General features: G+C 44.2%; 51 protein-coding genes (1 of these 51 only partly in view). 25 read left to right on the top strand and 26 right to left on the bottom strand.

All coding sequences use genetic code 11. The annotated features are described in order from the left end of the window. The first annotated feature begins 179 nt into the window (after positions 1–179). A complete protein-coding gene (locus J7529_RS00445; protein WP_318727361.1) occupies positions 180–1541 on the top strand; it encodes a hypothetical protein in 1362 nt (453 codons plus the stop codon). A gap of 152 nt (positions 1542–1693) precedes the next feature. Here J7529_RS00445 and larC read toward each other — a convergent pair whose 3' ends face one another. Continuing rightward, positions 1694–2953 carry a nickel pincer cofactor biosynthesis protein LarC gene (gene larC, locus J7529_RS00440; RefSeq protein WP_318727360.1) on the bottom strand — a complete coding sequence of 420 codons (1260 nt, stop codon included), beginning with the start codon at positions 2951–2953 and terminating at the stop codon, positions 1694–1696. Between the two features lie 17 nt (positions 2954–2970). On the opposite strand from larC, the gene J7529_RS00435 reads away from it, so the two are divergent. The 6 genes from J7529_RS00435 (at position 2971) to J7529_RS00410 (ending at position 12061) form a co-directional block, all read left to right on the top strand. Beyond that, positions 2971–3636 carry an L-threonylcarbamoyladenylate synthase gene (locus J7529_RS00435; RefSeq protein WP_271937466.1) on the top strand — a complete coding sequence of 222 codons (666 nt, stop codon included), beginning with the start codon at positions 2971–2973 and terminating at the stop codon, positions 3634–3636. Positions 3637–4206: 570 nt separating this feature from the next. After that, entirely contained in the window at positions 4207–5463 is a 1257-nt protein-coding gene (locus J7529_RS00430; RefSeq protein ID WP_318727359.1) for a HetZ-related protein, read from the top strand. A gap of 160 nt (positions 5464–5623) precedes the next feature. Continuing rightward, the gene (locus tag J7529_RS00425; protein ID WP_318727358.1) at positions 5624–8428 is read left to right on the top strand and encodes a hybrid sensor histidine kinase/response regulator; all 2805 of its coding nucleotides are present in this window, start codon (positions 5624–5626) and stop codon (positions 8426–8428) included. Continuing rightward, on the top strand, positions 8421–9833 hold the full coding sequence (locus tag J7529_RS00420) for a response regulator (protein WP_318727357.1): 1413 nt from the start codon (positions 8421–8423) through the stop codon (positions 9831–9833). Before J7529_RS00425 ends, J7529_RS00420 begins: the two co-directional genes overlap by 8 nt. A 57-nt stretch (positions 9834–9890) precedes the next feature. Next, complete coding sequence (locus tag J7529_RS00415; RefSeq protein ID WP_313898535.1) at positions 9891–10721, top strand: segregation/condensation protein A; 831 nt, start codon at positions 9891–9893, stop codon at positions 10719–10721. A 173-nt stretch (positions 10722–10894) separates the two neighbouring features. Continuing rightward, entirely contained in the window at positions 10895–12061 is a 1167-nt protein-coding gene (locus J7529_RS00410; protein WP_318727356.1) for an NDP-sugar synthase, read from the top strand. A gap of 102 nt (positions 12062–12163) precedes the next feature. Here the strand turns inward: J7529_RS00410 and J7529_RS00405 are convergent, their stop codons facing one another. Beyond that, positions 12164–12376, bottom strand: coding sequence for a DUF6887 family protein (locus J7529_RS00405; RefSeq protein WP_318727355.1), 213 nt, complete (start codon positions 12374–12376; stop codon positions 12164–12166). Continuing rightward, a complete protein-coding gene (locus tag J7529_RS00400) occupies positions 12373–12504 on the bottom strand; it encodes a DUF6888 family protein (protein ID WP_318727354.1) in 132 nt (43 codons plus the stop codon). Before J7529_RS00400 ends, J7529_RS00405 begins: the two co-directional genes overlap by 4 nt. A gap of 238 nt (positions 12505–12742) precedes the next feature. Between J7529_RS00400 and J7529_RS00395 the strand changes: the two genes are divergently transcribed. From J7529_RS00395 to J7529_RS00380, 4 genes are all read left to right on the top strand, one after another. Next, positions 12743–13351, top strand: a complete 609-nt coding sequence (locus J7529_RS00395) for a Uma2 family endonuclease (RefSeq protein WP_413038784.1) — start codon at positions 12743–12745, stop codon at positions 13349–13351. Between the two features lie 359 nt (positions 13352–13710). Beyond that, the gene (locus tag J7529_RS00390; RefSeq protein ID WP_318727352.1) at positions 13711–13950 is read left to right on the top strand and encodes a hypothetical protein; all 240 of its coding nucleotides are present in this window, start codon (positions 13711–13713) and stop codon (positions 13948–13950) included. Between the two features lie 12 nt (positions 13951–13962). Then, positions 13963–14307 (top strand): tRNA-binding protein, encoded by a 345-nt coding sequence (locus tag J7529_RS00385; protein WP_318727351.1) that lies wholly within the window; start codon positions 13963–13965, stop codon positions 14305–14307. 14 nt (positions 14308–14321) lie between these two features. Then, a complete protein-coding gene (locus J7529_RS00380; RefSeq protein ID WP_318727350.1) occupies positions 14322–14522 on the top strand; it encodes a hypothetical protein in 201 nt (66 codons plus the stop codon). On the opposite strand, the gene rseP is transcribed toward J7529_RS00380, so the two are convergent. Continuing rightward, positions 14514–15605, bottom strand: a complete 1092-nt coding sequence (gene rseP / locus J7529_RS00375; protein WP_318727349.1) for an RIP metalloprotease RseP — start codon at positions 15603–15605, stop codon at positions 14514–14516. The genes J7529_RS00380 and rseP overlap by 9 nt on opposite strands. A gap of 59 nt (positions 15606–15664) precedes the next feature. After that, complete coding sequence (serS, locus tag J7529_RS00370) at positions 15665–16945, bottom strand: serine--tRNA ligase (RefSeq protein ID WP_318727348.1); 1281 nt, start codon at positions 16943–16945, stop codon at positions 15665–15667. Between the two features lie 163 nt (positions 16946–17108). On the opposite strand from serS, the gene J7529_RS00365 reads away from it, so the two are divergent. Beyond that, a complete protein-coding gene (locus J7529_RS00365; RefSeq protein ID WP_318727347.1) occupies positions 17109–17858 on the top strand; it encodes a hypothetical protein in 750 nt (249 codons plus the stop codon). Between the two features lie 81 nt (positions 17859–17939). After that, entirely contained in the window at positions 17940–18392 is a 453-nt protein-coding gene (locus tag J7529_RS00360; RefSeq protein WP_271937482.1) for a Crp/Fnr family transcriptional regulator, read from the top strand. A gap of 188 nt (positions 18393–18580) precedes the next feature. Here J7529_RS00360 and J7529_RS00355 read toward each other — a convergent pair whose 3' ends face one another. Next, positions 18581–19138 carry a hypothetical protein gene (locus tag J7529_RS00355; protein WP_318699172.1) on the bottom strand — a complete coding sequence of 186 codons (558 nt, stop codon included), beginning with the start codon at positions 19136–19138 and terminating at the stop codon, positions 18581–18583. A 354-nt stretch (positions 19139–19492) separates the two neighbouring features. On the opposite strand from J7529_RS00355, the gene J7529_RS00350 reads away from it, so the two are divergent. Both J7529_RS00350 and J7529_RS00345 read left to right on the top strand, forming a co-directional pair. Beyond that, entirely contained in the window at positions 19493–22873 is a 3381-nt protein-coding gene (locus J7529_RS00350) for an AAA domain-containing protein (RefSeq protein WP_318727346.1), read from the top strand. Continuing rightward, positions 22870–24417, top strand: coding sequence for a phospholipase D-like domain-containing protein (locus J7529_RS00345; RefSeq protein WP_318727345.1), 1548 nt, complete (start codon positions 22870–22872; stop codon positions 24415–24417). Before J7529_RS00350 ends, J7529_RS00345 begins: the two co-directional genes overlap by 4 nt. Positions 24418–24923: 506 nt before the next feature. Here the strand turns inward: J7529_RS00345 and J7529_RS24575 are convergent. The 4 genes from J7529_RS24575 to J7529_RS00330 all read right to left on the bottom strand — a co-directional run bounded on the left by J7529_RS24575 (position 24924) and on the right by J7529_RS00330 (position 30464). Further along, complete coding sequence (locus tag J7529_RS24575; RefSeq protein ID WP_413038783.1) at positions 24924–25037, bottom strand: element excision factor XisI family protein; 114 nt, start codon at positions 25035–25037, stop codon at positions 24924–24926. A 7-nt stretch (positions 25038–25044) separates the two neighbouring features. Beyond that, the gene (gene recQ, locus J7529_RS00340; RefSeq protein WP_318727344.1) at positions 25045–27207 is read right to left on the bottom strand and encodes a DNA helicase RecQ; all 2163 of its coding nucleotides are present in this window, start codon (positions 27205–27207) and stop codon (positions 25045–25047) included. A gap of 107 nt (positions 27208–27314) precedes the next feature. Continuing rightward, entirely contained in the window at positions 27315–28949 is a 1635-nt protein-coding gene (locus tag J7529_RS00335; RefSeq protein ID WP_318727343.1) for a tetratricopeptide repeat protein, read from the bottom strand. A 42-nt stretch (positions 28950–28991) separates the two neighbouring features. Next, positions 28992–30464, bottom strand: coding sequence for a WD40 repeat domain-containing protein (locus J7529_RS00330; protein WP_318727342.1), 1473 nt, complete (start codon positions 30462–30464; stop codon positions 28992–28994). 233 nt (positions 30465–30697) lie between these two features. Here J7529_RS00330 and J7529_RS00325 point away from each other — a divergent pair, with 233 nt between their 5' ends. Beyond that, positions 30698–31462 (top strand): pentapeptide repeat-containing protein, encoded by a 765-nt coding sequence (locus J7529_RS00325; protein ID WP_271937495.1) that lies wholly within the window; start codon positions 30698–30700, stop codon positions 31460–31462. Positions 31463–31527: 65 nt separating this feature from the next. On the opposite strand, the gene J7529_RS00320 is transcribed toward J7529_RS00325, so the two are convergent. From J7529_RS00320 to J7529_RS00305, 4 genes are all read right to left on the bottom strand, one after another. Beyond that, entirely contained in the window at positions 31528–32178 is a 651-nt protein-coding gene (locus J7529_RS00320) for a nucleotidyl transferase AbiEii/AbiGii toxin family protein (RefSeq protein ID WP_318727341.1), read from the bottom strand. Between the two features lie 23 nt (positions 32179–32201). Then, positions 32202–33146 (bottom strand): ABC transporter ATP-binding protein, encoded by a 945-nt coding sequence (locus J7529_RS00315; RefSeq protein ID WP_318727340.1) that lies wholly within the window; start codon positions 33144–33146, stop codon positions 32202–32204. Positions 33147–33340: 194 nt separating this feature from the next. Further along, entirely contained in the window at positions 33341–34243 is a 903-nt protein-coding gene (locus tag J7529_RS00310; RefSeq protein WP_318727339.1) for a DUF1822 family protein, read from the bottom strand. Continuing rightward, positions 34230–34988, bottom strand: a complete 759-nt coding sequence (locus J7529_RS00305) for a sigma-70 family RNA polymerase sigma factor (RefSeq protein ID WP_271937501.1) — start codon at positions 34986–34988, stop codon at positions 34230–34232. Before J7529_RS00305 ends, J7529_RS00310 begins: the two co-directional genes overlap by 14 nt. A 198-nt stretch (positions 34989–35186) precedes the next feature. On the opposite strand from J7529_RS00305, the gene J7529_RS00300 reads away from it, so the two are divergent. Beyond that, on the top strand, positions 35187–35390 hold the full coding sequence (locus J7529_RS00300) for a hypothetical protein (RefSeq protein WP_271937502.1): 204 nt from the start codon (positions 35187–35189) through the stop codon (positions 35388–35390). A gap of 125 nt (positions 35391–35515) precedes the next feature. Here the strand turns inward: J7529_RS00300 and J7529_RS00295 are convergent, their stop codons facing one another. The 3 genes from J7529_RS00295 to J7529_RS00285 form a co-directional block, all read right to left on the bottom strand. After that, positions 35516–35914, bottom strand: coding sequence for a DUF1499 domain-containing protein (locus J7529_RS00295; protein WP_318727338.1), 399 nt, complete (start codon positions 35912–35914; stop codon positions 35516–35518). Between the two features lie 81 nt (positions 35915–35995). Continuing rightward, positions 35996–36775: an ABC transporter permease gene (locus J7529_RS00290; protein WP_271937505.1), complete on the bottom strand. Its 780-nt coding sequence runs from the start codon at positions 36773–36775 to the stop codon at positions 35996–35998. 22 nt (positions 36776–36797) lie between these two features. After that, entirely contained in the window at positions 36798–37361 is a 564-nt protein-coding gene (locus tag J7529_RS00285) for a GNAT family N-acetyltransferase (RefSeq protein ID WP_318727337.1), read from the bottom strand. 81 nt (positions 37362–37442) lie between these two features. Here J7529_RS00285 and J7529_RS00280 point away from each other — a divergent pair, with 81 nt between their 5' ends. Next, positions 37443–39122: an alpha/beta hydrolase gene (locus tag J7529_RS00280; protein ID WP_318727336.1), complete on the top strand. Its 1680-nt coding sequence runs from the start codon at positions 37443–37445 to the stop codon at positions 39120–39122. Positions 39123–39143: 21 nt separating this feature from the next. Here the strand turns inward: J7529_RS00280 and J7529_RS00275 are convergent, their stop codons facing one another. After that, positions 39144–40544, bottom strand: coding sequence for an NACHT domain-containing protein (locus J7529_RS00275; protein ID WP_271937593.1), 1401 nt, complete (start codon positions 40542–40544; stop codon positions 39144–39146). Between the two features lie 68 nt (positions 40545–40612). Further along, positions 40613–41173, bottom strand: coding sequence for a pentapeptide repeat-containing protein (locus J7529_RS00270; protein WP_271937508.1), 561 nt, complete (start codon positions 41171–41173; stop codon positions 40613–40615). Positions 41174–41372: 199 nt separating this feature from the next. Here J7529_RS00270 and J7529_RS00265 point away from each other — a divergent pair, with 199 nt between their 5' ends. Next, positions 41373–42923, top strand: a complete 1551-nt coding sequence (locus J7529_RS00265) for a SagB/ThcOx family dehydrogenase (protein ID WP_271937509.1) — start codon at positions 41373–41375, stop codon at positions 42921–42923. Positions 42924–42993: 70 nt separating this feature from the next. On the opposite strand, the gene J7529_RS00260 is transcribed toward J7529_RS00265, so the two are convergent. Further along, positions 42994–43416 carry a hypothetical protein gene (locus J7529_RS00260; protein ID WP_318727335.1) on the bottom strand — a complete coding sequence of 141 codons (423 nt, stop codon included), beginning with the start codon at positions 43414–43416 and terminating at the stop codon, positions 42994–42996. Positions 43417–43667: 251 nt separating this feature from the next. On the opposite strand from J7529_RS00260, the gene J7529_RS00255 reads away from it, so the two are divergent. Together J7529_RS00255 and J7529_RS00250 are read left to right on the top strand one after the other, a co-directional pair. Next, the gene (locus tag J7529_RS00255) at positions 43668–44993 is read left to right on the top strand and encodes a M16 family metallopeptidase (protein ID WP_271937514.1); all 1326 of its coding nucleotides are present in this window, start codon (positions 43668–43670) and stop codon (positions 44991–44993) included. 59 nt (positions 44994–45052) lie between these two features. Continuing rightward, entirely contained in the window at positions 45053–45919 is an 867-nt protein-coding gene (locus tag J7529_RS00250) for a fructosamine kinase family protein (RefSeq protein ID WP_318727334.1), read from the top strand. Between the two features lie 90 nt (positions 45920–46009). Here J7529_RS00250 and J7529_RS00245 read toward each other — a convergent pair whose 3' ends face one another. The 3 genes from J7529_RS00245 to J7529_RS00235 all read right to left on the bottom strand — a co-directional run bounded on the left by J7529_RS00245 (position 46010) and on the right by J7529_RS00235 (position 48542). Beyond that, positions 46010–46606: a DUF3226 domain-containing protein gene (locus J7529_RS00245; RefSeq protein WP_318727333.1), complete on the bottom strand. Its 597-nt coding sequence runs from the start codon at positions 46604–46606 to the stop codon at positions 46010–46012. After that, a complete protein-coding gene (locus J7529_RS00240) occupies positions 46606–47694 on the bottom strand; it encodes an AAA family ATPase (protein ID WP_318727332.1) in 1089 nt (362 codons plus the stop codon). Before J7529_RS00240 ends, J7529_RS00245 begins: the two co-directional genes overlap by 1 nt. A 131-nt stretch (positions 47695–47825) precedes the next feature. Then, on the bottom strand, positions 47826–48542 hold the full coding sequence (locus J7529_RS00235) for a hypothetical protein (protein WP_318727331.1): 717 nt from the start codon (positions 48540–48542) through the stop codon (positions 47826–47828). Between the two features lie 295 nt (positions 48543–48837). Here J7529_RS00235 and J7529_RS00230 point away from each other — a divergent pair, with 295 nt between their 5' ends. Beyond that, on the top strand, positions 48838–50349 hold the full coding sequence (locus J7529_RS00230; RefSeq protein WP_318727330.1) for a DUF3370 domain-containing protein: 1512 nt from the start codon (positions 48838–48840) through the stop codon (positions 50347–50349). 55 nt (positions 50350–50404) lie between these two features. Here the strand turns inward: J7529_RS00230 and J7529_RS00225 are convergent, their stop codons facing one another. Next, entirely contained in the window at positions 50405–52519 is a 2115-nt protein-coding gene (locus J7529_RS00225) for a pentapeptide repeat-containing protein (protein ID WP_318727329.1), read from the bottom strand. Positions 52520–52748: 229 nt separating this feature from the next. Beyond that, the gene (locus J7529_RS00220) at positions 52749–53054 is read right to left on the bottom strand and encodes a hypothetical protein (protein WP_318727328.1); all 306 of its coding nucleotides are present in this window, start codon (positions 53052–53054) and stop codon (positions 52749–52751) included. Between the two features lie 292 nt (positions 53055–53346). On the opposite strand from J7529_RS00220, the gene J7529_RS00215 reads away from it, so the two are divergent. Both J7529_RS00215 and J7529_RS00210 read left to right on the top strand, forming a co-directional pair. Next, on the top strand, positions 53347–54525 hold the full coding sequence (locus tag J7529_RS00215; RefSeq protein ID WP_318727327.1) for a glycine betaine/L-proline ABC transporter ATP-binding protein: 1179 nt from the start codon (positions 53347–53349) through the stop codon (positions 54523–54525). A 91-nt stretch (positions 54526–54616) separates the two neighbouring features. After that, on the top strand, positions 54617–55585 hold the full coding sequence (locus tag J7529_RS00210) for an ABC transporter permease (protein ID WP_318727326.1): 969 nt from the start codon (positions 54617–54619) through the stop codon (positions 55583–55585). Here the strand turns inward: J7529_RS00210 and J7529_RS00205 are convergent. Then, a complete protein-coding gene (locus J7529_RS00205) occupies positions 55582–56847 on the bottom strand; it encodes a hypothetical protein (RefSeq protein ID WP_318727325.1) in 1266 nt (421 codons plus the stop codon). The two genes, J7529_RS00210 and J7529_RS00205, sit on opposite strands and share 4 nt — an antisense overlap. Before the next feature lie 102 nt (positions 56848–56949). Between J7529_RS00205 and J7529_RS00200 the strand changes: the two genes are divergently transcribed. After that, positions 56950–57671, top strand: partial view of a transposase gene (locus J7529_RS00200; protein WP_318727324.1) — the 5' portion only. Its footprint extends 382 nt past the window's final position; the window shows 722 of its 1104 coding nt (coding positions 1–722); its start codon is at positions 56950–56952; its stop codon lies beyond the right edge, outside the window.

Raw genomic sequence — 57671 nt, 5'->3', positions numbered from 1 at the left:
CAATTGACCCGGAAATAGGTTAACCTGATAAGTAAAGAAAAATTGGAATCCTCTGATTTGATGTAGGATTTGATCGTATTAATGAGATAACTCAAAAGTTTCTAATATAGCAAAGCTTAAACAAAATTGCTGCGCTATATGGCTTGGGGTGCAGAACCATCGAAAAAGGGGCAATTACCATGGGATCTAGCTTAATGGATCAAAACTATCCACCCTCTGGTTTCAAAACAACAGAGCTAAGAAAAAATACTAGTCAATATCAAGAGACCATTTATCGTTATTTCTTAGCTATTGTTAAAACAGATAGTCCAGATCAAGTTCTGCAACAATTCAGAAGATTATTTATCGATCATACTGAAATTAACGATCCAGCGGTAAATCAGGCGTTGTTTTCTCTTGTATTTGCCAATAAAGAAGAAAATTTTTCCCATACTTTAAAACGCTGTTGTTATATTCTGATTAACAACTGGGAAGCGAGCAGACATCATGATGCCGTGCGGGATTTAGTGGGCAGTTTTGAAGCTCAAAAAATCGGTCGTAATAGCCATTCTATTCCCATTAAGAGACTTAAAGCATGGACGCTAAACTTTATCAACAGTCCTGATTATGAAGGAATTAAACTTTTTTGCGCTAAATTTGACTTAGAAGAACAGACTTGGAGCGATCGCTACACGTCCTATCTGTTAGTTCCCCAATACACTAATCTCCAAAACTCTGCCGAACAACGCCAAGCTGCTAAAGTACGATCTCAAGAACTTAAAGAAAAGTTCAAGTTTGATTTAGCCATGTACACAACCCGGTCTCAGCTTACCCATAAGCGGACTGATGAAGCGCCTAAAAACCCGACTCGTTTAGGCGATGAAGTTTTACATCTGATTAAAACCATCCTCCTCAGACGCGGGCCATACAACTATCTTAATTTAGCCAATATCTTTCTACAACAAACTCAGGATATTAGTTATCATGAATTTAAGCAAGCTCTTCAGCGTTACCTCGTTTTTTCAGTCAATGATACTGCTTTTATCCATTTGATTGAAAACCAATTATCTGTTAAGTTAGAAAATGTGTATACTGACTATGATGGTCTTCCCGTAACTAGAGCGCTACAGTTGAGAACGTGTAACCGAGTTGTAGAATATCTGACGACTGAAGATCGCACTACTCCTTCGACTTTATTTGTGCTGTGGGTAGCTCAGAATAATCCTCTGACGTTGGTGACAATGATGCTGAAACTCATCTTAATCAGTAAGCCAACTAGGGTTCACCTCGAAGCTCGGATTGCCGATTTAATTAGCTATTACAAAAATTATCCAGAACAGGAATGTAAGTGGTTGATTAATTTCATGGAGGTGTTGAATATTGCCTTTGCGATTTATGCGGATAATGTCCAATACAACTTAGTTCGGATTGACCAAAAAAGCTTGGGTAGTCAGACTGAATCAAATTTAGATAAATATCAAATTTTTTCCCAACTGAATATGGATAAGCCAGTGGATTTTGTCCATGAAAATCATGAAGATTTCCTGGAAGAAGAGGAGTGATATAGAGCTTTGCGCTGGGGAATAGGGAATAGGGTTGTGGTATAGCAGAGAAGGAGTTGGTTAGGACAGTTGGGTTATGGTTTGAGGCAATAGGAACTCTAGCAATAGAAAATGTCCCAACTCTCCCTTTCTCTGCTAGATAGTGAATTCAATTAACCATGAGTCACTGATTTTCCGGAGTGGATATTAATGGTTGAAAGATCGAACTGTTGTAAGGCTAATTCTAGGGCAGTTTGATGAATCTGTCGCCAGGGAAGATTATGTTGGCGGGCAAGCTGGGCGCAATCTTCATATTCGGGTTGTAGATTGGAGAGTTGGTCACCTCTCCAGGCTAATTTAATCTGAACTGAACCATAGGGTGTTTCTAGAGTGCGGAGTTCTCGACGCAAAATGGAACGCTCTTGGAGGGTACGGCGAATGCCTAATGTGGTGGTTTCCTGGAATACGATTGTTTCACAGGCAGTAATTTGAGCGGGTGGACAAATGACGGTTAATAGTACGCCTAGGCGGGATTTTTTCATCATGATCGGTTGGGTAAAGACATCTAATGCTCCCGCAGCAAAGAGTCGATCGCAGCAATAGCCGATCGCCTGGGGACTAAGATCGTCAATTTGAGTCTCCAACACCGCTATCTGCTCTAAACCCTCCTGCTCTCCTGGAGAACCCACCCACAAACGGACTAAATTGGGTAGCGGTAACTGGGCCGATCCTGCTCCTAATCCTACCTTTTCTAACTGCATGGAGGGAACAGAACCGAAGCTGGTGGCTAATGTAGTGGCGATCGCCGCTCCTGTCGGGGTAACCAACTCCCGCTCAATACCATTACTGTAAACGGGAACCTGGGCCATTTCCCACAACTTCAACACCGCTGGAGCGGGAACCGGTAAAATGCCATGAGCTGCCTTCACCGTACCCCCTCCCGTCGGTAGTGCCGAACAGAATAGGCGATCGATCCCCAGCCACTCCAATCCCAAACAAGTCCCCACAATATCCACTAAAGCATCCGTTGCCCCCACCTCATGAAAATGAACTCGCTCCGGTTCAATTCCATGAACTGCCGCTTCAGCTAAAGCCAAACGTTGAAAAATCGCTAAACTGCGCTCTTCCACTCGTGGCGCAAGTTTAGCCTCCTCAATCATTTTTACAATTTCCGGTAAATGGCGGCAGCCGTGGGGATGATCGTGATGATGATGATGATGATCGTGGGAATGCATCAGATCCACATGCACCTTCGTCCCCACTTGACCCTGATGAGTAACTTTTTCAGAGTGTAACTGATACTCATCCTCAATCTGTAAGGATTTTAATTCCTCTTGCAGGTATTCTAGAGGAACTCCCGCATCCACCAGAGCACCCAAACACATATCACCGGCTAAACCGGTGGGACAATCCAGATACCCTATTTTATTCATTCATCTACCCCCAAGTTATGGCAATCTTGTATACCCTGCATCCAGAAACACCGCAACAGCGAACCCTCCAAGAGATCAAAAGCGCTCTTCAGGATGGAGCGGTGATGTTATATCCAACCGATACGGTATATGCGATCGGTTGCGATCTCAATGTTAAATCAGGCATTGAGCGCGTCAGACGGATTAAGCAACTCTCTAATGATAAACCGTTAACCTTCCTCTGTTCTTCCCTCTCCAATGTGGCCAGCTATGCCACAGTTAGTGATGTGGCCTATCGAACTATGAAACGTTTAATTCCTGGCCCCTATACCTTCTTGCTGCCTGCAACCAAGGCGGTTCCCCGTCTCGTGATGTCTCCCAAACGCCGGACGACGGGAATTCGAGTCCCCAATAATCCCATTTGCTTAGATCTCTTAAAAGCCCTAGATAATCCTCTGATTTCCACCTCCGCGCACTTAGTGGGGGATGAGGAAATGTCCGCTACTCCCAGCGCTCCCGAATATACCTCTACACAAGAACTCTTTGACCGTCTCGATAAGCTGGTGGATATCATTATTGATGATGGTTTACCGGTTCAATCCCAAGTTTCCACCGTTTTGGATTTAACCGCCATGGAACCAAAAATTGTGCGTGAAGGTCTGGGATGGGAAGCAGCATCGGATTGGGTGTCCGAAGCAAGTTAAATAGACTTCTTGCAGAAGGTGAGAGAATAGGGAATAGGTATTAGATACAGGATTCCTGCGTTACTATTCATATTCTGCCCATTTATGCAAGGGATCTAATCTGGAGGATCATCACCCCTAGGGTTTGATGATCTTCTTAGGGGTTAAGGAATCAGGGAACCTCAGAGGCATCTACCCCACACAGTCTAGGGAAAGGCAATAGATTTTAGGTTCCAGAATTATACGTCTGTCCTAAGTGCCAAGGCGGTTGCTATATTTTTTAGCCAGTCCTGCAATTGTCCTACTGAGGAGTTCTCTGGGGGTTGGCGACTCTCCCCCCAAATCAGGGAATTCAAAATAGCTTAAAGTCTAACGTTGACAATGGTTTGGACGATCGCACCTGAAGGTGCGATCGCCAAGTCTTTTCCTGCGCTCCTGTGATGGGGTAGATCTGCACAGATCAAAGAGTGCCACAGTAGCACCCCTTCATTTTCTGAGGGACACCTACAGTCAGAGTATAGACAGCGCGAGGAATTCCAACCGAAGCGGTGTCATCACCGGAGTGCATTCAACCCAAAGGAGATTGAAATTATGAATACCAAGTCCAGCCAGTCTGCTACCCTCTCTAACGCCCATCAAATTAACCAACAACCCTCTTTAACCGTTCTTAATTCTTGTGCAACCGTTAAGGAGGAAATTCCGGAGTCTTCTGAGACGGTAATGGATGTAGACGCTTTACTAGAGTTAATTAGCCGCGAGATTCGCAGTGCGATGCAGATTAATTGCCGCTCGATTCAGAGTGTAGCTAAACGGATGGCACGGGAAGTAGAGCGCATTTGCCAAAAGAGCGATCGCATTCAAAAATCGGGAATTATTGAATCTTGGCAACGGACGTTAGCCAATAACCGGATTGAAAAATGCTTGCAATACTATAAGCTTGGCTCCCATCAAGGTCGCACCGAACTCCATAGTAATTTGAGTGTGATGGTATATCGCCATGTGGCGAAAAGTAGTGCTCGGTTGGGATTTAAGGCTCGCTATAGTTTAATTGAAGACTTCATGCAAAGCTTTTATGTGGAAACCCTCAAAGCTTTCCGTCGGGAAAATGAACTGACTCAAGACTATAGCCCTCGCACTCGTCTGGAATTAGCTGAATATATGGCGTTTACGGAACAATATGCCAAACGACGGATTAATTTACCGGGGGGCATTTCCCAACGCTTGATTGTCCTCAGAGCGCAAGGGTTTTCTCGCCGTCAACCGCAAGAGATGTCGGTTGATATGGAAATGGCAGTGGAGTCGGGTAAGACGGAAGAAGCGCAAATGTATAGTAGAGATCCTGCACTCCATCAAATTCGGGAGAAAATGGTTGCTGGTGCGGTCGATCCCTCAGAGTCAGTATTGCGCGATCGTGTGATTCGGGAATTAACCCAATATCTCGAAGCTCAGGAACAATTTGATTGTATTGATTACCTGAAGCTCAAGCTGCAAGACTTCTCAGCTACCGAAATTGATGAAACCCTCGGTTTGACTCCTCGCCAACGGGATTATCTGCAACAACGGTTTAAGTACCATGTAGAGAAATTTTCCCGCTTCCATAACTGGCATTTAGTTCACCAATGGCTCGGTGCAGATCTCGATCAAAATCTCGGCATGGCTCCTTCCCAATGGCAACAGTTCTTCAATCAATTGGCTCCTGAGCAGCAACAACTGTTCCAACTCAAGCAAGCGGGAATTGAAGATGCTCAAATTGCTACGACCATCGGTTGCACCCCGAAGCAATTACAAAAGCGCTGGAATAAATTACTGGAATTGGCTTGGAAAGCACGTAATCAGGTCAACTCTTAATGAGAACAGCGCGGTGAGGATGTGATAAAGGGGATCTTCATTTCAGACTGTTCACCTCGAACACTCTCCCCTCCCCTTTTTACCTTATGCTACTATTGAAGATTAAATCTGTTGCATCCCATCAATCCATCCTTTTATTTTCTCCCCTTCAAACCCGCTCATGGCAGGGAAACTTAAAAACCCTTTATTTCCAGAGTCTAAACAAGTACCGCTTGGTTGGGTTCTGATTGTACCTTTTCTAATTCAGATTTTTGCCGCAGTGGGTTTAACCGGTTGGTTTTCCCTACGCAATGGTGAAACTGCGGTTGAACAGGTGACGACTCAACTGCGAAATGAACTCACCGCTCGCATTGATGAACATCTAGCAACCTATCTGCAAACGCCTCGTTTAGTTAATCAGATTAATGCACAGGCGATCGCCAGCGGTCAATTAAACATCAATGATGAAGTAGCGGTTCGCACTCACTTATGGCAACAAATTCAACTGTTTCCCCAGATTGCCCAAATTGGGTTTGCCAGCACCGATGGTTATTTCCGTGCCGTTAATCATCGTTTGACTCCTTTCTCGTTTGAATGGATTGTCAGTAGCCCCAAGCCTTCACCAAAGATTAATATTTATACTCTAGATAACCAAGGAAATCCTCAGTCGTCATCGACTCAAGACTCTGTTATGGATCTCCGTCAGGAAAACTGGTATCAAGAAGCACTAAAAAACAAAGATCTAATTTGGACTCAACAACAGATTTATCCCAGTCAAACCCCAGAACTCATCCTCAATGCAAGCCAGCCTCTATACCAGAATGATAGCCAAATTACTGGGGTTCTCAAAACCAGCCTCAGCCTAGTCCAAATCAACGATTTTTTACAAGGCTTACAGATTGGGCGATCGGGGCAAACGTTTATTATGAATAGTCAGGGGGATTTAATTGCCAGTTCTCTGCCCGAACTCTCCTCCAACAATCAACCCCAAACCGCCTTTCCAATCGCCGCAGAAAATAGTCCCCATGCCCTGATTCGATTAACGACGAAACAGATACAAACTGAATGGGGAAATATTGAGCAAATCCAGGAATCCTATCAACTCAATTTTTTATTTAAGCATCAACGACAATTTGTCCAAGTTACTCCCCTCGAAAACAATCAAGGTCTCGATTGGTTAATTGTCGTTATCATCCCTGATTCAGACTTTAGGGGAGTTATTTATGAAAATATCCGCAATACCATTTTACTGTGTTTTTTCGCTTTGATGGTGGCAGCCAGTCTAGGATTAGTAACAGCCCGCTGGATTTCTAAACCCATTTTGAACTTAATTCACGCCTTAGAATCAATTTCAGCAGGCAACCTAGATCAAACTTTAAATATCTATCAATCTCGATTACCTAAAATTCATGAACTAGAAATTTTGTCTCGGTCTTTTAACCAAATGGCGGCTCGATTTCGTCAGTCTTACGAGGAATTAGAAATTCGGGTGCAATTGCGAACATTTGAGTTAAAAGAAGCCAAAGAAGCAGCCGATGCAGCTAATTCTGCGAAAAGCGAGTTTCTCGCCAACATGAGTCATGAATTACGCACTCCCCTGAATGGTATTCTAGGATATACTCAAATCTTAAAACGCTCTCCCAATATCCCCGAAAAAGAAGAAGATGGAATTGACATTATCCATCAATGTGCCACTCACTTACTCACCCTAATCAATGATATTCTAGATCTATCTAAAATTGAAGCTAGAAAACTAGAAATTGATCCCTCTGATATCAATTTTAATACCTTTTTAGACGGAGTTGCCGAGATTTGTCGGATTCGTGCCGATCAAAAAGGAATCGCCTTTCATTATTCCCCCGATCCAGCCTTACCTCATGGCATCCATGCTGATGAAAAACGAATTCGTCAAGTTCTCATTAATTTACTCGGCAACGCAATTAAATTCACGGATACCGGGCAAGTTTCGTTTGAGATCAAAACCTTAGAAAAAAATCATACAAAAGAACAAAAAATCCATAAAATTCGCTTTCAAATTCAAGATAGTGGTATTGGCATCTCCTCTGAAAAACTGGAAGCCATTTTCTTGCCGTTTGAACAGGTTGGAGATGTATCTAAAAAAGCTTCAGGGACTGGGTTGGGATTAGCCATTAGTCAAAAAATAGTGGCAATGATGGGCAGTGAAATTCAGGTAGAAAGTGAACTCGGTCAAGGAAGTTTATTCTTTTTCGATTTAGAGTTGCCTGAAGTGTTACAATTTTCAGAGGAGTTTACTGCTCTGGAGTCTAAAGAAATTATTGGATTTGAAGGACTGGAAAGTGTCAACATTATGGTCGTTGATGCTCATTGGGAAACTCCCTCCATTATTACTAATCTGTTAGCACCTATGGGATTTACCGTCACGCAAGCGAGTCAGGGTGAAGAAGCTCTCGAATTACTGCCTGTATTTGTACCCGATTTAATCATTACTGATTTAGACATGCCGGTTATGGATGGCATTGAATTAATCAAAGAAGTGCGATCGCGTGAAAATTGGCAAGATTTACCCATTATTGTCTCTTCTGGGCGTGTCTTTGCAGAGGATCGCAACCGCTCTCTAGAAGTCGGTGCGAATGCATTTTTACCTAAACCCTTAGACACTCATCGCCTTCTAGAACAGATTCAAAGCTGCTTAAATATTGAGTGGATTACTCAACCAGAATCCATCGAAACAACAGATGAACATCTGGCGGTTCCAATTGTCTCTCAATCCTCTCAGACTCTTTCGATCCCCGATCGAGAAAATCTAGCCGAATTATATCGCTTGGCAATGGAAGGAAATCTCAAGAAAATGCAAAAGAAAGTGAGTTTAATTGCTGAAGCTAATCCGGATCTGAGTCCTTTCTGTGAGCAAGTCAATCGATTGGCAAAAGAGTTTAAGGAAAAAGAACTCCTCGAACTCATTGAAACTCATTATCAGAGCCTCAGAGGAGACAGTCATGAGTAAGAATAGCGATCCCGAATTGAATATTATTTTAATTGTAGATGACAATCCCAATAATTTAGCTGTTTTATCTGATTTTCTTGATGAATCTGGATTTGAGGTTAGGGTTGCTAGAGATGGAGAAAGTGCTTTAGAAAAAGTGAACTACGCCCCTCCAGATTTAATTTTGCTAGATGTTATGATGCCGGGAATTGATGGATTTGAAGCCTGTAGACAGTTAAAATCCAATCCGGATACGGAAGCTATTCCCATTATTTTTATGACAGCTTTATCCGATACGGTGGATAAGGTTAAAGGACTGGAGTTAGGAGCAGTTGACTACATTACTAAACCTTTTTCTCAAGAAGAGGTGTTAGCTAGGGTAAGGCTACATTTGAGGCTGAGGAAGATGGCTGAGAAGTTAGCCGAACAAAATGAAATACTTAAGCAAGAAATCGAAGAAAAAAATCGTGCTGAGGTCGCCCTGCAAGCGTTAACTCAAGAGCTGGAACAACGGGTAAACAATCGAACTGCTGAGTTGCAACAGGCGCTTACAGATTTGCAAGATGCTCAGGTGCAGTTGGTGCAAAATGAAAAAATGTCTACGTTGGGTCAATTGGTGGCAGGAGTTGCCCATGAGATTAATAACCCAGTGGGGTTTATCATGGGAAATTTAAGCCACGCCCAGCAGTATATTCAGGATATTATTGAACATCTAAATTTATATCAACAGTGTTATCCAGAACCCGATCTAGAAATTCAAGACCATTATGAAGAAATTGAATTGGATTTTTTACTGAAGGATTTGCCAGATTTGATTGGTTCTATGCACGAAGGAACAGATCGGATTCGTAATATTAGTCGGTCCTTGAGAACGTTTTCGCGATCGGATATAACGAGTAAGGTCAGCAGTGATATCCATGAAGGAATTGATAGCACTTTGCTAATTCTCAAACATCGCTTGAAAGCAACGGAGGAGCGCCCAGCGATCGCCATTATCAAAAAGTATGGAGATGTGCCGGAAATCAACTGCTATCCGGGTCAACTGAACCAGGTGTTTATGAATTTGCTGGCGAATGCTATTGATGCCTTAGATGAATCGAATCAAGGACGCACGTTCCAAGAGATTGAAAGCAATCCCAACCAAATTACAATTCAAACCCAATTGTCGCCTTCCCAACGGGAAGTAATTATTACGATTGAAGATAATGGCAAGGGTATTCCCGAAGAGATTCAGAATAAAATATTCGATCATCTCTATACCACGAAAGCCTATGGACAAGGGACGGGTTTAGGACTCTCGATTAGTCGGCAAATTGTGGAAGAAAAACATGGGGGTAAATTGAGCTGCCATTCAGCGAGCGTTTGCACCAGCGAAACGGAGTCTTATCGAGGCTGTGTCTTTACCATTACCCTGCCCGTAACGTAGAATTCCCCCTTCGCTATAGTAGAAGAGAAGTCTAGCGCGATCTGGAGTCCACACTTAATGAATTCTGCTTCCTTACCTCCCTTGGAGTCGGATCGACCAGAGGAATTGCGATCGTGGGAATCCTCCCCTTTTCCCCAAGATATGGGGATTTCCTTACTGATCGAAATGGCTCAACGGGGGGAAATCGATCCTTGGGATGTGCAAGTCATTGATGTGATCGATCGCGTCTTAGAGCAGCTTAACGCCCGTGCTGCCATGACTCCCGAAGACCAGAGTGTGAATCGGGCGGACTTATCGGAATCAGGTCAGGTGTTTCTCTACGCCTCTATGTTAGTCCTCTTAAAAGCTGAAAGCTTAGAAGAAGATAGCAATGACCTCTCTCCAGAAGACTTAGCAGCCGAAATGGAGGACTATGACGATCAGCCGGATGGCAGTCGTCCTCGAATTCCTTTCCGCTTAGAAAACCAATTGCGTCGCCGAGCCATTGCACGACCGGTGAAACAACGGCGAGTAACTCTGCAAGAGCTGATCGATCAACTGCAAACCATGAGCCAAACGCTCGCAGATCGCTCGGGGAAGTCACCACGTCGTCGTGCCCTTTCTCGCGCTCAAACAGCCAAAGCTATCCGTCAGTTGGCTCATGAGGAAAACTTATCAGAAGTGGCGGAAAAATTAGAGAAGTTTCTCAGTCAATATGGGTTGGCTGAGGAAGAGCAACCGGAATGGCTGGAACTCGAGCAACTGCTCGTCTCCCATCCCCAATGCGATCGCGTGGGTACCTTTTGGGGTTTACTTTTGCTCTCCGCCCAATCCAAAGTCGAATTAAAGCAAGAAGAATTCTATCAAGACCTAAAAATCCGCGTCCTAGGCGAACTGAGTCCGGCTTAACGACTTTTTGGCCAAAAATCGACAGAAGCCAAGGTTAAGAAGTAAAATCACTGATAACCTATATACACAAGGATCAGGTTGTTATCGAACTCCAAGACCTGATCGGTCAATCCTGATTAAGGTATTGGAACACCCGTAGTGATCAAAAAACTGTGGTTGAGGAATAGACAATTATGAAAGCCATGATTCTGGCGGCTGGTAAGGGAACTCGTGTCCGCCCCATCACCTACACCATTCCCAAACCGATGATTCCCATCCTACAAAAACCGGTAATGGAGTTTCTCCTGGAACTATTGCGCCAGCATGGTTTTGACCAGGTGATGGTCAATGTGAGCCACTTGGCCAATGAAATCGAAAGTTATTTTAGGGACGGACAACGGTTTGGGGTTCAAATTGCTTATTCTTTTGAAGGAAGAATTGAATCTGATGGAACTCTGGTCGGGGACGCATTAGGCTCGGCAGGCGGAATGCGCCGAATTCAAGATTATAATCCGTTTTTTGATGATACCTTTGTGGTTCTGTGTGGCGATGCCCTGATTGATTTGGATTTGACGAAGGCGGTTAAGTGGCATAAGGAAAAAGGGGCGATCGCCACGGTGATTATGAAATCTGTTCCCAAAGAGGAAGTTTCTAGCTATGGGGTAATCGTCACCGATGAGGATGGACGGGTGAAGGCCTTCCAAGAAAAACCCTCCGTTGAAGAAGCCATTAGTACAGATATTAATACCGGAATTTATATTTTTGAGCCAGAAGTGCTTAATTATGTTCCCTCTGGCCAGGAATATGATATTGGAGGCGAATTGTTTCCCAAGTTAGTGGAAATGGGAGCGCCATTTTATGGTATTTCCATGGATTTCCAATGGGTTGATATTGGCAAAGTGCCGGACTATTGGCGAGCAGTGCGTGGGGTGCTGCTCGGAGAAATTAAGAATGTGTCGATTCCTGGACACGAGGTTTCCCCTGGTATTTATACCGGTCTTAATGTGGCGATTAATTGGGATAAAGTGGATATTACTGGGCCTGTTTATATTGGCGGCATGACCAAAATTGAAGATGGTGCGAAAATTGTCGGCCCAGCCATGATTGGCCCGAGTTGTCATATTTGTAGCGGGGCAACGGTGGAAAATAGCGTGATTTTTGAGTATTCTCGCCTGGGTGCAGATGTGCGGCTGATCGATAAACTGGTCTTTGGACGGTATTGTGTGGATAAAACCGGGGCATCGATTGATGTGCGATCGGCTGCTTTAGATTGGTTGATTACGGATACCCGTGCCGTGCCACCGCCTGTGCCTCCAAAAGAGCAACAGGCGATCGCCGAATTGTTAGAATCCGATTCTTAACTCAACCCAGAAACGCGGTTTCTGCTCAACCCTTCGCCAGGGAAGAAACCGGGTTTCTAGCAGCCTCTGGGAGGAACCGCCCCGGAAAAAGTCTCTCTATCTCTAATCCCTATCCCTCATTTCTCCTGTTCCAGACTCGATTCTATCCGTCAGTCGTTGTTCCCAACCTGGATCGTTCATGTCGAGCGTTACCATACGACCTTCATTTTTGGAGCGATCGACATAAATCTCAAAGGCATCGCGATCGTCTCGATGAGTGAGCATATATCTGCGAAGTTCATCCAGACTCATCGAATGGTATTCAACATTAGTCATGGTTCATATCCTCCAGAGGGTTTAATTTCAAAGTCAAGATCCTCTCCTGCAATGACGTAGAGGTTTCCTGTACGCTCATCAATTCTCACCAGTTCAATGCTTCTGAATGGCCAGCCAGGGTATGACATTGGTCAAACGGTAAGCAACTCGATAAAGTCCCTGGGCTTGCTGGCTAGTCGGTTTGTCACTCACTCAGATTATGTCAAGGTTTCTAGCATCACGTCCATTATGACACTAGATTACGAAAGGAACAGCAAAAAGCAGCCTCAAAATGCGAGTAGAGTCTGAGTCTTAAGACATGCGATCGCTCAAATCGAGGCATAAATTGGCTAGAATGGGACCAAAATAGCCGTATAAAGCACAATGATGGTCGTCCAGGCTCCCCCTCAAAAATCCCTATGGCTCCAGCTTCCCCAAGAATTGACGCTGCATGTGACACCAGAGCAGTTTACAATGCTGGCTGCGGCGAATCGTGAACTTAGATTGGAGAGAACTGCAACAGGAGAATTAATTGTGAATCCTCCCACAGGTGGCAATACGGGTCATCGTAACCTCAGCATCACCGGTCAACTCAGTGTTTGGTATGAAGCCAACGATACCCTAGGTCGAGCTTTTGACTCTTCCACAGGATTTCAACTCCCCAATGGTGCGAACCGCTCTCCAGATGCTGCTTGGGTTCGTCAAGATCGCTGGGATGCCCTTACCCCCGAACAGCAGGACGCTTTTATTCCATTGTGCCCAGATTTTGTAGTTGAGTTGCGCTCGAAAACCGACAGCCTCAAGGAACTACGGGCAAAGATGCAAGAATATTTAGAGAATGGGGCGCAGTTGGGCTGGTTGATTGACCCGAAAAATCAACAGGTGGAAATTTACCGTCCAGGTCAAGCCGTTGAGGTGTTAGAGAATCCGATGATATTGTCTGGGGAGGCGGTTTTACCAGGGTTTACGCTGACTCTGAAACGGGTTTGGGCATGAAGGAAAAAACACTGGCTGAACTTGACATTCCATTCCCACTTTTTGAAGCACCAATTTATGAATGTTCAGATTATGCAGGAATTGGAACCTGCTCAATTTGTACAGGACTTACGGGATAAAATGTGTAATATTCGGAGTTGGGATGCAAAATACTTGACAAAACCTGTTGTCTAATATAAAACATTAAGTAGGAGCATATCTATAATCAAAGTTAATGGAGTAAGAAAAATGCTACTCAGCAAGCTAATCTTGGATCAATTGACTGAAGTGATAGAAAAAAACTTGAATATGGTTTGTCTACTCTAGATCCTGTAACAAGGGTGTCTCACATAGTAGCATTTGAGACACATGCTGGAGTCATGATTAATACTTTATGGTCATCTATTGCAAAACTATGCAGTATCGAAAAAGATAGCCTGTCCTATTTTCAAACCCATGTAGGTGGAGATGATCCAGCCGAAGAATACCATGTGCAAATGACAAGAAGAATGATCGAAGAAACTATTTTGGAACATGATGCTCATAGACTAGTTGATTACTTCAAGGATGCCTATGCTTTGAATTTTAACTGGTGTGAACAAATCAAAAAACTTGGGTGAGGCACATAAATAATGAATACTTCACAATGCATTTCTTTTGAAGATTTCATGAAGATTGACCTCCGTGTAGGCACTATCAAATCAGCTAAGTGGAACGAAAAGGCTAAGAAACCCGCCTACATTCTTGAGATAGACTTTGGTTTATTAGGCGTTAAGAAAAGTTCAGCTCAAATCAGTGAGACTTACACAACGGAGGAACTAATAAATTCTCAGGTTATTGCTGTTCTGAACTTCCCTCCCAAAAGAGTAGCCGGTGTGAAGTCGGAAGTTCTTGTTCTTGCAGTTGTTGAAGAGAATGGTCGAGCCATATTGCTACGTCCGACTCAGGAAGTTGAGAATGGGTTAAAGGTTGCTTAAAACACTTTAAAACAGTGAGATCAGTTATTGATACGGGATATACGGGTGATTTGATGATGATGGGCGATCGCCCATCATCATCAAGGTCATCTGACGGTTACCAGTCAACTCGGTCAAGGCAGTCTATTCACTATTACACTACCCTCTGTGTAGCGTTGAAGAGTAGGGGCGATAAATTTATCGCCCCTACTCTCCTTGAGTTGATATTACTCTAAAAGTTGTTGAATAAACTCCAATTGGGTGGTATCGCGAATAATCAAGAAAATTCCCAAACCTAATAACAACATAATCCCGGTTTGCATGACATTTTCTTGGACTTTAGTGGGCAGGGGTTTACCGCGCAAACCTTCAACTAGGAGAAACGCCAATTGACCCCCATCGAGGGCAGGTAGGGGCAAGATATTTAAGATGGCCAAATTCACACTAATAATGGCAGCAAAAAAGAGTAAACTGCCGGAATCCGATCGCGCTAACTTAGCCCCTTCCTCCACAATTCTCACCGGCCCACCCACTTGACCCGCCATAGAGCTAAAATTGGTGATCAGTTGACCGAAGCCTTGAACCGTCCGCACCACAATATCTTCAAACTGCTCTGCGGCTAAACCCAAAACTTCAAACGGGCTTTGAGGCGATCGATAGGTGGGCGTACCATTGGGAAATAACTGTACCCCAATCCGTCCTTTTCCATCCGGCCCGGGTTGAGGAGTGACTCGCAACGGAATTATTTTATTCTCCCGTTCAACGGTCAAGTTTAACGGTTGGTTGGGAGCCAATTGAATGGTTTCTTGCACTACACCAATCGCACGTTCTGAAGCCTCTAATGGTTGTCCATCGATACTCACAATAATATCTCCGACACGAATACCAGCTTGGGCGGCAGGAGTATCACTGGAGAGGACTTGAGGAACTAAGACTCCGGGTTGATAATTAATGCCATCAGGAACCCCTTGAAACCCAAACTGAAGTACCAAAACCAGATAGGCAAAAATCAAATTGGCAATTACCCCGGCACTAATGACGATCGCCCGGTCTAATAAGGGACGATTATTGAGTAAATCGGGGTCATCTGGGGGAATGGTACTATCGGGGTCTTCATCTGGAAATCCGACAAACCCCCCTAGGGGGATGGCTCGAATCGCATATTCTGTTTCTGGCCCCTGATATTTCCATAAGATGGGGCCAAAGCCTAAAGAAAACCGGTTGGCATGAATCCCCTGTAGACGGGCGGCCAAAAAATGGCCCAATTCATGCACAATAATCAAAACTACAAGAACTGCGATCGCTGCCAAATAACCCATAGGAGTTGATAAACTTGAACACTGAACAACACTATTTTCTTATTGTAGGCGGTAATTCCCTACAAAACTTCCCGTCCTAAATAGGGTTGCAGGACTTCCGGAACCGTCACCGCACCGTTGGGTTGTTGATAATTCTCTAAGATAGCCGCCATCGTGCGCCCGATCGCCAACCCCGATCCATTTAAAGTATGGAGATATTGGGTTCCTTTTTTCTTCGCCTCACGGAACCGAATATTACCGCGTCGTGCCTGAAAATCACCACAGTTGGAACAACTGGAAATTTCCCGATATTTGCCAGATGAGGGCAACCAGACCTCTAAATCATAGGTTTTCACGGCGGAAAAGCCTAAATCTCCGGTACATAAGGCGATCGCCCGATAGGGCAGTTTCAAAGCTTGCAGAACTGACTCTGCCTGCTGTACCAGGGCTTCTAACTCCTCGGCTGAGGTTTCCGGACGCACAAACTTAAACATCTCTACCTTATTAAACTGGTGCAGCCGAATTAAGCCTCGCGTATCCCGTCCATAGCTTCCCGCTTCCCGACGGAAACAGGGGGTAAAGGCACAATGATAGAGGGGTAGCTCATCTGCATTAAGGATTTCATCCCGATAGAGGCTAGTAATAGGGACTTCTGCGGTGGGAGTGAGCCACAGATCGTCTTTTTCACACTTAAAGCTCTCTTCGGCGAATTTTGGTAATTGCCCAGAAGCGGTGAGAGAGTCGCTATTAATCAGGAAGGGGGGCATAATTTCTGTATAACCGGCCTGAATATGGCGATCGAGCATAAACGAAATTAACGCCCGCTCTAAAGCTGCTCCAGCCCCCATTAAGGTCACAAAGCGACTTTGGGCAATCCGCACAGAGCGCTCAAAATTCAAGATGCCCAATTGTTCCCCAATTTCCCAGTGAGGGAGAATATTCGGAGTCTGGGGTAAATATTCATCCCCCCAGCGCCGCACTTCCACATTGTCTTCCTCGCTCTTACCCACTGGGGTAGAATCATCAGGAAGATTGGGTAAGGGCAAGAGTAACTCGGCTACTTGGGCTTTGAGGTCTTTTTCTTGGGGTTCAAGTTGGGCAAGTTCGGCCTTAACTTGGTTTCCTTCCTCCTTCAGCGCCTGAATTTCCGGAGATTGGGGTGAAGTCCCCGATTTGATCTGTTGCCCCACCTGTTTGCCAATCTCGTTACTTTTCGCTTGCAGTTGGCTGCGTTGCGTTTCTAGGTCTCGTTGTTGGCGATCGAGGTTTAAAATAGTCTGGAGGTCATAATCTGGCCCTCGACTGTTCAGTTTGGCTTGAACTTGTTGTGGATTATCTCGGATTTGTTTAATGTCCAGCACCGGTTTGTCCTGTAAATAAAGCTGACCCTACACCGATCAGAATATCATCTGCTCAGTCGAGTGGTAAGTTAGGCGATCGGAGTCTGGAATCGGCGATCGCCTGGTTATCTATAGCTAATCAAGACCGACGAACCAATCTTTTATACTATTACACACACGAACAATGGACATTGAGAACGTGGATTTTGAAATAGAATTACCAGAGGTGGAAAGTGTCCGCGACCTAACCATTCATGAAGAGTTTTTCTGGTTAATCCAGAATGGACAAAAGCGAAAAATTCGGCTACACAACTACTCTGAAATCTATAAAATCAACTTTCTCTACGAATATGTGATGAATCAGTTAGACTACCAATCCCATATCGTCCTTAGTTCTTTACTGGTGAAACAATTTACCCAAGCTGGCGGTAAAATTGAAGATATGGTAGTGCTAGATATGGGAGCAGGAACCGGCCTAGTGGGCCAAACTTTAGCGAACTTAGGGGTGAAATCTATTGTAGGAATTGATCGAATTCCCGAAGCGGCAGAAGCAGCTCAACGTCAGTACCCTGGTATTTATGAAAATTACTATGTGGGAGAGTTTAATCTTTTGCATCAAGGGAGTAGGAATACATTTACGAATCGAGACTTCAACTGCTTAATGTGTTGTTCAGCCATTGCCCCAGGTCACATTGGAGAAGAATTCAGTTTCATCTTTAATCAGATTACTCCCCAGGGATGGGTCGCTTTTAATGTCGCTCAGTATTTCTGGGAAGATGAGAGTGAAGCAGGATTTCACCAGCAAAATTCCTGGGTCAACCATCCCAACATCTTTAAGATAGTTGAGACCCAAACCTACCGACATCGAGGGTATATGGATAACCGTTCCTTAGACTACCTAGCCATTGTTGGTCGCAAGCTCTCTAGTTTTTGAGTCATTTTTTCTGTCACTGTAGATCAGTCGGTCTGTGACGACCGAGATCGATCCTTTCAAAACAACCAAAGGTAAGTTTCTATGCTAGATCTCAATGAACGTTTGGCAATTGTTCGGCAAGTTCCCATTTTCCAGGAAATTGAGAATGAGGAAATTTTGGAACATCTCAATGCTGCTTTACTGGAATTATGGTATCCTGCCGGTCATTTGATTCTTGATGAAGGGCGAAAGGGGGGATTACTGTATATTCTTTTATCGGGGAAAGTTGAAGTCGTTAAGGATCATGCAGTGTTAGCCCAACTGGGTAAGGGCGATTTTTTCGGCGAGATGTCGATTTTCAATGCTGCGCCTCTCTCCGCTTCTGTCCGTGCAGTTGACGAATGTGAGATACTTTTGTTAACTCAGCAGCAGTTGTATGAAGCGATCGAAGTTTCGCCAGGGGTAGCGGTCTATATTATTCGCATTTTGTGTCGGCGGGTGAATCAGATGAATCAAGCGTTATCTGAGTTTCAAGCACAGAAATCTAATCAATAATTAAGTTAAATGGTTAATTGATATCGATTTATTGGCAAAACCCTGCTTCTTCAATAATACCTTTGTCATTTTTCGGTAGGTTGGGTTTCATTCCTCAACCGAACCTACCCATAAAGACGTTTTCGATGTTGGCGAAGGGATACTTCAAGAAGCCGGGTTTCTGAACATCTTATGCCTTACATTATATTTTAAGAACCTGCGAGGATGAAATCCACTTCATCCGTGCCACCGGTTTCACCTTGACCGGAAGTGATTTGCTCGCCATTAACTTCGACTGCCATGGGAGTTTCTTGCAGGTTAATGTTATAGTCTGTTGCATCTGCGGTATACCCTACACTAGCGACCATTTGCCGCCCGGCATCGGTATAGACAAACGCCAACATTTGATTCTTTTCTTTGTCGTTATCGTAAGCCCAAATCACCATATACTGGGTGTCTTGGTAGTCAAAGATTTTCGGGGCACGGGTGGGCACATAGCGCCCAGGAGCACCAAAACTCGCATCTAAAAAGCCTTGTACAGACTCTGGTTCTACACTCACATACTGAATTACTGGGTCGCCAGACGAGTAAGAGGCCATTTGGGCTACGGCTGCTTGTTCTGCGGCTTCTGCGGCTGCATCATCATTGAGGTTTCCTGCTACAGGTTCCTCTTTACCTCGGTTGCGAAAATAATCAACGGCCATTTTTGTGCCAATTCCACCGACGGCGGCGACACCAGCACCAATGAGTAGGTTGCGAAGTTTCATTTTTTCTCCTCATGGTTAGAGAGTATGGGTTTAATCTACCATTACCGATCGCCCATTGGTAAGTTGCTTTTGGATCTCGGTGGGATTCTGAAGAGGGGTAGGATAGATGAGGGTGGCGATCTCCCTAAAATCACCCAGTTCTGCTCTCGCTTAAGTCTGTAACGCCAGGGAAACAGATATTGAACTACCCTCTGCTAGTGGTAATGTTATCACCTATTCACAGGAAAATCTCCCCAGCAATGCAGGGCTGGGCTAAGATCGGAGGAAGACTTAACTTAACCAGTTAAACACGCAAATATGCCTCGCATTATTAACGATCGCTACCTACTACTGCCTAACCCCCGTTCAGGTGGAATGGCAGACGTATATAAGGCCATTGACTCCCAAAAAGAGGGTCAGCAAGTAGCAGTCAAAGTCTTTAAACATGGGCAAATTGAGCGAGGAGTTCAATCAGAATCGTTCAGACGAGAAAAGCAAATTCTTGCAGAACTCAAACACCTTAGCATTATTGAACTTCTTGACTCAGGGCAAGATAAAGAAACCAAAGAACAATTCCTTGTTTTGGAATGGATGGAGAACAATTTAGAAGGACTTCTTAAAGAGTCTCCATTAGAGGGATGGGACTCTTACTGGGAAAGGCTTGCTCGTCCAATACTTACAGCCCTTGCATTTGCACATGAGCGTCAATGCGTTCATCGAGATCTCAAACCCAGCAATATTCTCGTCGGGCAAGATGGCAGAATAAAGTTAGCTGATTTTGGCATCTCGAAACTTAGAAGTTATTTCCAACCGACTGTCACATTACGAGAATTTGTTTCTCGTCCCTTCACACCACCAGAAGAGGATGATGGTTCTTATCAGTATAGCCGTGATATATTTAGTTTTGGGGTGGTTGCACTAAAATGCCTGACAAATATTGACCTTGTTGACTACGCTAGTATTCAAACGGCGATCGCTGATCTTGATGCACCACCTGAGATTATTGAAATTATTGAACGGTCTATTGCAACCGATCCTGCTGAACGGCAACCAAATGCAGAAGTCTTGTTAGCAGAAATAGACGCTATTCAGCAAAAACGATCTCGAAATCAGCAATCTAAGGTTCAATCTTGCTACTTAAAATTAACTTCAAAGTGTTTAAATAGAATGCAAGATATGCTAAGTATTTATTCTGCAAATGAAATCCATAAGATTATTCTTGACGATCTCAATGGTGAAGTAAATTGTGGAATACGACCGTATAAATTCAAAAATAATGATAGTAACCCTGAGGGAGATCACTACGAAGTTTACGGTAGCTCTTATCGATATCATGTAAAGGTAGATGATAGAGAGAAAAACCATCTAGTTATCTTTAATGCTTGGGATACACCTCATTCTCAACTGGAACAGAGACGAGATCTAGCATGGAGTTTGCCATATCAACTTAAGTTTGGCACTCCAACCTATTCATATGAAGCTGTAGAGATTATTCAGGAGCTACAAGATGCAGTTGTTGAGCATGAGTCTAATATCAAAGAGCAGGTTATTGAGAAAGATAAACAGAAGGTATTTCAAGTTTGGTGGGATATTTTGCGAGCCAAGACTGATTGGGAAGAGCAGAGGGAGAAATCTCTTAAATATCTTACCTTCAAAACTGATCGTAATCGAGTGATTTTTCAATTAGCAGAATTGCCTGAAGATGATATTGTTGGGCAGTCCCGTCATGTCAAAAACTCTAAGGGGTTCAGCCTTTTGGGTGGAGATGTTATAGAAGTTATAAGTGATGAATTACACCTATATGTTAGATACGGACAAACCGATCGACTACCTCAACAGGGTGAACTTTCTTTCGATACTCGATTGGCTGAAATTGCGATTAATCGACAGAAAAGTGCTTTAGATGCCATTCGATACGATCGCGCTATTCGTTCTGATTTGCGAAATCTATTAATCAACCCTGATGAAATTAAAGTTCCTACTTTAGAGTCTGAAGTTCAGTTTATCCAAGATTTAAACGCATCACAGCAGGAAGTCGTGAGATCTGCTCTCTCAATGCAAGACTTCTTGTTGGTACAGGGACCACCAGGTACGGGAAAAACAACTTTTATCACGGAAGTTATTCTACAAACACTGCAACAAAATCCTGAAGCACGAATTTTACTTAGCTCTCAGACTCATGTTGCGCTAGATAATGTATTAGAACGGATTCAAGCTAAGAATCCCAACTTGAAACTCATCCGAATTGGCAGTCCAGAAAGAGTTTCAGAAGGTGTTCACTCATTACTTTTAGAGGAGCAAATGGAGAAATGGCGCGAGGATGCACTAGCCAAAAGTCAAGATTTTCTAGCTGCTTGGTCGGTAAATCATGGAATATCTCAAAAACATTTGGAGAAAGCAATCTTATTCCAGGGACTCAAAAATATTGTGCTAGAGATAGAAAATTTGAGGGTGGAACTACAGCGTCGAACGCAAGAAAAAGGAGAAAATCACCCTGATTTAGTAAGTTTGAAAGGAAAACAAAAACGAATAATATTAGCACTACAAGAAGAAGGGTTTAGCCAATTAAACGAAGAAATCGAAGAATTACAGAAAAAGGCAAAATCTTTACGAGATGAACAAAAGCAAAAAGTCAAGCGTCTTCAGGGAATAACTAAACTCAAAGCTAATGAGTTATTAAAATTGACCAGTGTAGATCTAGAGCATCAGAGCAATAATTTGATTGATCCAAATGCACCCAACGCTAAATTACTTCAGCAACTTATAAACCTGCAAACAGAATGGTTCGATCAATTTGGTCGTAATGAACGATTTAACGATCCATTAATTAAGCGATCGCAACTTGTTGCTGGAACTTGTATCGGCATTTCAAGGGCAATTAACGATTCTGAATTCGACCTTTGCATTGTAGATGAGGCTTCCAAAGCAACTGCGACAGAAGTCTTAGTACCAATGTCGCGTTCTAAAAAGTGGCTGTTAGTAGGAGATCCAAAACAACTTCCACCCTTTCAGGATGAAGCCAGCCGAAATACTGGTTTTCTTGAGCAATACGAATTGACTCCAGACAATGTTAAGGAAACTTTGTTCGATCGCCTTTTAAGAATTTTACCGGATGGATGCCAGAAAATGCTGGCTACTCAACATCGAATGGTAGAACCAATTGGTAAACTCATTAGCACCTGTTTCTATGATGGTAAACTAGAAAGTAGCGGCCCTGAAATCGATAAGGTTTTAAGTAGGGTTTTACCAAAACCTGTTACGTGGTTAACGACATCAAAGCTTTCTAACAGTCGCGAGCAAAGTGCTAATTCTAGCTTTAATAATTCCTGTGAAGTGACTGTCATCTTTCAATGGTTAAAGCAACTAAACCAAGCAGGTATGGAAGCCCAGAGGAACTATAAAGTAGCAGTTTTAAGTGGTTATGCGGCACAGTTGAAATTGCTGAAGCGTAGGTTAGATGCAAAACAAACTGGCTTGCAGGCATTAGCAATTGAGTGCAATACCGTTGATGCTTTTCAGGGACGTGAAGCTGATATCCTAATTTATTCTATTACTCGCTCCAACAAAGATGGAAAAATCGGCTTCTTACGCGATGAAGCTAGGTTGAATGTTGCCTTATCCAGAGGGCGAGTTGGTCTTTTAATTGTAGGCGATCATCAGTTTTGTCGATCGTTGAATCATAGTCCTCTACATGACGTTTTGCACTACATCGAACAAAATCCAGAAGACTGCATTTGCGTGGAGACGAGCTTATGAACCGGGAATCAGAGTTTATTTCTATCTCTTCTGAGGATCTACGTCGCTATGATAACCGTCCTGGCTTTGACTTAGTTAGTTGCCAAGAAGTCGGTTTGCCTGTTTATAAAATTACCGTTGATGTTCTCACTCAGATTCGCAAACCTATTCCGCCAATTGAGGAGTTTGTTCTAAGATCGATTGATGCTGGGTTGTCGTCTGAGGAGGAAATCGCAGCATTCTTAGGTTTGGAACTCTCAACAACGAGGGAGGCAATGGTAAATCTTCGACTGAGTGAAGATATAGATTTAATTGCTACTGATGCTTCACAGATTCAAACATGGAAATTAACTAAGAAGGGTGAAAGGACTTTAAAAGAAGCTAAAATCATTGTTCCAGAGGAACGGACTTTTGATATTAATTTTGATGGACTGCTGCGAATCCCGCGTTGGTACGGTCAACTTGAGAAGGCTTTACTAAAGCCAAAAGATTTACGGTATGAAGGAATTTTAGAAATTGAACCTTCACCTAAGAGTCCTCCAGAATTATCTGATTTGAGTATTAAGGATATCGATCAAATCATTCGTGAAATTCTTGGGGATAGCAAAGGACTGAAGTATAAGAATGACAATGGGTTAGATGTATTAGCGTTAAAGGCAATTGAACGTAGGCAAAGATTTTTCCAGCCATCTACTGCCCTTGTGTACAAGGCAAAAGATAGTGATGAAATTCAAGTCACGTTTATTGTTGATGGTCTTCTGTCAAGCAAGCATGAGGCAGCATTCGCTCGTTCAAATGGAGCCAAGAAAATTAGAAGCCAGATTCTTGATGCTTTGCAGGAAAATGAGCCTCTCAAACTTGCAAAAGAGATTTTAGGAAACGACTTTGTAAATAATCATTTGGAGAATTTAGTCGATCTAGATAATGTAGCTGAGGAAGTAGCTTTAGTTACCTCTCAAATAAAATCTACACAGGAGCAGCTAGATCGGATAGATGATGTCAATGAAAAAGATGAATTACGTCAAGAATTGCACGAAAAGGATGAAAGGATAGCAGAACTTAAAGCTCAACTAGATTTTGTTATTTCTTCTTGTCCTATACGTTTGCTAGAAATGTACGATCATCGTCCTCTACTAGAAGAGGCTTTGAAAGACACTCAGGAACGTTTAATGATTATTTCTCCGTGGATTCGGGCTAATTCAGTCAACCGATGGTTTCTTCAGGAGTTTGAGAATCTACTGAAACGAGGAGTCCAAGTTTTTATTGGATATGGTTTGGGAGAGAAAGACGAAAATCGTTATTCACAAGATATTAAGGTTGAAAAAGCTCTACAAAAATTAGCAAAACGATACTCTACATGCTTCACACTTAAACGCTTGGGAGATACCCATGCTAAGATCCTTATCTCAGATACTAATTTTGCGGTTACCACCAGTTTTAATTGGCTATCATTCAAGGGCGAACGAGATCGCACATTTCGTGATGAGCGTGGGACATTAGTTTCTGATTGTCAGAAAATCGATGAGTTATTCGACAATTTGCTCAGACGGTTCACTAATTCATGAAAATAAAAGTGGAGCGATCGCAACCATAGCACTGACTCCCGCGATACTGACTCCCAAAGTTGCTTAACTCCTGAGTAAGAAGATTGCATTGTATCTGGACATTACCGCAGAAAAACTTCTGGGTGTAGAACGAGAACGCTATATACAGCGCTTTGCGCTGGGGAATAGGGAATAGGGAATAGGGTTGTGGTACATAGCTTTGAGGATTCAAACTTGTGTTTCATAACAGCGCAAAGTGCTGTATCTCAACAAGAGATATAGTCAATTCGGTTAACAGTGAGACATAATTGTAGGGGCGAACGGCCGTTCGCCCCTACAGATACCGGCATTGTAAATAAATTGTTGTGTCTCAACCTTAATCGAATTGACTATATCTCTTGTTCTCAAATTGGCAAAATGAGAACGACACGATTGCGATTGACGGTAAACCGTATTTGAATAAATTCCAGTTGCCCACTTTTTCAAGCCGGATTTTCTGAATTAGAGAAGATGATTGATATGGCACTCTATCCTAGGGCAAACCCTGTATCGGGTCGCTTGACGGGAGAGTGAAAGCCCAGAACAATGTCATGATGGGGAATACCGCAATCGAGAAACTGTTTTATCTCAAGCCTCAACACTTCTGCCCTATTCCCTATTCCCTATTCCTTGTTGCCATTTGCCACGCACTAAGCGAATTTCATCATAAGTATAGGACTCTCCTAAGGCTTCTTTAAGCAAGGTTAAAGAGACTGCGCCGCGCTTTTCTAGTACTTTGATAATCTTCTCTTGTCTTTCGGGTTCGACCAAGGTGTCTAAATCTACGGGTTGATTTAATTCAATTAAGTCTGATAAATGCTTAATAATAGTTGTTGTTCGTAATTCTCGGCGATCGGCAATTTCCTTAATACTGAAGCCTTCCTGATGGAGTTCTAGAGTGACTTTTTGAGTTTCTGAAGGTTCATTACTACTGGGAGGAAGAGGCGCAGGTTCTGTAAATTCTACTAATCCCTGTTCCTGACAATATTGGCAAATTTCTCCTAAAAAGCGTTCCCCATATTGCCGTAATTTATAACTGCCGACTCCAGAAACTTGGGATAAGGCAGTGAGGCTTTGAGGACGACGTTGGGCCATTTGCATAAGAGTTGAATCAGCAAAGATCACATAGGGGGGAACACCTTGTTCATCGGCTACTTGTTTGCGGAGTTTTCTGAGGTTTTGGAATAATAACTCGGCTTCTCTGGCTAAAGACGAAACCTTTTGTTCTTGCTTGCGTTGCGGGGGAATGGCAATTAAAACTTCCCGTTGATGACGCATAACTGCCCAGCTTTGGGGATTGAGCTTAAGGATACTGTAACCATCTGTGGTTTGACTGAGTAGACCTTGATTGAGGAGCGATCGCCCCAACAATCGCCATTCATCCTTGCTCCGGTCTTTTCCGATACCATGGGTCGAGAGTTTGTCATGACCATTGCGTAACACTTTCTCACTCATGGAACCCCTGAGTATATCAATAATATAGGTCATGCCAAAGCGCTCTTTACATCGAGCGACACAAGAGAGGAATTTCATCGCCTCAACTGTCCAATCTTGCGTGGGTTTCGGGTTCAAACAATTATCACAACCTTGGCAATTCCCCTCTAAATGTTCGCCAAAATATCGTAAAATAATTGACCGACGACAATCCGTCGCATCGGCATAATCAATCACCTGGCGTAACTGTTGACGGGCGATACGCTGTTCATTTTCATCCGTTTTCTGCTCGATAATCCAGTCAACTCGCTTCACATCCCCATAACTCAAAAACATCAAACACCGGGCAGCTTCGCCATCTCGTCCCGCGCGTCCTGCTTCTTGGTAGTAACTTTCTAAACTGCGAGGAATATCGTAATGCACCACAAATCGCACATCGGGTTTGTTGATTCCCATACCAAAGGCAACAGTAGCGACCATAATTTGCACATCATCCCGAATAAACCGGTTTTGGTTATTTTGACGCACTGAATCTTCTAATCCTGCATGGTAAGGAAGGGCGGAAACTCCGTCCTTTTGCAGACGTTGGGCCAACTCATTCACCTGACGACGGCTGAGACAATAGACAATTCCCGACCCCCCAGACTGAATCATTTGAAACAGTTCAGCGTAACTTTGGCGCGTTTTCGTCCGCACCTCATAGAAAAGATTGGGACGGTTAAAACTGGCTATATGCACATAGGGATGCTGAAGATGGAGTTGTTGGACAATATCTCGACGCACCCGGTCAGTTGCCGTAGCAGTGAGGGCAATAATAGGCACTTGGGGATACCAGCGCCGAAACTGGGCCATTTGCCGATATTCGGGGCGAAAATCATGACCCCATTCGGAGACACAATGGGCTTCATCAACGCTAAATGCGGAGATCCCGACCGTTTCCTGTATGCTATCCAGAAAGGGCTGAAACCATTCGGCCATCAGGCGTTCGGGAGCGATGTAGAGGAGCTTGATTTTACCGTTGAGGATGGCCGTTTGTCGCGATCGCACTTCTTCAGCGCTCAAGGTACTATTAAGAAACGTAGCCCCAATCCCATTATCCTGCAACGCATCCACCTGGTCTTGCATCAAAGCAATGAGGGGAGAAACCACCAACGTTATCCCAGAGTGCAAGAGAGCAGGAAGCTGAAAACAGAGGGATTTTCCCCCTCCTGTGGGCATAATCACTAATACATCCTGGTTTTGCAGCGTCGTTTCAATAATGTCCTTTTGGCCCGGACGAAACTGATCGTAACCAAAATAGTGCTTGAGGGTTTCCTCTAAGGTGGAGACTGGAGCCATAATCAACAGGGTAGAGGCGATCAATCTGATTTTAGCTTAACCAGAGCGAAGGAGGGAGGGTGATCGCCCTTTAGTCATCTGAGCTTTCTTACTCCCTTTACCCTGTATTACTCAGTTTCCCAAACTCCCCAGGCTTCAAGTTGTTCCTTAATTAAGTCCATGGGATAAACAACTCCGGTTTCACTGATGGCTGGAGTAAACAGAGTTTCGTGTTCTGTGCGACTCTCTCCCACATTGCCTAAGATAGCGACGACTTGTCGATCTTGATTGAAAATGGGGCTACCTGCATATCCTTGGGTTAAATTTGCCTCAATTTCAAGGGGTTGAGCATCGGTATCCAAACTTCCACTAACCGTTTGCCAAGGGTCAGCATTGAAGGGATGGCCAATTAATTCTACGTCGCGATCGCCTAATTCGGTACTGATCTCTAAGGGTTGAATCGTTTCCGGAATTCCGGCCACTTCTAAAACGACTAAATTCGTGGCCGCTTCTTCTGGGGTAATATGCATGAGTTTGGCGCTGTAGCGGGGTAGAAGTTCGGCTTCTGAAGGTTGGAAAAATTCTACTTGAATCTGGTCGTTTTCTAAGGAAGAAGCATGGGCTATCGCCTCCCGACTGGCGACTACCAAGGCCCGATCCTCCGTCCGTTGCACGACCCAACCCGTGCCAATATTCACGCCATTAGCAATGGGGGTGATAATCCGAGCAATAGGGGCTAAAGGCGACAAGGTTTCTGGGTTCTCTGAAACCTCATTTTCATCCTCTGAAGCGTTAGAGGTCTCTTCTAGAGCCAATAACCGTTGGGATTCGAGCAGATTGTAGTGGGCCTGCACTCCATTTGGGTCTTGGTTAATGGCGTTTTCATAGGCTGCGATCGCCTCTGGCAATTTCCCCAACTGTTGCCAAGCATAGCCCAAAGCCATATACACGCGATAATCTTCTTGTAGCTTAACGCCGACTTGGTAGACTTCCACCGCTTGCGGCCAATCTTCCTGTTGATAATAAATATCGCCCAAGGCAAAATAGGCAGAGATCTCAAAATCATCAAGTTGTATCGCACTTTTATAGGCTTCGATCGCCTGCTCTTGCTGATTATTTTCTTGCAGAGCATTCCCTAATCCCACATAAGTGGACGGATAGCGCGATCCCAGGTTAATGGCCTCATTATAAATGGCGATCGCCTCTTCCACATTGCCCAATTGCAGCAATACATCGCCCAAATCATTATAAACCGGCACAGAATCCGGCTTCAGTTTTAGGGCAATCCGAAATTGAGCGATCGCCGGCTCTAAATTCCCCAATTCAGTCAACACATTACCCAAATTCCAATACACCCCAGGCAAATTTGGATTTAGCTCAATGGCTTGTTCATATTGAGTTTTAGCCGCTTCCAACTGATCGTCTGAACGTAGGGCGTTCCCCAACCCCACATAGGCAAAAGCATAATTCGGATCGACCTCGATCGCCTTCTCATAAGCCGCGATCGCCTCTTCTAGTTTATTCTGATCTCGCAAGCGATTCCCCAGCCCCAAGTAAGCGGGCGCATTATTCGGGTCTTGTTCAATAACCTGTCGCCAAATCTCCTCAGCCGCTTGAAAATTTCCCGCCTTCCGTGCTTCTTCTGCTTGGCGAAACAACTCCTGTAACTCTTGTCCCCAAGCCAATTGAGGATTTAAAACCATGCCAAAACTTAACAGCATTGCCCAGATTTTTATTAAACTCCGCCCCTTTTGTTGAATCATTATGGTTCTTCCCTCATTTCAATCGGCAACTATTCTCCTCTTTTAAGCCACCACTCGCCAAATTTTCACGGTATGATCGAAACTTCCTGTGGCCATGGTGTCACCGTTGGCACTGATGGCTACCCCAACCACATAATTCAGATGATCGGTAAAGGTTTGCAATAAATTGCCTGTCTGCAAATCCCATAACTTTACTGTACAATCATCACTGGCACTGGCGAGAACCTTGTTATCTGCTGTAATGATCGCCGAAGTTACAGCCGCTGTATGCTCTGAAAGTACTTGTTCCACTTCTCCGGTTTCCAAATTCCATAAGCGAATGGTCTGGTCACTACTTCCACTGGCTAACCGTTGACCATCCGGACTAATGGCAACCGATCGGACGCGATCGCTATGGCCAGTTAACGTATAGAGTAACTCTTTGCGGTCTAAATTCCACAACTTAATCGTTTGATCGTTACTTCCCCCGCTAATTTTATCCCCTTGGCGACTGATAGCAATCGAACGAACTCCTCCGGCATAGCCTGCTAACGTGCTGGTTAACTCTCCCGTTTTCCAATTCCACAGCTTAATCGTCTTATCCTCACTGCCTCCGGCCACAATTTGATTGTCGGGAGTAATGGCTACCGTCCACACTTCTCCAGAATAGCCCGCTAGAGTACTCATCAATTCCCCTGTTTTTAGATTCCAGACCTTAATCGAGCGATCGCTACTGCCACTCGCTAAAATTTCTCCATCCGCAGAAATGGCGATGGATAAGACTGAACCACTATGGCCCATCAGGGTTCTAGCCAGTTCTCCCGTTTCCCCATGCCAGACTTTAATTGTTTGGTCATTACTGCCACTTGCCACCCATTGGCCATCACTAGAAACGGCGATCGCCCGTACTGGCCCGTCATGTTCCCCAGTATACACACAAGAAAAAAGCTGATAACTCTCCAGCTTAAAGGCTTCTAGCGCTTCTCGTGCTTTCACAGATCCACTCCGCTTGAGTAATAAATAAGCTGCTCGCTTAACTGGAATAGATGGATCTTGTAGTGCTCCAATGATTAAATCTAACCCATCTGAGCCAATTTGAGATTGGGCTAATTCCAGTAACTCTTGAGTTTGGCTTAGTTCCTGTTGCAACCGGGTTTGAGTTTGCTGCAACTCCATCAGCGTTTCTCCCCCATCCGTCTGATTGACTAACAACGCCTGGAGTTGGGCTGGACTAATTTCCTCTATTTGAGAATATACTTGAGACAGTTGACTTTGAAGCAGCGATCGCTCTTGGGTGGCTAACTCTAACTGAGACTGTACTTCCCCCAGTTTTGACTGTAACCTCACTCGCGAGGCTAATTCCCTAGCCCTAGCCCAAACCCCTTTAGCCCAGGCTAAACGTAGGCGTTCTCGTTGCAGGAGGACTTGTAGTACTTGGTCGGGAATAGACTCTGGGGTTAAATCCCAACCACAGGTTTTACAGAGTTTCGTGGTTCCTTCAATATACTCTGTACCACAAACAGGACAATTAGTCACAGACCCTCCCTCAGCGATCGGCAACAGGACAAACAGTTAAATCTTACATTCGGGGCCCATAAACCCCACCCTTGAGAAATGAGATTCAAAAACCAACCTCCTCTCATTTAAAATAAAGACCTCTCATCTGGCAAGCCTTTAGGTTCCTATACAACCTGACCTTCTCACAATCCGTAGGAAAGTACACCTGCAAGAAAATCCATCTACTCCTTAGTTCATCTGTCATCCCTGTTATGGCCAATCAAGAACATTTCGCTTTACTTCATGAAGGAATAGACACTTGGAATGCTTGGCGCAAGAGTCATCCTGAAATTGTACCGGATCTCAGGGGAGCAACCTTAAAAGAAGGGAATTTTAATGGCATTAATTGGAGTGGAACCCATTTAGAAGAAGTTAATTTAAGTGGGGCATTTTTGAGTAAAGCTGATTTAAAAGGAGCGATGGTTCGCCATGCATGTCTGAGTGGAATTAATTTAAGTGATTCAGATTTAAGTCATGCTAATTTGAGTGGATCATTACTCAATCAAGCTAATCTCAGACGGGTGAATTTGAGTTATGGGATGTTAAGACGAAGTGATTTAAGTCAATCTTTTTTTACTCAAGCTAATTTATCCCATGCTAATTTGTTTGAGAGTAATTTAATGGGTGCATTCTTGAATCAAGTTGATTTTTCTCATGCTAACTTGGTGGCTGTGGATTTAACTCAAGCGTTCTTAAATCAGGCAAATTTAACCGCAGCCGAGTTATTTCAAGCTGACTTAGAGCGAGCCTTTTTAAGTGAATCTCTGCTGTGTCGAGCTAATCTTTCTAAGGCCAATCTTTACCGCGCTGATTTAAGTGATGCCAATTTACGCGAGGCCGATTTCACCCGTTCCAATGTCCAGGATGTTACCTGGAAAGGTGCGATTCTAACTCATACAGAGTTTAATCACACCAAAGGTATTCCCATACCTTTGCGCTTTGATTTTAAGAATTTAGGGGCTTTGTTTCTAGATTAAGAAAGAGGTAATTCTATAATTACCTCATGAATTCCGATGCTGTCAATGGGAATGGGATTGCTGTGCTAAAACTCATCATCTTCATCTTCTGCCTCAATCTTCATATTCACCATTTCTCGCCACAATGACACCACTGACTCATCAACACCTACTGCCATTAACCCCTCTAAAACATCTCCCAACTCCACCTTCAATTCTGGAAAGGTCAACAACAACAATGCCAAATCTCGCCAGTCTGTCCCCGCCTTGGGCTTACCTCGTCGCTGATGGTAAGAAATAACCTTACTTACCACCAACTCCACGGGAGCCATGACTAATACTTGTTCAATACAACGGTGAGCTGGTAAGACTTCCACCTGCCGAATATCAACCAAATGGCGGTTTCCAGCCTTCTGCACTTGGTATAAGCGATAGCCTTGCCCTTCCTTTACCTTTCGTACCCGAACAGCAATGTAAAAGCGATCGCTCAAATATTTGCGTAATTCCTCTGCCAGTTCTGCTGCTTGTGGAGACAACATATCAATGTCCTGAGTCATCCGAGGCTCACCTACATACGCATTCACTGCCTGCGCTCCAAAAACAACTACATCTTGACGATCTCGTAAAAAATCAAATACTGCACCCTGTAATGTTGCTAATGGAAAAGACTCACGATTCATAAATTCTTGAAAGCTCAAGGCATCTGCACTGAGTACCATAACACTGTGTTTACTCACTATCTTCTCAATGATAAATCCTATTACTCATTACCAGCGCGTAGCGCTCCAATTTTTGATTGGAAAAATTCTTCTAAGGACTGACGCGCTAACTTTAATTCCAGTAATTCGGCATCCATTAACCGTAAACTGGCAATAAAATCATAGGGATTGCCTTGAACTTCACCTGTCCAACAGCCGCGATCGAACGAGAGATGGGGAATCCAGCGCTTAATGACTTCTAACGATCCTCCTTTGCCTCGTGCTTGGTAGGATTGCACGTGACCTAATAATTCATCTAATGAACCACAACAAATTAAGTCACCTTGAGATAAAATGGCGATGCGATCGCACACCTGTTCCACATCCGATAAAATATGGGAGTTAAAGAACAGGGTTTTGCCTTGTTTTTTCAGAGATACAATAATTTCACGAATCTGATAGCGGCCGATGGGATCTAACCCGGACATGGGTTCATCGAGAAAGACGACTTCTGGATCGTTAATTAAGGCTTGGGCAAACCCAATGCGCTGTTTCATTCCCTTGGAATATTGGCGCAGTTGTTTATTTTTTGCCGTTTTAATATCTAATCCAACTTGCTCTAAGAGTTCGGGGATACGGGAGCGAGTAACTGTTGTGGGGATTTGAAATAAACCAGCGGTGAAGTGCAAAAATTCCCAACCCGTGAGATAATCGTAATAGTAGGCGTTTTCAGGCAAATAGCCGATCCGTTGCTTGATGTGGCGATCGCCTAACGGACGACCCAACAGAACGCCCCGTCCAGAACTAGGCTGTACAATTCCCAGTAATGTCTTCAGTAGTGTCGTTTTGCCTGCACCATTGGGGCCGAGTAAACCAAAAGTTTCGCCAGGATACACCTTCAGAGAGCAAGATTTGAGGGATTGAATTTTCTGGTTTAACCAAAACCCCGTCCGGTAAACCTTACTCAAATCCCAGGTTTCAATCACACAAGTGGTTTCTTCAGTCATAGGTCAACTCACGAGGTAATACAGCACTTTCCGATTCGCCGACATGACACGCGCGGCAGAAAGGCAATCGGTAATGGGTAATGGGAAAAGCATCGTTAAACCTTTTCCTAAACGTCCCACTGTTTTGGACTGACTACCTCCCATTACCCCCATTCCTGATCACCCATTACTTTTTCCAGGGTCTAGCACTCGATCTAAATCATAAACCATTCGGTCAGACTAATATCCCCAAGGGCAACCTTGACTGAAAAGCGATCGCCACGTTCAGCGCTAAAATCGAGTTGCATAGATTTCGTCCTTCGAGAAGAGGCTTGCATGACGACCTCATCTTGATCGTCTAAAATGGATAGTTGCAGGTCTGAGGGTAAATGAGATTGGCTTCCCAGGGGATAGACTTGAACAGAAATATCAAATTCTTCATTCGCCATCGGATGAATACCCATGAATAATCCGATTGGCTTACCTTTGGGGTCTAATTGTAGCTTTTTTCCCCGTTCACAGAGGGTAGGGGCAGAAGCGGTAGCACTGGGACTTCTAAAATTTAAGGCCAGTTGGGGTTCAGAGGTTGAGCATAATTCCCTCCAAGTGCGCCAACCGGATTCAACAATATTATCTAACCATTGGGTGAGCATTACAGGATACAAGTGTTCCAAAAGGGTATCCAGGGGATAAAATTCAGTTAATGGGACTTCTGAGTAATAGACATGAGGTAGATATCCGATAAGTGTAGCTTCCGTGAGGTCTGAGTTGAGTTGAATGGCAATATAGGCTAGGCGCTCGCCCCAAGTATCTGGAGGAATAACACACCGAGATTCTCCCGGTAAAACGGGACGACATTCGACCCGACCTTTGCCCTCAATCCATAAGTCAGCACTATTAGAAAGTGATTGTAAAATCAGGTTACTACTGTCAGAGGCTTCCCAATTAGGAGCAAGATCAAACCATTGTAAGTAAGTTTTCACTGCCTGAATTGCTAATGTATTCAGATAGACCTGTTTCGCCTTACGGGGATCGGCTTGATTTTGGGAGCATATGGATGCCTGTTCATGGGCAGTCAGGGTTAAGGGAATTGCGATCGTAGGATTAGTTTTCATCATCGTTTGAGTTGGGGATAGGTTGGGACAAAATGTAGGTTTGAATTTGGTCAGAAAACTTAGCTAAACACCGATGATAAAACCGATTTAGCGTTGCTAGGGGAATTCCCAATTGATCGGCCGTTTCTTGCCAGGAGTAACCTTCAATTATTCTCAGGGCTAAAAATTGAAAATTAGCAGAGGGTTTTCCCATCACGTGCGTCTTCTGAAAGAGTCCGTCTGGATCGACACGAATCGATGCAATCACCTGTTCCGAGACTAAGGGCATTCGTTCTGGATAGATTTGTTCTAAAGTGACGGGATTTTCGGCTTGATTAAACTGTTTTTCTAAGTCATCAATGCTGAGTCTTTGCACGCCCCTAGGAATGCTTTGCAAAACCCAACGAGAAGCTTCAATGAAAAATCGTTTTTCTAAGAGATAGTTTGCCCATTGCAAGACTTCACCTTTATCCGGATCGTAATCATCAATCCGGTGGCAAAGATGGTAAAACAGTTGCTGTTTAGCTTCTGCATAAATCTCTGCATAGTGGTTCTTAAATTGATTACGCCTGGGTCTGGCTAGTTGATTGGAGTCGATCAGAGTCCGGATTAGTTGTTCCAAAAGCTGCTTCCGGTACAGGCTTCCAGGAGGATGTTGTTTGGCGGCGATCGCCAAGGGTTTCAACGTTTGGTCTAACTCTGTTAAGTCTGGTAACTCTGCCATGCCTTCCGTACTAATGAGAGAACCTCTAAGGATAAGGTGCTGCATGACACCTCTATAGGGTTCTCAGTTTTTTCGGGCGGTTTTTATGCAGACTTTACAAAAATTTACATTTTAATAGCTCAATATTACGTTTTGTTACAATTACTGCCAGTTTTGCATAAAATCCTAGGGATTTTTCTGAGAGATCTAATGAAGGCCTCATTAAGCTTTCCAGGTTTTGGTGTTCTCTAGGAGTTCCGTCCCATGATTTTGATTCGCGATCTTGTCAAGCAAACCCTGATGACTGGATATCTCTCACGCACGACTGAAGAGCAGCTTCGATATCTTCTCCAATGTACGCACTACGGAATTGAAGATGTTCAAGCCTTTTACCAACTCCAACGGGGAGTCTTAACTGGGAGCGTTACACAAGAGTCTCGTAGTGCGCTCTATAGCGCTACGCGCTGATAATGGGTAACGATAATGGGTAATGGGAGAGATATACCCTTAACAAGGGGCCCTCAGCCCCTTGTCTCCCAAGGATCGATGGATGGTTCAGGTTAAACAGAAATGGCCTCAAGTGTGATTGAGCTTTAAGCAAACAAGCTGCGAATCTCTTCGATACGTTTGCGGTTGACTCCTAAATCTGATTGACCTAACCGAGAAGCCGATCTCACCTGGATAACTTGGGCTGTTTGATCCAGATAAAATTCCACATCATCGACATATCCCATAAGCTGGCTGGTAAACTCAGCATAAAGATAATTCTCTGATTCAGTAATCATGGCAGTTCGGGGCATTTTCTGGATAATTGATTTCAGTTTATTCAGAGCTTCTGAGGGAGTGCCCGCATAGGAGAATGGTTGAATATAATGTTGAGTATCTGTGGTTTCACATTGGCTACAAACACAATTGGGAGAAGATGGACAAGGGGCAAGTTTTCCTTCTTTAACGCCTAGATTAGTGGGCCGTTTTCCAGCAAATGAGAACATAAAATTAGAAAAGATGATTCCATGCAGACAACTTAGGTATGCTACCATTCCAGGAATAACTTTTAATTTTTAATTTTTGATTTAACTAGAGGCACTGGTATAGTAACGTAAAGCGAATTTCCAGAAGGCATTGGATAGGATTAATAAGGCGATCGCCAGCAGTAAAGAACCGATGAACCACGTTATGTTGATCTCTCCTAACAGTGCTTGGGCGGGAACAGTCGTTAAAAAGGCAACAGGAACGACAAAGGTAAAGAAAACCCGATAGGCAACGGGATAAGCGATAACTGGATAGCGTCCAGCATCTAAAAGTGCTCTGAGTACTTCTGTAATATTATAAATCTTGACAAACCAGACGCTAGTTGTACCTAGAAGAAACCACAGGCTATAAAGAATTAAAATACCGAAAAATAGGGGAAATAAGCCTAAAATGAAGTCAGAGATAACTAAATTAAGCCGATTCCCCGCATAGAGAATAACCCCTAAGCCGAAAGCTACATCGGGTAATCCCCAAGGGGAAATCATCCGTGTCGAGAGCCAAAATTGGGTGCTAATGGGTTTGAGCAGCACAAAATCTAGGGTTCCTTTTTCCACCTGGTCTACGATGCGATTGAGATTAGGTGCAAGAAAGGCATTAGAAATGCCTTGCAGCAGGGTAAAAAATCCCATCACCAATAAAGCTCGTTCCCATGACCAACCGTCAAATGTATAGCCAGTTCGGTAAAATAAAAACAGTCCAAAGATTCCACCAACAAGATTACCAAGACTGGTGAGGGTGGCAATGGCAAAATTCAGGCGGTATTCAAGTTCAGCGGCAATGGAAGTTGTCCAAAATAACTGAAGTAGCTTAATATGTTGCATTACTTAATCGATTTTAATCGCTTTAAATTTCGCGGTAAATGATTGTTCTTTGACAAGATTTGAGATTCAGAAACTCTTCATCATCGATCACTCCAATAATTGAGAACCCTTGCTGATGATGGAAGTTGAGTGAACGATGATTGGTAATGGGTTGGGTGACAATAAACCCCGATAAGACTGAACCGGGAAGAGTTTTATAGAGAAACCGATACAGAGACTGGGCAACTCCTTTTCCTGTCCAACCTGGTTTAGTGACTAAGACTTGGATGTAGTAATGGCGATCGCTCATGAGGCGATCGCTATAATCTTCTCCTGTCCAGCGAATCGTTTCCAAGATCTGGGGTGTAATTTGGGGTTGCGAAAGCGCCACCAAGCCCACAATTTCTGCTTGCTCCTCTGGTGCTAAAGTGGCTAAAAAATAACGAGTTCCCTGCTTCATATGCTCATGAACTTGCTCCTGAGTAACTTCTGCCAGTAAGAAACCCCCACTAGCATCACGGATCTGAGTACGAGCTTGGGAACTATGAAGATCGGCAATCGCTTGAATATCAGAAGTCTGGGCTTCTCGGATGTGAAAATGATTCATAACCCTATTATACGAAGGTTATTTACTTTATGACACTTAAAGCACTTTAGCATATCATTGAATGGTGTTGAGGAGGAAGCCATGAAGATCAAGTCAGTCCTAATGAGAACTATCTATGGATTATTTCTATTGGCATTAAGTTTATTTCCCTGGTCACAAAGACCAGCCAGAAGTGCAGAGAAGATGTATTTTACCTATGGTCCTTTAGAATTTGCGATGTCGGTAGATGCTCTCGATACGTTTGCGAAAACGGGAGAAATTACCCCAGATTTCAAGTTTTATGCCCAATTTCTGGAACCCGAAGATCTTCAAGAGTTACAATTATTACTACAACAAAAGTTTAATTTAAGTCCGGTAGCAGTTTCTCAGATGACTTATACTGCTATGGGAGAAGAAGTTTTGAAACGCTTAGGATATTTGGTACAAACTCAAAAGCGTCAAAATGGGTTTTATGCGCTCAGATCTGCCTTAATCTTAGCTGCCGATGATCCAGAAGGATTAACGTTAGTCAACATTATGCGTTATTTTCCCAGTCAAGGGATTCGGATTAATACTGGTGTGGTTTTTGAATTGCAGAACCTATTAAGCACGTTTTTTCAGTATCGAGATTCTACGGTACAAACGATTATTGAACAAGCAAAGACAGAGGCGACTTTAAATCCGATTGCTGAGAGTCTACCGGATATCCTGAAACTTGGCCCCTTCAGGGTTCGCGAACAGAATTTAATTGTCAAAACCCGAGATTTTTTAGAGTCAGATATCGATCTCTATTTACCGGAAAATCAAGATCAAGCGGTCCCTTTAATTGTCATTTCCCATGGATTTGGCTCGACACGGAGCAATTTTGTTTACTTAGCTCAATATCTTGCCTCCTATGGATTTGCGGTTGCTATTCCTGAACATATTGGTTCTAATTTAGCGTATCGACAAGCTCTCTTAGAAGGGCTGTTGAATACAGAGATTTATCCCAATGAATTTGTCGATCGCCCCTATGATATTAAACTTTTATTAGATGAGTTGGAAAAATTACAAGCTGAAGGAGTGACTTGGTCGCAAGGCATTAATGTGGAAAATGTCGGCATCTTAGGTCACTCCTTGGGCGCAACAACAGCATTATCCTTAGCTGGAGCAGAGTTAAATCGAGAACGTATGCGCCAGGAATGTACGTTGGATAATCCCATGTTAAATGTATCGGTACTCTTGCAATGTCGAGCTAATGAGGTCAATAGGGATGAGCAACAGTTACACGATCCTCGTGTTCGAGCGGCGATCGCTGTTTATCCTCTTAGTAGTGTGATTTTTGGCCCAGAACAAATTGGTCAAATTGATGTGCCTACCCTACTAATGGCTAGTAGTCATGATGTAGTGACTCCCGTGGTGACTGAACAAATTTATCCTTTTTTATGGCTGAAACACCCAGAAAAATACTTGGCGTTAATGGTTCCAGGGAGCCATTTTTCCGTCAGTGCCCCCACCGAAAATAATAATCCCTTCGCCACAGAATCTGCTCAAGAAAAACCCAGAGATAATACTGTGGGCATTAATGCCATGAAGAGCTTAAGTTTAGCCTTCTTGAAAGTCTATTTAGCTCAAGATGACTCTTATTTACCCTATCTGAGTGCCAGTTATGCCCAAACTCTGAGTGCAGAAACCCTACAACTGAATTTAATTCAGTCCTTAGACGCTGAACAATTAGAGCAAGCCTATGGACAAGAATTACCGATTCCAGTAGTTCAGCCCATCAGTCAGAGTAATGAGTAATGAGGGAGAGTATGATAAAGTTTAGATCTTAAATTCTTCAATTTGGGCAAAATGTTCCTGAATCAGTTGATGGGGAAATTGATAGCGATCGCCAATTTTTTGAATCAACCCCTTACTACTGGCATAGTTCAGAAAGCGCCGATTATCCCAAGGCATCAGATCCTCGCGATAGAGCTGATATCGAAGCATAAACGTCCGCAATGACGGCAAGCTAATTAGAATCCCCAGTCCTGCCAAAACGGTGCCCAGAATTAAGCTCATCATTAACCCTAACCCTAATCCTTCAACTAAAGCAGCAATAATCACCCCACAAATTGCGCCAAATAACAAAGCTGTTGCTATACCCACTCCAATTTGGTAATGCCGATTTTGTTCTGGGGCTTGGAAATAGCCAGCATTCACATCCACGCTCGCAAAATTGGTGCGATTTTCCTTTTGCATCCATTTGGCTAAAGCAATTAACCAATGTTTGGTCTCTTCTGGTTTGGGTCGTTGCTCGGAACGATACCATTGCCGTTCGTCAGAAGGTAGATCTTGGGCTAACAAACGACGTAAATAGGCATTGAAGAGATAGCGATATTGCTGCTCCGAGTCAGAAATTCTCGCCCAAGCATGGATTAAAATTTCTTCATCGGCTAGGGTCATTAAGTTCAAAAAAAGAGGAGTTTTAGCTAATGACATAAGTCCCTTGTATTCATGTAAACTATGCCACAGCTCTCGACTTCTGGCTTGGAATAAATAGTCTTTAATCTGTGTGGGATTGAGCGGTTTTAACCAAACGGCTCCTTGAAGTTTTAGCCGAGTAGGACAGCGCTTATAGGAATCAATTCTTGATCCTAGGATGAGATGGAGAGACTGTTGGGTATTGGCTCGGAGTTCTTTAATCGCTTGTAGGGTTTGATTTTGACGATCAAACGATAGGGTATCTAGATTATCTAAGATGACGAGAATTTGTCCTTGAAACAACCATTTCTTCGCAACTTTACGAGGTAGTTCATACTTGAGGAAACTTTGCTCAATCAACCAAGCGCTTAAGGTATATTTGTACCATTGGGATAAATCAAACAGTAGGGGAATCGGTTGATGGTTATAGGTTTGAGCGCGGGCAATCGCCTCATCTGCCAATTCTAATAACGTGGTGGTTTTCCCGCTACCAATATTGCCGAGCACGACCCAAACGCCTCCCGTCTGATCGAACAGGTTAAAGGGGCTGGTGCTGGGGTCTAATTGGGTGGTGGGTGAACCACTCAGTTTCACCTGAATATCCCCCGGCCGTCCGACTCCTAATGGGTTTGGTTCATTACTCAAAGCAGTGAGTACCTGATGATGTAAAGATTGACTCAAATGCGCCTGGACATCATGGCGTACCTTAAGAAGGAGCTTGTGTCGAATCCGAGTCTGCTGGCGATCGCCAAAAGTCATGATCAATTAACAATTAACAATGGGTCTTGGTTGGTTATCCTAAATCATCGTCAACCTTTAAGCTGCCGTCAAGAATCTGGATTTGAGTCTCGATCTTCCCCTAGGGGACGATGACCATCGGGTAGTACCGTCGTTGGATCAACAATGGCATCTGTCAGATCTGCACCCTGCGATCGAAATAAATCGCATCGTTGCAAATTGGCCTGCTGGAATTGAGCCGATTTTAGTTTTGCCCCTCGAAGGTTAACCCCGTAAAGATTTGCCTTCTCTAGATTGGCATAGGATAAATCTGCATTTTGCAGGTTAGCATAGGATAGATCTGCGCCTCTTAAGTCGGCATAACGAAGATTAGCCCGAGACAAATTTGCCGATCGCAGTCGAGCCTGGGATAAATTAGCCCCATGGAGTTGAGTATCGCTCAATAAGCTCCCTTCTAAATCTACATCAGCTAAATTCCCTTGACTTAGATTGCTATAGGGCAGGTAAGCTTGAGTTAAGTTACTCCCTTGAAAATTAATTTTCCTTAAGTCGGCATCAAACAAGTTCAGTTGCACTCCCTCAATTCCTTCAAAATCCCGTCTTCCTTGTGCATATTGTTTGAGTAGAGCCTCTGAGCTGATTTTCTCCATTTTGCTTGTTATCTTGGAAACAGTCTATGATTTACTGCTTGATGCCAAGCAGTCCTAAAACGATAAGTAAAAATGCTTATTAAATGGCCAAAATAACCTACCCTATTTTTGTGCGAATTTTAGGGTTTCATAACTTTTTTTTAAGATTTGTAACGTAACAGGCATTTCTGTTTAACATTATCTTCATCTGCAACGGCCCATGTCTCAACCCAACTCTCCTTCCCACTCGATCGCTCAACACTATCATCAACGCACCAAATACGACCCGGACACAATTGGTCAGAAAAGCCAGGGACTCAACTGGGAAGATCAACCCATTCCCTTCAAAGAGTATAAACTGGGAACCTCTATTGACCTCAAGCCCTATCTGAGTCCCGATACCCATGAGCAAGACTGGCAAAACTTATCCCGGTTCCTCCTGTGTAGCTATGGCATTACGGCTAGGGTTCCCACCCTCATGGGTGAATCCTTCTACCTGCGTTCAGCTCCTTCTGCGGGAGGATTATATCCAGCCGAAGTTTATCTGATCTCCCAAGGTACATCCCTACTCAAACCTGGTCTCTATAACTATCAGTGCAAAACCCATAGTCTACTCCACTATTGGGAGAACCCAGTTTGGGAAGGCTTAAAAACGGCCTGTTTTAACCATCCTGTCCTCAACCAAACTTCTGTGGCGATCGCCCTAACTGCCGTCTTTTACCGCTCTTCCTGGCGGTATCAAGACCGCGCCTACCGCCGAATCTGCCTGGATAGCGGCCATCTCTTAGGCAACCTTGAACTCGCTGGAGCGATGTATGGATATCGTCCCTATCTCATTGGTGGATTCACTGACGATCTGATCGATGAACTCCTCTATCTCAATCCGGAAACAGAAGGAACCCTCGCCATCCTGCCCCTAGTCCCCTACACTAAACCAGACATTCCTCCACCGTCTCCTCCCAGCGCTCTGCCCTCCGAGACACAAACGGACTATCCTACCCTTCCGGAAGGAAAGCTCTTGGAATACCTGCATCAAAGTACCCGCATCTCTGCCAACCCTCTTCCCAAACCCGATCTCACCCCCCTAGACTCAGAGGATAAATACAATTTTCCTTTTTGCTTAAAAGTTTCCACCACCAGCCGACCTCTCAACTTGGGAGACTTAGGGAGTACGCCCCCTCGGGCTACAGAGGAAGCCCCTTCCCTAGAAAATACGATCCTCCAGCGTCGTTCTACCCGTTCGTATACAGGCGCTGACCTATCCTTAGCTGAATTACGGGCGCTTTTAGACTTTACGTATCAACCCCAAAACTATCAAGACCAGTATCTCGATCCCACTCCGGACTATTTCGACCTCAGCTTATTAGAAACCTTTCTCGCTGTTTCTGGAGTGAATGGATTAGAAGAAGGATGTTATTATTATGCTCCCAGAGCGCAAGAACTGCGGCAAATTCGATTTAAGAACTTTCGCCGAGAGCTACATTATTTGTGTTTGGGACAAGATTTAGGTCGAGATGCCGCCGCAATTATTGTTCACACTGCTGACTTAGGGAAAGCGGTAGCTAAATATGGCGATCGCGTTTATCGTTATCTCCATATGGATGCCGGTCATCTTGGACAACGGGTTAACCTAGCTGCCATTCACCTCGGCTTAGGAGTCAGTGGGATTGGTGGTTTTTTCGACGATCAGGTCAATGAAGTGCTGGGAATTCCTGTCGATGAGGCTGTCATCTATATCACTACCCTAGGTCGTCCGCGCCGGTTGGGGTAACTCATCTCAAATTCTGAGAGGTTTCCTACAGTTGGCTGACACTTCAGACGTGAAGGATTGCCATCTTTAGCTAGATTTGATCCGGATCGACTCCCAGTTGCTGTAGGCGATCGCGTAATTGTTCAATGGTGGCTTGGGTATCATTCGCTCGTTGCTGTAGGCGATCGCGCTCTAACTCAGCCGCATTTGCTCTTTGGCGCTCCAATTCTTTATCGAGTCGCTCCCGTTCCTTTTCCAGGCGTTCGCGATCGCGCTCTTGCACCACATCCAGATAGGTTCCTAACTGCTTGCCCTCTGCGGTTAATAACCGTAACTCTCCTGAAATTGTTGTCAAACTTACGCCCAACTTGGGACTTGTCCAGCCCTCCATCGGCGTGATTTCCTGCAATATTTCCCCTTTTCTCAACCACCCTTCCAGTCTATTTCCTTTGGGGTTGTAAGCATAATACTCCTCTACTCCATGGGTTTGATAAAACTCAAACTTTTTAGTCATCACTTTCTAGATAGAGAGAGTCTTCTTCAATGAATGGAGTTGTTGGTTTATCTACCATTTCATCAGAGCCTCACGTCTTGCTTTGGCTTTAATTATAGCCGTTCTTGAGTCCGGGAGCGATCGCTACTCAGAGCCTGATCCACCTGCCCATATGCTAATTTTCCATGAAACTTATGAGTTAATACATCCCAGTTTTGGCAGAACTGTTTACCATAGAAAAAGAACCTTGTACCTTGTGATACTTTTCTTCAATGACTTCAACCTTGCTTAGGTCTGCTACTCCAGGACGGTGCATCGCTCCCACGGTGCGTCACCTGCACAATGGACTCACCATCGTCGCCGAGCAAATGCCTGTGGATGCTGTGAATTTAAGCCTGTGGCTCCCAGTCGGTTCTGCGGTAGAATCAGACCCCATCAATGGCATGGCTCACTTCCTAGAGCATATGATCTTCAAAGGAACCCCTAATCTGCCCCCGGGTGAATTTGAGCGCCGGATCGAAGAACGAGGTGCAGTTACCAACGCCTTGACGAGCCAAGATTACACCCAATTCTATATCACCACCGCGCCTCAAGACTTTATGGAGTTAGCCCCCCTACAGTTTGAGGTGATCTTCAATGCCACAATTCCGGATGAAGCCTTTGAACGGGAACGCTCAGTGGTGATTGAAGAAATTCATCGCTCCGAAGATAATCCCCGTCGCCGAGTTTATCAAAAGGCAATGGAATTAGCCTTTGAAAATTTACCCTATCGTCGTCCAGTCTTAGGCCCAAAAGAGGTGATTGAAAGCCTGAAACCGGAGCAAATGCGAGAGTTTCATCAGCAGTATTATCAACCTCACAACTTTACTGCTGCGGTGGTAGGGAATTTGCCGGTGGACGAGTTGATTCAAATTGTGGCTGATAGTTGCACGCTCACGGTATCTGGGGAACGGTTGAAAGCTTCAGAACCGGTTGCACCAAGATTAGGGCAGTTTTCAGACACTGCCCCTTTTAATGGCTTAAGCGAAGCGCCTTTTACAAGTATTGAACGCCGAGAGTCTGTCGATCCGAGTTTGCAACAAGCACGGTTAGTGATGGTGTGGCGGGTTCCGGGTGCTTTAGCTCAGGACAAAACCTATGCGTTTGATATTCTCAGTGCGATTCTCTCTCAAGGACGTACTTCTCGGTTAGTCCGTCAGTTGCGAGAAGAGCGGAAGTTAGTGTCTAGCGTGATGGCAGCCAATTTAACGTATCATAGCCAAGGGTTGTTTTATGTGGCGGCTCAGTTGCCGACGGAGCATTTAGCCGAAGTGGAAGAGGCGATCGCCGAACAAGTTGGTTTTCTCAGCCATAATCTGCAAGCGTCAGAACTGCAACGCATTCGCACTCAAGTGGCAAACCGATTTGTCTTTGGAACGGAAACACCGAGCGATCGCGCTAACTTGTACGGTTATCATCAAGCCATGCTCCAAGATGTCAACCTTGCCCTCAATTATCCGACTTGCATCCGTTCCCTAGAGCTAGAAGATTTGCAAGCGGCTGCCCGCTCCTATCTTTCTCCAGAAGCCTATGGTATCGTCACCATAAGACCTAAATAATTAACGATTAACAATTAATAATTAAAATAATTATTGATTGTTAATTATCCAACCAAGCCATGTGGAATTTAATTGCCAATCGCATTAGTGAAGTGACCAACCAATCCTTTGAAATTCAATCTCATCGATCGGTCGGTGGGGGTTGTATTAATCAAGGGTATCAAGTTCGGGGAAGGGATCGTGTCTATTTTGTGAAACTCAATCGCGCTGTAGATATCGAAATGTTTGACGCTGAAGCCTTGGGTTTAAAACAAATGCACGATACCCAAACGATTCGTGTTCCCACCCCTATTTGTACCGGAGTCGCAGGCAACTCAGCCTACATTGTCTTGGAATGGTTAGAATTCGGGGGTGGAATGTCCAAATCTTGGGAAGAAATGGGGCGACAACTGGCGCATTTGCACAGCGCCAAGCCACCTCGCCCAGAGTTTGGCTGGGATGGCAATAATACGATTGGTTCAACTCCTCAAATCAACACTTGGACAGCGAATTGGGTTGAATTTTATCGGGAGCATCGATTAGGATATCAATTCCGACTGGCTAAACGGCGAGGAGGGCATTTTCCCCAAGAGAAGGAACTGTTCGCTGCGCTTCCCGAACTGTTGGCCAATCATCACCCCCAACCCTCTTTAGTTCATGGGGATTTATGGTCGGGAAACGCGGCTTGTACGGTGTCTGGAGAACCGGTGATTTTCGATCCAGCCACTTATATTGGCGATCGCGAAGTCGATTTAGCGATGACTGAATTATTTGGCGGTTTTCCTGCCTCTTTTTATCAGGGCTATCATCAAGTTTTGCCGCCCAATCCCGGTTATAGTGTCCGTAAAACCCTTTATAATCTCTATCATATTCTCAATCACTTCAATCTTTTTGGTGGTGGTTATGGTTCTCAAGCCAACAGCACGATCCGCCAATTATTGCGATGAGAATCTGAGGAATTCATCATTAATCATTAATGGCATTGTGGGGTATGTTGCGTTAAACGAAGTGCAACCCAACATACTGCCATGAGTATTTCAGAAAATTTGCACAAATTCAATTAATCTTTCACAGGCTGAATGTTCCCAGTCAATATAGCCTGCTTGCGCCGCTTCTCCTAAACGCCTATCGGGTTTATCTTGACTTGCTAACCATGCATTAACTTTAGCCTTAGAAAAATTATGGATTCTTCTACTTGTAGAGCTTTCCATACAACTGATAAACTCTTCAATACAACTCATTTCCTTATCGGAGAGTGTCTTTAAGACTAAATCTTCTAGCATTCCAGAATTTTGATGATCGGGAAGGATAAAATAGTTAATTCTTAAATCACTGCTGACATTCGGATAACCCCGAAATTCAGAAATCTGTCGTTGGATACTTTGAGATTTAGACGTAAATGAAGCATCTGCATCACCGGTAATCCCTAAAGCCACCACACTAGAAAAGCCAGGGATTAAAGGAGCAGCTTTTAAAAACTGCTTTAAATTATCTTTTCCACCATAAACCTCGATCTGAATATCTTTAATTTGTAAATACTTAATCAACCCAGAGAAAAAGAATTGTTCATCCTTCCCTTCACCAAGGATGACTCGTGGCTTGTGAAAGTTGACAGTTGGGTGAGTCTGACTCATTAGCGCATCTCCAGATTTAGATCTACAGAAGTCTCTAGAGTCTCTTGGTCATAAACTAAAGATTTAATCAAAGGAGAATCTTTTTCCCGTTCTAATCTGACATAGCGAAAATCATAGGACTCAGACTGAGAAAAGGCTTGGTGAGCAGCAATAATACATTCACGACTATGGGTAGTGGCAAAAATTTGGGTATTATACTTTTGAGTCGTCAGAGCAATAGATTGCCAAACTTTTTCTAAAACTGAATAATGAATACCATTATCAATTTCATCAATTAACAAGATGCCATCGCTAATACTCATAATCGACAGAATAATTGAAAGTAGTCGTCCCATTCCTTCCCCCATTACGGAAATAGGAATTAAAGAATCCATTCCCACATCTCCATAAATCATGGGAATTCCCTCATTAACTAAAATAGCTAAACGATTTAACCTTGGCTCTAAGATTCTCAAAATATCGACAATTTCCTGTTGTCTATTCATCGCTTCTAGATCGCTAAACTTTTCGGCATCCTCACTGGGTGATATTTTTAAGCGACTACTGATAAAATAACTAACATCCAAAAAATCTATTTGTGCTTCTTCGGGTATAGTTTCTTGTTCAATACCTAGCCTCATTTCACCAATATCTTCTTTGTCTAGTGTCAGAAAAATAGTGAAGATCATGTGTTGATCGTTTTGTTTAAACTCTAATTTTAAGTCCTTGAAAAACTTTCGGGTATTCGATCTTAAACTTAAAGGTAGTATTCTGGGTGTTGAGGCTTTATCCAAGCTTAATTTCAGGTCAAAATTGATATTCTTATGATCGACTATCTTGATTTTAATATTTCGATCGGATCGTTTTTCATAAAATAGCCACTCACAAATCTCTTCTATGTTAAAATTAGGGTGACGGACAATCCCCCGGTCAAAGTTTAATCTTAGGGGTGTTTCTAGGGAATTCAAGCTGGTTGATAGAGCGATCGCCTCTAGCAGGGTAGTTTTGCCAACATTATTAACCCCTCCAATTAAATTGACTCGCTCTAGGTTAGGGATGGTGATGTCCTTAAAGCATCGAAAATTGCTAACTGTAATCTCTTTGAACATAGAAATCTACTGGATTAAACCCTCCTGGTTTGATTATATCTGAGCGATCGCCCTAGGTTCGTGGTTGCGCTGCCTTCGCTAAAATGCTCAGAGCGAAGAGAGCGCTACAACAAACTGAGTTTTCTAATGCACTACTTTTTCAACACTCCAGCTTGCCAATTTCCCTCCAATTTCGTGCCATTGGTATAAGTAAAAATGCCCCAACCCTGTTTCATCCCATTACGAAAATTACCCTCATAACGATTACCACTGGAAAAAATACAAGTGCCAAAGCCATTGAGTTGGCCTTCCCGAAATGCCCCACTACATTGGGTCCCATTGGCAAAATTCAAGGCTCCGCGACCATCAGGACGACCATTGCGAAACGCTCCTTGATAGAGATCGCCATTTTGATACACACACGTTCCTATACCATTCAACTGTTGATCCTGAATTGTCCCTTCACAACGGGTTCCGGTACTCAAAACGATCGCTCCTTGACCCAGACGCTGACCATTCTGAAACTGCCCTTCATAGCGATATTGTCGCCCAAACGAACAAACCCCATCCCCTTGCAGACGACCATTACGGAACGTACCTTGACATTGAAATCCATTACGGAAACGTAGGGTTCCTTGACCGTGAAAAATGCCCTCTACTAATTGCCCTTGATACTGAGTTCCACTCGGAAGGGTACACGTCCCTTCACCTGTTAACGTACCGCCACTAAAATTCCCTCGACAGAGAGAATTGGGGTTAGCTTGTGCGGGGAGGCTAAACCCAGTGAGGGCCGTCACTGTGGCAGAAATTAAGGCGATCGCTAACCCGTGAGCCAATCCAAATTGGGGTTGTCCTATCATCCGTTGCATTGCGTTCTATCCCACGATCTGGTCTTAATGTTCAAACTTCTCTATCATATAGGTTTAAAGTTGATCCGGTTAATGGAAAAAGTTCCATGCAGTGGCGATCGAAACTTCCCCGGATCTCGATTCAGATCCGAGAACATTAAGTAGAGCGCCAGGTACTGGTAATCGGTACGTCACCTTCTGCTGGCTCAAGCCACGCAGCTTAGATTCTCCCAAATCTAACGAAGAGGTGACTAGATCATGAGCCAAAAACGATAACACTTTCGGATATTTCCCTAATTAACCCTACTGCGAGCCTATGCTGCCATTAGTTTCTTTATTGATTTTCTCCCAAATTCCGATTCCGCCTTCTGAACCGACTCCTATACCGATCAATCCCGCTCCTCAACCGACTGCTGAACCTACCCCTGAACCGACTCCTACTCCCACACCTCCCCCTCTCCCTCCTCCAGAGCGCTTGAGTCCCCTCGAAACCATTCCCAAGCTTCCTACCTTGCCACAATTTGAATACTTACAACCGACTGAAGTTCGTCCCTTATCAGGTCAACTGGATCGGGTTCCAGTTTTTAATAGTAATAGTCCCGAACTGGTCAAAACTGAAGGCATTCTCTTATCCACATTTCCAAAACGGGGAATGCAGCACCCTCAAGCCCACCTAGATTATCCTTTAGAAGGAAGATTTGATATTTTTGCTCATCATATTTCTCGTGCTAGAACACAAGCAGAAATTCGGTCATTCTTTCAAGGAATTCTAATCTATAATCCAACGAATCAACCGATTACTCTCAGAGTGTTGGAAGGAGCCAGTTATTTAACTCGCCCCGATGCCATTTTTATCGACTTACCCGAAATTGTAGATAATCGCTTGGGAACCATCTTTTCTGGCCCTGGAAGTCGTGCTGTAGGCGATGTTTTACGGGGTCGAAAACAAGGGAATTGGCCAGATGTGACGGTGATTCAACCCGGGGAAGTTCAACAACTGATGAATCTCCCGATTCCTGCGGGAACCGTGCTTCCAACCTCCAATGGTCGCTCGACTCTGTTGCGGGTGGCAACAGATGGCCCAGTTCATGTGGCGAATTTAGCGATGCTATCCCCGAAAAACCCGGATGGTACGGAGCGTGTGCCAACCCTGCAAGAATGGCTGAGTTTATTGGTGAAGGGCACTTTATCAGGGCCAAGAGATTTACGACCGACTCCCATTGATAATAAAACCACCAACTTCCCCGCTCGGTTTATTTATGGTCGAGTGGCGGGAATTTCCCAGGGTTCACAATGGACAACGACATTAACCGATAATCCCCAATCTGAGGATTTAACGATTCCCAAACCCGGACGGGCGATCGCCTATGGCCTAAGCTTACTTCATCGCGGACGGCTGGGTACAGGGCAAATTCAAAGCGCTCCCATGTTAACCCGCTATCCAGATACAGCCTATTTTGGCCATGGGAATTATGGGGTTGAATATAATTTAACTTTGCCCCTTTATAACAATACTCAGAAAGCACAAAAGGTTACTATCTCTTTGCAAACCCCCTTAAAAGATGATGGTACGCAAGGATTATTAATGTTTCTAGATCCTCCCGAAGATCGGATCTTCTTCCGGGGAACGGTGCGAATTGTGCATCAAAATTCCCAGGGACAAGCGACAGAACGTTATATGCATTTAGTGCAACAGCGAGGACAACGGGGAGAGGCTTTATTAGAGTTAACCCTGCCTCCCGGCGATCGCCAACAGGTGCAGGTAGATTTGATTTATCCCCCCGATGCCACCCCTCCCCAAGTCCTAACCGTTAAAACAGAGAATTGATTCAGTTTCTATTTGTGAGTATTGCTCACTTAAAGGTTATCTGGATGAATGTACCCTATTCACAATTGGGATGAATTGCGCCCTGAGAACACAGATACGTCAATTGCTTTTCATCTAAATTTTGCACTTCACTAAAATCTACTCCTGCGAATCCCTCAGATTTAGTTGCAGGAGATTGTTTTTCAATAAATTCATCCTTGTTGGGTGATTTGACTATGGGTTCAAAAACCGCACCCTCGAAGTTAGCACCGGCTAATTTTGCGCCTTGAAAATCAGTATCCACTAAGACTGCTGCAGTAAAATTAGCATTTTGTAGTTGGGCACTATTAAACGTCACACCCGTTAACTGACTTTCGGTAAAATCTGCTGATTGCAATTGGGCACTGCTGAAATTGGCTTGGGATAAATTGGCATTTTCCCAAGTCGTTTCTGTGAGATTCGCAAACTTAAACTGGCTCGAAATCGCCTGCACTTGTCCTAATCGCGATCCTTGTAAGTTGGCATAAGAAAAGTTAGCATCGTTTAAGTTGGCTCCAGTTAAACTAGCAGTTTCTAAGAAAGCAGACTCGAGTGTAGCACTCGATAACTGAGCGCTACTGAGGTTTGAGCCAGTCAGTTGAGCCTCATTTAAATTGGCTTTATTCAAAATAGCGCGAATCAAATTGGTACGGCGAATGGTGACATTGGAGAGGACTGCGCCGGTTAAATCCGCTTCTTTTAAGTCTGAACCGCTTAAATCAGCAACTTCATCATCAAATGTGCCTAAGCGTTGGTCTTCTCCTGCGCCATAAAATCGGCTCCATTTTAAGCTGGCTTGGGATAAGATTGCCCCACGAAAATTAATTCCAGAAAGGTCTGCTTTTTCCATCGCCGCAACAAAGGCAACGGGGGCAGAAGTTTTGCCTAAGTCGACTTGCGCGAGAGAAAAATTTTTGGGGTTTCCCTGGTCAATGGTGAGAATTTTTACGATCGCCTGTTTGGTCGCCCGCAGACGTAAGCGGATAATGTTCTGTTGTTTTTGGCTACTCCCTGGACTAAGGGTTTCCATGTCCTTTTGCAGAGCTAGATTTGCCCGTTGTAAATAGGGCAGAGCATCCGGCCCCATGCTAAAGAGAGCCTGTTGAATGGCATCGACTAAGCGGGGGTCAGTTTCCTGAACTAATAAATCAACCAGAAATTGATAGGCTTTGGGGTCGTTGAGTGTGCCCATGGCTAAGACTGCCTCGCGACGTTTTTGGGCAGAATTGGCAACTGAGGGATCGAGATGTTGCACAAGTTCGATGAACAGTTGATTATCCTGAGCATCTCCTTCACGCACTGTGGTTTGGGATTGGATAAAAATTTGGGTTCCCACAAATGCAATTAGAACAGAACCCAAGCCTAACCCGATCGCACTCACCAGGGTAATGCCGGGATGATTTTGCATCCAACCCCATAAGCTGGATTGCTCTTTCCCCGTTTTAGGCGTAACAGCGAGAGCGCCCGGAGGGTCTTCTTCCGAACTGGTGTAGCTGATGGGTAAGGGTTCGGAGATGGGATAGGTTCCAGCAATGCGGTCATGGAAGGCGCGATAATAGCGGTCAAACAGGCCACTAAAGACTTCCACAGTCAACATTAAACCAGATAAACCCAATAGAATGGCTAGTTGGGGAAAGGCTCCACTATAGCGCCAAATGCCGTAAGCTACGCCGATGGGAAGTCCCCAACGCCCGATCGCCTCGCGCACAAAAGCCCGTCCGATACCGGGAACGCCGCCATTAAACGAGATTACCCGCACCCCTAACCAGAGTTTGGGGGAACTTTGGCCGGTGGTTCCCAGCAGATAAAGTTGCCATCCAGCTACCGCCACAGGAGCAATAAAGGCAACTGACCAGAGCAAGTTGGTGAGAGGAGAGACCTGGTTTTGGCGATCGCTCACTTGTAGAGCTAAGGTTTTGGCGATCGTCTCTTGACCAGTAGCCACCAGGGAATTTACAGGAACTGGGGATTGATTCCCTTGATTTTTGGCATAGTCCCCCAAGCCATAGGGAACGGCAGCACTCACGACGACCATAGAGACCTCAACCACCCAAGCACTAAACCGTCGTAGGGATAAGGGGGGACGACGAAGTTTAAGGGGGGGCTTAGGGAAAGAAGAGTTACTCTCTTTAGGGGCCGTTGAACTTGCCATAGGGTCGAGTCTTGAACTGAATAGAGCGCTACGTTCTGGTAATGGGTAATGGGTAATAGTGACAAGTTAAGGCAATGTGCATTTTGTAAAATCCCCAATATAGATTCAAGTTAATTGGAGAACACTATACATGGTGGTTCAGGACAGGGGAAAACCCGATTTTCCCGATTTCCTATTGCCATTCGTGCCTCTTGCCTCCTCCCCTACACAAAACTCTTTGCACTTTAACTTAATTTTGCGAGGGGTCAGATTCAATTAAGAATTTGTAACCTAAGTACAAGGCTCCTCCCAATACCGCTAAGGTAATCAGGGTAGTGACCAAGCGCAGGAACAAATTGAGAAATCCAAAGCCAATCACTACACTCACACCAGCGACCACCAGTTTACCGGTATTCGATAGACCTTGATACCATGTTTGAATTTTTGTCAATAGGCCTTTAATCGCCTCAGAGCTAAATGGGCTAGATGGACGATTGAGTTGTTCTTCGTTCTCTCGCAGACGGCGACTAGGATCGCGGGGATTTTCAGGATTCATCGGTTCTGCTCTCTAAACAAGGTGTTGATAGGCAACTCTACTAGGATAGCTCAAGGGGTGCAGAGGATGGGGAGTGAGACGGGGACGCACAGAAGAGGAAGATGGAATTGTACAAAGACATATAGTGCTTCACGCTAGGAAATAAGGTCGTGAGGATGGGATCGCCCCTGGCTATTTGACAATACGGCACGCCCACTAAAGTCGAGAAAGACCAAGTCGTCGTTTATAGTGTATACAGCAGCGCTCTAGTTAAAGAGCTATAGAGTGCTGTTGATGTTATGCTGGAATCATCATGAGTGAAACCAAAATCCACCTGGAAAATTTAATCAAAATTTACGGAAAACACCCCTCGAGAGCTTTGCAAAGGTTCCGAGAGGGGGCAAACCGTGAGATGATCTTGAAGGAAACCGGTCATGTTCTGGGTATTGCTGATGTTTCCTTGAAAATTAATCGCGGGGAACTCTTTGTAATCATGGGATTATCTGGATCGGGGAAATCAACCCTGGTTCGTTGCATTAATCGCTTGATTGAACCCACCAGTGGCAATATTTACATTGATGGCGAGGAAGTCGTCCATACGAGTCAACAGAGAATTCGGGAAATTCGTCGCACTAAAATGGCGATGGTGTTTCAGAAATTTGGCTTATTTCCCCATAAGACAGTCGTAGAAAATGTGGCTTATGGGTTGAAGGTGCAAGGAATGGGAATCAAGGAGCGCCGACATAAGGCTATAGAGATTTTAGAGCGCGTGGGATTAGCAGAGTGGCGTAATTATTTGCCCTCGTCTTTGAGTGGAGGAATGCAACAACGGGTAGGGTTAGCTCGTGCGTTAGCCACAGATGCAGAAATTTTGCTAATGGATGAAGCTTTTAGTGCCCTTGACCCCTTAATTAGGCGGGAAATGCAAGATGAATTGATTCGCTTGCAAGCTGAATTGCATAAAACGATTGTATTTATTAGTCATGATATTCAAGAAGCGCTGAAAATTGGCGATCGTGTGGCGATCATGAAAGATGGTGCAGTGGTACAAGTGGGAACTCCTGAAGATTTGGTATTAAGTCCCATTGATGACTATGTAAGTGCCTTTACGCAGGATGTGAATCGCGCTCAAGTCCTGAAAATTGGTACAGTGGCACGGAAAACCAATCCCTTAAACGGACATCAACATGCCATTGAGATTGCTCTAGAACAGATGAAGAAACAAGGACTCAATCACCTCTATGTGGTGAATGAAGATAAAGTTCCCGTAGGGTTGCTGCAAAAACAGCGCCTAGAATATGCTCTGAACAACGGCAATCAAAATTTAGTCGATCTGATGGTCGATGACTTTCCCAAAATCGAAGATTCCCATTGTTTAGAAGCGGCTTTTTCGCTGTCGGATTCCGGGATGGCGATCGCTGTCACCAATCCTGAGGGACAATTCCACGGCATCATTACCCCCAAAGAAGTATTAATGAGTATGAGTCAATAATAGGGAATAGGGAATTGGGAATCGGACAAACCCAGTTTCGCCCTTTTCTCCCCCTGTCAAAAAATAGAGTGTTATTTAGTTTAATAAATTCATGATTGATTGTTTCTCTCCTTCTTTAATCAGTGAAACACCGGTTTTACTTGACCCTTTTCAACTGTATACCCTGCCCCTAGGGGATTGGGTTTCCAATTTTGTTGATTTTTTGGTCGATCAATTTCGCCCGATTTTCCAACTGATTAGAGTTCCCTTTGCCTTTGTCCTGAATGGGATTGAAATGGGTTTGTTGGCGATTCCTCCAACTTTATTCTTAATCGTCTTAGGGTTGCTAGTGTGGCAATTTTGTGGTTCTGCCATTGCGATCTATAGTTTAGTTGCCATGGTAGGAATTGGCTTATTGGGAACCTGGGAACCGGCAATGACCACCTTATCCCTGGTAATTTGTGCGGTAACGTTTTGTATTCTGATTGGTCTACCGATTGGCATTTTAGCCGCCAGAAACGATCGCTTTGACTCCATTTTGCGGCCGCTTCTGGATGCCATGCAAACCTTGCCCTCCTTTGTTTATTTGGTTCCTGTGGTCATGCTCTTTGGTATTGGAGAGGTCCCTGGAGTCATTGTAACTTTGATTTTTGCTGTTCCACCCCTAATTCGATTAACCAATCTGGGGATTCGTCAAGTCTCGAAGGAAGTGGTGGAAGCGGCGATCGCGTTTGGTTCGACTCCCAACCAAGTCCTCTGGGAAGCTCAAGTTCCCCTGGCTCTACCCACTATCCTGGCTGGTGTGAATCAATCCATTCTCTTAGCCCTCTCCATGGTCGTTGTGGCTTCGATGATTTCTGTCGAAGGTCTGGGTCAAATGGTATTACGAGGTATTGGTCGTTTAGATGTGGGATTAGCGGCTGTTGGTGGGATCAGTATTGTGTTAGTTGCGATCCTATTAGACCGGGTAACCCAAGCTTTGGGTAAACCCCAAAAAGTCTCTTGGAAAAAACGCGGGCCGGTGGGCTTGTTGCTTTCTTTTCCCCAAACACACGAGATCGACCTAGGGAAAGGCTTCTAAGGGTCTCCTGTAAGTCGGTTAATATCTTGCTCTAAGATATCGGTTTCGGTGGTATAGGCGAGATCGTCCCTGACGATCGCCTGTTTTTTGCCCAGATGTTCAGCATAGTTGAGTTTCTGCTGTACTTCTGGGGTAGGCTCGCAGAGCATGGAGTAGCGATCGCGGCGAGTTTGGTTGCGTTGTTCAATTTTCCCATTGGCTTGTCCCAACCAGAAATAACGCATCAGGGGAATGGCTAAAAATCCGACACCATAGGCCAGAAGAATACCGTAAATAGATTGGACAAAGGCAACGAATCCCCCCAATTCAGCCGCCACTGTGCCATCTGCCAATAAGCTTCCCAAGACTAATGCCCCAATTAGATTGGCGGCTCCTAAACCGATCGCTAATATAATTTGGGTTGAACTGGCGGCACTAAATCGCCATTTCTTCTCTTGGAGATAGGAAGAATAGCTTGTTGAAGCTTGCTCAGTGGCCGTAATTTGTAAATCGGGGAACTGATAAAGAATTCCCCCTTCTGGAGTGACTTCGGGACGACCATTGAAGCGTACCAAAACGGGTAACAGATAATTTTCATATTCGCGATCGTACCCCTTACCTAGATCGTCCAAATAGGGCGCAATCTGTTCAGCCACCACGACTCCTTGTTGAGAACGGATTGTAGCTGCGATCGCCCGCCAACGACGCTGTTCTAAATGGGCATTTGGGTTACCATCCCCAAATAAAAAGGAAAAAATTGCCTCTAAAAAGTTCATTTCTGACGACGAGCGCTGATGACGCTTTGGGCTGGAATAGTCGGGAGAGAACATCCAAAACAAATCCCCTAAATGGAGTGGAAACCAAAAGAAACCCACCGATCGCCGACTCCCTGTGCCATCGGAGTCTCCTTCTTGCGACGCTTGCAGACTGATGACAATGACGGCGATCGCCACTAAAATCAGCACTAACGATAAAATCAGCAAAATACCAAAGGAAATTCGCACCAAATAAAACAAAATCCGCCCAATTTGCTGTAGCGTCTTTTGCCAACGCAAGCGCCAAAACTTCCCTTGTAGAATCGTGCGAAAATTTTTCGGAAACAGATAGGCAATATCGCCAGACTCAGCCACCTGGAGATGTCCCCCCGCATCTGCGGCGAGAGCTAAAAGCGCTTGCTGGGTTTCCTCCACATTAAACCCGGTGCGGGTGGACACATCTCCAACGGTTACTCGATACCCCAGATCTTCCACTGCTTCCATCAGTTTCAGATTCGGAACAGCCATGTTTGCTACCTCTTACTCTGTCTCTTCTTACCAAAAAGATGGGTCTAGAGCAACACCCTTCCAGGGCGGCTTTTTCCCAGCTCCTTGTGTTATAATAATATCATGAGAACCTTAAAGTTTAAGCTATACAAACATAAACAAAATAGATACCTGAAGCGACAGATAAATGCTGCTGGGGTCATCTATAATCATTGCATAGCACTTCATAAACGGTACTACCGCTTGTGGGGCAAATACTTAAACTGTGCCCAATTGCAAAAGCATATTGCTAAGTTAAGAAAGCGTAATTCTTTTTGGCAGCTAGTTGGTTCTCAGGCGGTTCAAGATATTTGCCAGCGAATAGATAAAGCTTATAATCTATTCTTCAAGCATCACGGAAAAGGTTTTAGACCGCCGAGTTTTAAGAAAGTCAAAAAATATAAGTCCTTCACCCTAAAACAAGCGGGCTATAAATTCCTAGGTGGCAACCGGGTAAAGATAGGCTCTAAAGCCTATCAGTTTTGCAAGAGCCGGGAAATAGAAGGCAAGATTAAAACTCTAACGGTAAAACGGACACCATTAGGTGAACTGTTTATAGCTGTTGTGGTTGATAGCTCAGAAAAACCAATCGCTCCCCAGTCCGGTAAAACAGCAGGGTTTGATTTTGGTTTAAAAGATTTCCTCACTTGCTCAGAAGGATTCAAGATTCAATCCCCTTTATTCCTGAAGCAGTCCATCAAAGAAGTTCGGGAAGCGTCTCGAGCTGTATCGAGGAAGAAAAAAGGCTCTAGAAATTGGAACAAGGCAAGACTTAATCTGGCTCGCAAACATGAAAAGATTGTTAA

The sequence above is a fragment of the Roseofilum sp. Guam genome (assembly GCF_017746735.1).
GTDB classification, from domain to species: domain Bacteria; phylum Cyanobacteriota; class Cyanobacteriia; order Cyanobacteriales; family Desertifilaceae; genus Roseofilum; species Roseofilum reptotaenium.
The sequence above is the reverse complement of the archived record's forward strand: the minus strand, read 5'-3'. Positions and strand labels throughout refer to the sequence as shown.

Bases quoted from the DNA above. Each gene is read 5' to 3' on its own strand.
- J7529_RS00395 (WP_413038784.1), top strand. From the start codon at position 12,743: ATGGTCGTCCAGGCTCCCCCTCAAAAATCCCTATGGCTCCAGCTTCCC.
- J7529_RS00360 (WP_271937482.1), top strand. From the start codon at position 17,940: ATGCTAGATCTCAATGAACGTTTGGCAATTGTTCGGCAAGTTCCCATT.
- J7529_RS00285 (WP_318727337.1), bottom strand. From the start codon at position 37,361: ATGAATCATTTTCACATCCGAGAAGCCCAGACTTCTGATATTCAAGCG.
- J7529_RS00400 (WP_318727354.1), bottom strand. From the start codon at position 12,504: ATGTCATACCCTGGCTGGCCATTCAGAAGCATTGAACTGGTGAGAATT.
- J7529_RS00205 (WP_318727325.1), bottom strand. From the start codon at position 56,847: ATGGCTGTTCCGAATCTGAAACTGATGGAAGCAGTGGAAGATCTGGGG.
- J7529_RS00280 (WP_318727336.1), top strand. From the start codon at position 37,443: ATGAAGATCAAGTCAGTCCTAATGAGAACTATCTATGGATTATTTCTA.
- larC (WP_318727360.1), bottom strand. From the start codon at position 2,953: ATGAATAAAATAGGGTATCTGGATTGTCCCACCGGTTTAGCCGGTGAT.
- J7529_RS00275 (WP_271937593.1), bottom strand. From the start codon at position 40,544: ATGACTTTTGGCGATCGCCAGCAGACTCGGATTCGACACAAGCTCCTT.
- J7529_RS00290 (WP_271937505.1), bottom strand. From the start codon at position 36,775: ATGCAACATATTAAGCTACTTCAGTTATTTTGGACAACTTCCATTGCC.
- J7529_RS00300 (WP_271937502.1), top strand. From the start codon at position 35,187: ATGATTTTGATTCGCGATCTTGTCAAGCAAACCCTGATGACTGGATAT.
- J7529_RS00255 (WP_271937514.1), top strand. From the start codon at position 43,668: ATGACTTCAACCTTGCTTAGGTCTGCTACTCCAGGACGGTGCATCGCT.
- J7529_RS00245 (WP_318727333.1), bottom strand. From the start codon at position 46,606: ATGAGTCAGACTCACCCAACTGTCAACTTTCACAAGCCACGAGTCATC.
- J7529_RS00385 (WP_318727351.1), top strand. From the start codon at position 13,963: ATGAATACTTCACAATGCATTTCTTTTGAAGATTTCATGAAGATTGAC.
- J7529_RS00325 (WP_271937495.1), top strand. From the start codon at position 30,698: ATGGCCAATCAAGAACATTTCGCTTTACTTCATGAAGGAATAGACACT.
- J7529_RS00215 (WP_318727327.1), top strand. From the start codon at position 53,347: ATGAGTGAAACCAAAATCCACCTGGAAAATTTAATCAAAATTTACGGA.
- J7529_RS00225 (WP_318727329.1), bottom strand. From the start codon at position 52,519: ATGGCAAGTTCAACGGCCCCTAAAGAGAGTAACTCTTCTTTCCCTAAG.
- J7529_RS00250 (WP_318727334.1), top strand. From the start codon at position 45,053: ATGTGGAATTTAATTGCCAATCGCATTAGTGAAGTGACCAACCAATCC.
- rseP (WP_318727349.1), bottom strand. From the start codon at position 15,605: ATGGGTTATTTGGCAGCGATCGCAGTTCTTGTAGTTTTGATTATTGTG.
- J7529_RS00295 (WP_318727338.1), bottom strand. From the start codon at position 35,914: ATGTTCTCATTTGCTGGAAAACGGCCCACTAATCTAGGCGTTAAAGAA.
- J7529_RS00345 (WP_318727345.1), top strand. From the start codon at position 22,870: ATGAACCGGGAATCAGAGTTTATTTCTATCTCTTCTGAGGATCTACGT.
- J7529_RS00415 (WP_313898535.1), top strand. From the start codon at position 9,891: ATGAATTCTGCTTCCTTACCTCCCTTGGAGTCGGATCGACCAGAGGAA.
- J7529_RS00270 (WP_271937508.1), bottom strand. From the start codon at position 41,173: ATGGAGAAAATCAGCTCAGAGGCTCTACTCAAACAATATGCACAAGGA.
- J7529_RS00315 (WP_318727340.1), bottom strand. From the start codon at position 33,146: ATGACTGAAGAAACCACTTGTGTGATTGAAACCTGGGATTTGAGTAAG.
- J7529_RS00235 (WP_318727331.1), bottom strand. From the start codon at position 48,542: ATGCAACGGATGATAGGACAACCCCAATTTGGATTGGCTCACGGGTTA.
- recQ (WP_318727344.1), bottom strand. From the start codon at position 27,207: ATGGCTCCAGTCTCCACCTTAGAGGAAACCCTCAAGCACTATTTTGGT.
- J7529_RS00390 (WP_318727352.1), top strand. From the start codon at position 13,711: ATGATTAATACTTTATGGTCATCTATTGCAAAACTATGCAGTATCGAA.
- J7529_RS00310 (WP_318727339.1), bottom strand. From the start codon at position 34,243: ATGATGAAAACTAATCCTACGATCGCAATTCCCTTAACCCTGACTGCC.
- J7529_RS00365 (WP_318727347.1), top strand. From the start codon at position 17,109: ATGGACATTGAGAACGTGGATTTTGAAATAGAATTACCAGAGGTGGAA.
- J7529_RS00210 (WP_318727326.1), top strand. From the start codon at position 54,617: ATGATTGATTGTTTCTCTCCTTCTTTAATCAGTGAAACACCGGTTTTA.
- J7529_RS00445 (WP_318727361.1), top strand. From the start codon at position 180: ATGGGATCTAGCTTAATGGATCAAAACTATCCACCCTCTGGTTTCAAA.
- J7529_RS00410 (WP_318727356.1), top strand. From the start codon at position 10,895: ATGAAAGCCATGATTCTGGCGGCTGGTAAGGGAACTCGTGTCCGCCCC.
- J7529_RS00425 (WP_318727358.1), top strand. From the start codon at position 5,624: ATGGCAGGGAAACTTAAAAACCCTTTATTTCCAGAGTCTAAACAAGTA.
- J7529_RS00430 (WP_318727359.1), top strand. From the start codon at position 4,207: ATGAATACCAAGTCCAGCCAGTCTGCTACCCTCTCTAACGCCCATCAA.
- J7529_RS00260 (WP_318727335.1), bottom strand. From the start codon at position 43,416: ATGACTAAAAAGTTTGAGTTTTATCAAACCCATGGAGTAGAGGAGTAT.
- J7529_RS00220 (WP_318727328.1), bottom strand. From the start codon at position 53,054: ATGAATCCTGAAAATCCCCGCGATCCTAGTCGCCGTCTGCGAGAGAAC.
- J7529_RS00435 (WP_271937466.1), top strand. From the start codon at position 2,971: ATGGCAATCTTGTATACCCTGCATCCAGAAACACCGCAACAGCGAACC.
- J7529_RS00335 (WP_318727343.1), bottom strand. From the start codon at position 28,949: ATGATTCAACAAAAGGGGCGGAGTTTAATAAAAATCTGGGCAATGCTG.
- J7529_RS00240 (WP_318727332.1), bottom strand. From the start codon at position 47,694: ATGTTCAAAGAGATTACAGTTAGCAATTTTCGATGCTTTAAGGACATC.
- J7529_RS00265 (WP_271937509.1), top strand. From the start codon at position 41,373: ATGTCTCAACCCAACTCTCCTTCCCACTCGATCGCTCAACACTATCAT.
- J7529_RS00230 (WP_318727330.1), top strand. From the start codon at position 48,838: ATGCTGCCATTAGTTTCTTTATTGATTTTCTCCCAAATTCCGATTCCG.
- J7529_RS00350 (WP_318727346.1), top strand. From the start codon at position 19,493: ATGGCAGACGTATATAAGGCCATTGACTCCCAAAAAGAGGGTCAGCAA.
- J7529_RS00355 (WP_318699172.1), bottom strand. From the start codon at position 19,138: ATGAAACTTCGCAACCTACTCATTGGTGCTGGTGTCGCCGCCGTCGGT.
- J7529_RS00420 (WP_318727357.1), top strand. From the start codon at position 8,421: ATGAGTAAGAATAGCGATCCCGAATTGAATATTATTTTAATTGTAGAT.
- J7529_RS00405 (WP_318727355.1), bottom strand. From the start codon at position 12,376: ATGACTAATGTTGAATACCATTCGATGAGTCTGGATGAACTTCGCAGA.
- J7529_RS00305 (WP_271937501.1), bottom strand. From the start codon at position 34,988: ATGCAGCACCTTATCCTTAGAGGTTCTCTCATTAGTACGGAAGGCATG.